This window comes from Methylorubrum sp. POS3, from assembly GCF_043352485.1.
Lineage (GTDB): Bacteria > Pseudomonadota > Alphaproteobacteria > Rhizobiales > Beijerinckiaceae > Methylobacterium > Methylobacterium suomiense.
In genome coordinates this window covers 2179882-2236862 of sequence record NZ_JAPRBT010000001.1, presented here as the reverse complement: position 1 = coordinate 2236862, position 56981 = coordinate 2179882, and the positions used below count along the sequence as shown (strand labels likewise).

Here is a 56981-nt window from a genome sequence, read left to right as displayed (position 1 = left end):
ATCGGAACCCGCGTGACGACCGCGAAAATGTCGGCGGTCGCCTCGGGATGCAGCAAGGCCGGCAGGGCGATCGGCAATCCGCCGCGCAGAAAGGCCTCCACGGGCCGGCCCGGACCGGCATCCTCTTCGCCGAAATGCAGGACCGACAGCGCGAGGAAACCGGCCAGGGTGGGAAGCGGCGTGACCTGCCACGCCAGGAGAACCAGCGCGGAGAGGCCAAGATACGGCAGGGCGAAGACGCCGAACCAGAGCCGTCCGTAGCGGGGGCGCAGGAGCGGCGCCGCCACGGCGCCGTCGAGGGCCCCGTGCGGCACCCCCAGCACGATCACCGCAGCGAGCGCCGCGAGCCAGGACGCCTCGCGCGGGAGAAGCGCCGAGGCGATCAGCCCGCACGCGACCAGGGCCGCGCCCAGCTGCGCAAGCCGCAGGCCCGCGATGCGGAGAGGGCGGCCCGCCCGAACGGACCCCGTGCCGAGCGGCGCGAAGGGGCGAGCCGCGCTTCCCATCACGCCGCCCGGCGCAGCGGCGCGGCGGGGCTGCGGGTCTCGGCCAGGTCGCGATCGACGGCGCGGGTCGTCTGGACCGTCGCCATGAGGCCGTAGACCACCTTGGCGGTGAGATCGAGCACGGCGATCACGGCCAGGGCCAGGGCCGGCGGGAGCAGGCCGAGGCCGTCCTGTCCGACGAGCAGCACCGCCGGATAGGCGCACCAGACCACGGTGAGGAACACGGCGTTGCGCAGGAAGGCCGCGCGCACGTCGCTGCGCTCCGCCGCGTTCTCCTCGCGCAGCTGCACGAAGATCCCGTAGAACACCGCCAGGAACGCGCCGCAGGAGATGGCGAACCACGTCCACTTCACCCAGGCGACCTGCGACAGGCCGAAGGCCAGGGCCGTCACGATCATGATCAGATCGGAGCCGATCAGGCCCCAGACGACGGCCGGGCGGCGCATGCCCGAATGCATGGCGGTGCGGGAGAGGCCCAGCAGCAGCAGCGGCGTGGTGAAGGTCCAATCGATGTAGCGGGCGAAGTAGAACTGGCGCGTCGCCTCCGCCGCGTCGGGCCCGGCCGGGAGGACGAGGCTGCCCTGGCCGGTGGCCATGGCGAAGTAGGAGCAGGCGGCGATGATCGGCACGATTCCGTGGATGATCGTGTCCGCCTCCTCGGCCTGGGTTCGCCTCTTGCCCAGGAACAGGATGGCGGCGGCTCCTGCGGCCATGCCGGCAAAGCCGAGCCAGAGCCAGAATTGAGGCGTCATCGATATCTCTTCGCGATCGTGGGATGAAATGCGCACCAGGAACGTGGTGCCGCGCACGGGCAATCATGGCCGGCACGGGATGTTTCTAGGACTTCGGTCACAGTCGCGTGAGAACCGCGCCCTCCCGCGAGCCGCGATGGGGCGACCTCGTCGAGCTCGCCCGTCGGCCGGACGGACCGGGCGGCCTGCGCCGTTCAGGCCGCGAGAACGTCAGACGGGGGCTCGCGGCCCGTCTTTCCAAGCAATCGCCGGGGCGCAGCGGCCGGGATCGTCGGTTCGAAGCGTCGTCATGGCCGTCTGAGACCGCGAAATCCGATCGCGAACCGACGGCGTCTCTACGGATACGGAGTCGCATCCGAGACGCCGGCCGTGCATCGGCACCGGCCCGGCCCTTGCACGTCAAACGAGCCTCAGCCCGTTGCGCGAGCGGGATTTTCGGGATTGATCTAGAGTTTAAGAAATCCAAATCGGACCGGGGCGGTGTCCCGTCCCAGGGGAGTGACGGACCGACATGGCGGCAGGTTTGGCGAGCGACCTTTTCCGGATCAAGACGCTGGAGCGCCTGCGATCCGACGCGGAGGACGGCGAGAACAAGCTGGAGCGCCATCTCGGACCCTGGAGCCTGATCGGGCTCGGGATCGGCGCGGTGATCGGGGCCGGATTGTTCTCCCTCACCGGCATCGCCGCGGCGGAGCACGCGGGGCCGGCGGTCGTCATCTCCTTCGCTATCGCGGCGATCGGCTGCGCCTTCGCCGGCATGTGCTACTCGGAACTCGCCGGCATGATCCCGGTGGCGGGTTCGGCCTATACCTACGCCTACGCCACGATGGGCGAGTTCATCGCCTGGATCATCGGCTGGGACCTCGTGCTCGAATACGCGGTCGGCGCCGCCACCGTCTCGGTGAGCTGGTCGCGCTACGTCACGCGCTTCCTGCACGACACGCTGGGGATCACCCTACCGGGCACCTTGGTCCACTCGCCGTTCGAGACCTACCAGCTCGCCGACGGCACCATGGCCCACGGCCTCGTCAACCTCCCGGCGATCTTCATCATCGTCGCCGCCTCGGCGCTGCTGATGATCGGCATCCGGGAATCGGCCCGCGTCAACGGCGTCGTGGTGCTGGTGAAGATCGTCGTCGTCCTCACCGTGATCGGGGTGGGCCTGTTCTACGTCAAAGCCCAGAATTACGACCCCTTCCTCCCCGCCAATACCGGCAATTTCGGCGAGTATGGCTGGAGCGGCGTGATGCGCGCGGCGGGCGTGGTGTTCTTCGCCTATGTCGGGTTCGACGCGGTCTCGACCGCGGCGCAGGAGGCCAAGAATCCTCAGCGCAACATGATGATCGGCATCCTCGGCTCGCTGTTCATCTGCACGATCCTCTACATCGCCTTCGCGGGCGTGCTGACCGGCCTCGTCCATTACGATGCCATGAAGGGCGACGCCGCCCCGGTGAACACGGCCATCGCCCAGACGCCGTTCCCCTGGCTCAAGGGCCTCGTCACCTTCGGCGTAATCTGCGGCTTCTCGACCGTGATCCTCGTGCTGCTGCTCGGCCAGAGCCGGGTGTTCTACACCATGAGCCAGGACCGGCTGCTGCCGGGCTTCTTCTCGGCGATCCACCCCACCTGGAAGACGCCCTACCGCTCGAACCTGTTCTTCATGGTGTTCACCAGCGCGCTGGGCGGCTTCCTGCCGATCTCCCAGCTCGGCCACATGACGAGCATCGGCACGCTGCTCGCCTTCATCCTCGTCTGCATCGGCGTCGTCATCCTGCGCCGGACCCAGCCCGACGCGCCCCGCGCCTACCGCACGCCGCTGGTGCCGCTGGTGCCGATCCTCGGCGTGCTCTCCTGCGCCGCGATGATGGTGTCCCTCGACGGCGAGACCTGGCTGCGCCTGATCATCTGGCTCGCCATCGGGCTCGTCATCTACTTCGCCTGGAGCCGCCGCCACAGCCGCATCGGCCGCGAGGAGGGCGCGGGCGCGACCACGGCGCTGTAGGCCCCGGAGCGCGTTTCCCGACCTGCGCAGGCTCCCGAACCCGTGCCGAGCCCGGGAGCCCGGCCATCCGGCGTGTCATCGCGACCGCCGGCTGGGCCGCGTCCTCCGGGGCCTGTTGCCGCCGCGAAGGGCGCGAGGGCGCGCCGTGATCGGGGCGGCGTCATTCGCGCCGCAGGATCTTATCCGTCACGAAGCGCGCTGCCGACCACGTCTTCCGGCCCTCCGTGATCGTCTTGGGGTCGTACTCGGATGTGACCCAATCCTCGAAGGAGATCGGGTGGGTCTGGCTACGGGTCATGTACGACTTGATGACGTCGTGAAGGATGCCGGTCTTCGCGGAGCGAATGTGACCATACTTCCACGACAGCTGCCGGATGGCGTCCGAGGCGGGAGCCTTCTCGCGAAACAGCAGAAACAGAGCCGCCACCAGACCGGCCCGGTCCGCCCCCGATTTGCAGTGGATCAGGGCCGGGTACTCGATCGCCTCGAAGATTCGCTTGAGTTCGAGAATTTCCGATCGTTCGGGGGCCTCTCGGGAGCGGATGCGGATCTCGTGAAGCGCGATGCCGAGATCCGCGCAGGTTTCCTTCTCCAAGGGCCATGAGCCGTATTCCCTCTGCCCGCGCAGGCAGACGACGCTTCTCACTCCCTTCCGGTGAAACCCCCTCAGCTGGTTCGGTGTCGGCTGCGCCGACCGCCAGAGATTGCCGCCGCCCACGGAATGAGCGTTCAGGTAGAACACCCGGAAGATGCCGTGATCGACGAACAGCATGTTGATCCACGCCCCGAGCCGGTCGCTCCACCCGTGCAGGGGCCGGTCCCACCGCGCGATGCGCGACAATCGCCGTTCGTTGCGGCGCCTGAGCTTCTGTTCGCTTTTCTTGTCCATGGTGGGAGCGTTCGACTGAGCTTTCGATCGTGAGCGCGGAAGCCGCGCCGGTTCGCAGGGCGCCGTGCGGGCGCCTCAGCGGACGGGCAGGTCTTCCTTCGCCTTGCCGGAGGAGGAGATGATGATCAGCCGGTAGGTGCGCAGCATCGCGATCGTCGCGGCGACGATGAACCCGTACGCGCCGCCGGTGAAATGTCTCTTGAGCAAATAATACTTGAAGAACACGGTGAACGGCTCCACCGCGATCCTTGGAATGGTGGACGGGTGAGATTTATTGATTTCCTTGGATTGAAGTTTGTAATATTTGACGTTCTTATCGATCAGGTGGCGGATCGATAGGATGGACTGGTGGAAGATCGGTCCACTGATGAAGCCCATGTTCTTCCGGTCGAGTTTGACCTCGTCGAAGACGGCGCTGTCCGGAAAACGACAGAAGTTCTTGTTGTAAAGTCTGATATAGAGATGATAATCGGCAAGCAGTCTCGGCTTGTTGGCGCCAGGGTAGACCTGCTTGATCTTGAACTGATAACCGTAGATTTCGTCGTCGGACTTGTTCCGAAACAGGTCTTGAATCTGAGCTCGGGTCTTGTCGGTCAGCCACTCGTCGGCATCGAGATTCAAGATCCAGTCATGAGCGGTCAGATCCTCCGCGAATCTCTTCTGTTGGCCGTATCCGACCCAGGCGTTGTGAAAACACTTGGCGCCGAAGCTCTTGCAGATCTCGATCGTTCTGTCGGAGCTTCCTGAATCGACGACGATGATCTCGTCGACGAGATCGCGGACACTGTTCAGGCAACGGGCGATCCTGTCTTCCTCATTGTACGTGATGATTGTACAGGATATCTTGCGTTGCATGTGACGTCAGAGGTCCGGGATCTTGCCGTTCGATGGGTCTGTGCGCCGGGCGACAGCATGCAGCGGGTGAGTATTGAGGCGTGGGGCGAAGGATAGCACACCTTGGCCGCCTTGCACCCGACGATCCCTCGGGACATCAACCGATCGGCCCGCACACGCCCCGGCGGTGACCGCCGATCGTGCCGCGGCGATACGGCCCGCCACACTTTCCGGATCTTCCGATCGTAGGCAGCCCGACGCCGGAGCCTGATCTCGGCGTTGCGGACGATGCGCCGGGTCCCGGTCCTGCCGCGACCCGTCCGTCGAAGGAGGTCGCCTCTCCCCCGGCGTCGGAGCCCGGCGGCTCAGGCTCGCCGCGCCAGGGCCAGCATCGGCGGCTCGGCCAAGCCCACCAGCGGACGGCCCACCTCGACCGACTGGCGCTCGCGGGCGATGAAGGCGGTCGGCATCTCCTGCTGCATCTCCGCCTCGACCTTGCGCAGCTGCGCGTCGGAATGACAGGGATGGAGGTGGATGATGGCGAGCGCCTTGGCGCGGGCGGCCTTGGCCAGTTCCACGCCCTTCTGCCAGGTCGAGTGGCCCCAGCCGCAGCAGCGCGAATACTCGCTCTCGGTGAACATGCCGTCGTAGACGATCAGGTCGGCGTCCTCGACGAAGCGGCAGAGCGTCGGGTCGGGCCAGTTGGCGCCGTGCTCGATGTCGCTGATCACGCAGAGCCGCTTGCCCGCATGGTCGAACCGGAAACCGGTCGAGCCCTGGGGATGGTCGAGCAGGATCGTGTCGACCCGGGAGCCGTCGGCGAAGGTGAGCGTCTCGCCCGCACGGAAGCCGTGATGGCGGAAGGTGCAGGGCAGGATGTCGAGGGTGACGGGAAAGAGCGGGGGCGAGAACAGCCGGTCGAGGGCGGCGGCGGCGCTCTCGCCGTCGAGATTCCCGCACCACGTGTGGATCGTGCGCGCCGCGTCGAGCACGGCGGGCTTGAAGAAGGGCAGGCCGGCGCTGTGGTCGAGGTGAAGATGGCTGAACAGGAGATCGATCTCCCGCGGCAGGTCGTCGAGGCTCTGGCGCCCGAAGGCGCCGAGCCCGGAGCCCGCATCGATGACGAACAGGCGCTCGCCGCATCGGACTTCGAGACAGGGGGTATTGCCGCCGAACTCGGCCGTTTCCGGGCCGCTCACCGGCGTCGAGCCGCGTACGCCCCAGAAACGCAGTGTCAGGGCGTCGTCCTTGGCTGGACTCGTCAGGGTCATGGATCGGTACCGTTGCCCGGGCGGTTCCCGAGCCTTCCACAGTGACAGCGCCGCCGCACGCATCCGCTTGACGATCCGCGGCGGTCCTTCGGCCCTACGATAGGGCGGAGTGTACCGCGCTGAGATGGGTGGCGGCCATGCGGGTGCGTGTGCGAGCCCGCACACGTCGTTTTGACCTGTGTGAAACTCGCGCACCGACGCGAGAGGGTCTGTGCCGAGCTTCGAAAAAGCTTTTGCGGCACGAAATCGAGAAAAGCGCCCCGGCTTTGCAGGCAAGGACGATGGCTTAACGCTGAGCCATCCGCTCGACCATGGGTTGCGGTTCGGCGAGAACGGGCGGCCCGATTTCCCCGTCGAGCGAGGCCCGCAGGAGCGTCGGCAGGGTCTCCTGATAGCGCATCGCGTAGGCGGCGAGGCGGACCGTCCCACCCGCGTAGGGCGGCCGCTCGGCGATCCGGCGCGGGAAGAACGGCGTACCCGGCCCGATCACCGCGGCCCACAGCGTCTCCGGCATGATGGCAGGCGGCGCGGGCTTCCGTCGGGCGGCGATCAGCACGACCTCCTGGCCGGCATAGGCCAGGGCCTCCGGGCGGCTGATGTCGCCCACCGGAAACCCCTGGCTGATGCGGTGGGCCCAGAAGGCGTGCTGGCCGCCGTCGGAATAGGTGGTGCGCACGGCGGCGGCCCCCTCTTCCGCGAGGGCGGCGATGCGCGCCGTCTCGTCCCGGTGCAGCGCCTGGGCGGCGGCCTCCTTGTCCGGGTCCTTCGACGGGGCGAAGGCGTAGCGCCCGTTGGCGACGCCGACGACCGGCTCCTCGCCGGTCGCCTCGAAGCGGTCGGAGCCTTCCTTGAGCTGGCGCCAGAAGCCGATATTCGGGTCGGTGCGGTGGCGGGCCATGTTGGCGGCCGTCATCCGGAACGGGAAGGCCTGGAACTGGAAGGCGCCCTGCCCCCCGGCGAAGGCCTCGCGGGCGACCGCGAACAATTCGCCCGCCACCTGATCGGTCATGGCAAAGCAGCCCATCGACGAGCAGATGCCGTGCACCATGATCGCCGAACCGGTGGCGCCGTGCGCCCGGTCGTAGGCATTGGGATAGCCGATGTCGAAGGAGAGATAGTAGCGCGAGTTCGGGTTCATCTGGCTTTTGGCCACGGTGTAGAACCCCTCCGGCACCTGCCGGTCGCCGTTCCGGGTCTTCGGCCCGAGCTGCCCCGACCAGCGGCAGATCGGGTAGGTCTTGATCGGGACGTAGCGCCCGGCGCTGTTGCGCTTCCACAGCTCGATCTCGGATTCGCGCTTGTAGGCCCGCAGCAGGATCGGCGCCGACGCGCTCGTGCCCTTGGCCGCCATCAGCGCCAGGGTCGCGGGCGGAATCGGCTGGCTCGCCTTGTCGGCCCGGGCGGGCGCCGCGAGTGCGAGCAGGGCCAGGAGGGCCGCCGTCAGCAGGCGCAGGAGAGGGCGCGTCGGGCGTCGTGCGGCGTCGGGGAAGAGCATGCACCGTCTCGATCGAGACCGGCGGGGAAAGGCCGGCGTCGCCCGCGGCGACGCGGCCCGAGTCCTGTTCGAGGTTTGAGGCGGATTTGCGGGGGCGGCTCGTCCCGTCCACGTCCTCATCCTGAGGCGGCGGCGCGAAGCGTCGCCCTCGAAGGAGGGCTCCAGCCAGCCGCGCGATCCCTGGAGGCCTCCTTCAGGGCCCGCCCGCGCGGGAACCTCAGGATGGAGGGTGTGGGGGGATCGGCCGAGTCAGGCCGGCGCCCGATGCGCGGGCGCGTCGAGCCGCACCCCGTCGATCCCCGTCACGGTGTTGCGCTCCACCCGGATCACCGCGTCGAACGGAGCCTGGCGGCGCAGGGTCGCCTCGTCCGGCAGGCAGACGATCAGGCCCGCCCCCGCACGGACGGCGCGCAGGCGGGCGATCCGGGCGGCGACCTCGTCCGGCTTGCGCTCGTCGAGGGTGAGGCCGACGACCAGGATGTCGGGCCGGCGCACGAGGCAGCGCACGAACTCGATCGCCACCCGCTCGCGCGGGCCGATGGCGCCCTCCCCCAGCACCGCGCGCTGGCCCTGGGCCGCTCCCGCCGCGCCGGCCTCGATGCGGGTGGCGAGGCCGAGGCGGTATACCGTGGGCTCCAGACCCTGCTCGGCCAGCACTTGGCGCACGAGCGACCGCACCCGCGCCTCGGCGCCCGCCTCCCCTTGGGTGATGCGGCCGAACAGCAGGTTCTCCTCCAGGCTGGCGGCGGCGGTGAGCCGGGCGGGATCGTAGAACTCGATCTTCTCCCGGTAGCGCGCCGGGAGCAGCGCGGCGAAGGAGTGGCGGGCGGCGACCAAGCGCTCTTCCAGCGCGGCGTCGATCAGGCCGAAGCGGTGGCGGGTCTCGTTGTAGCGGAGCGCCAGCCCGATCAGCCGCTCGCGGTCGCGCTGCCCGGCCGCGCCGCGGCGGAAGCTGCGCGCATCCGGCTGGCGGGCGACGAGGTCCTCGAAATAGCCCCGCTCGTCCGCCGGGAACAGGGAGAAGGTCTCGAACAGGGGATGGTCGTCGGGCAGATCCGAGAAGATCTCGACGGTGGAGCGGGCGACCTGCAGCCCGACATCGACCAGGGTGCGGGTCAGATCCTCCGCCTCCAGCACCGCGCGCAGGTAGGGATGCGCCGCGAGCCGCCCCGCCGAGAAGGCCGGGCCGACCGCCTCGCCGAACAGCAGGTTCTCGCCCAGATCCGCCTGATGATTGTAGCGGGCGGGATCGAACGGCTCGACCAGCCGCTCGATGCCCTGCGCGGCGAGCGCCTCGCGCACGGCCCGGCGGGCGGCGACCACCGCGTTCGCGGTGGCGGGATCGTCCTCGGGATCGACCGAGGCCTCCAGCCCGCGCTCGTAGACGAAGGCGTCGAGGCCGGTGAGCTTGAGGATGGCGATGCGCTCGGCCAGTCCGGAGGCCTCGCGGTCGCCGCTGCGGGCACCGTAGAGCAGGTTCTGGCGCAGCGTCCCCTCGATCAGGATCGCCTCCGCGCCGGCGAGCGCGATGCGCCGCGCCCGCTCGGCCGGATCGAAGGCGCGCAGGGGCGTGCCGCCGTAGGTCAGCGCCCCGGCGGTCGGCTCGATCTGGCCGGCTAGCAGGGCGGCCAGCGCCCGCACGCCGCTGCCGCGCGGGCCGACGATGGCGACATGGGCCGGCATCGGCAGGGTGAGGTCGACGCCGGTCAGGCGCTCGCCGCTCGCCGGATCGTAGGCCCCGACGCCCTGGGCCGCGAGGACCCCGACCGGGGGGAAATCCGCGAAGACGCGGGCCTCGCCGACGGAGCGCGGCTCCAGCGCCTCGACGATGGCGGCGATGTCGCGAAACAGCGGCGCGACCGCCGCCCGCCGGGTCCACAGGCGCAGGCAGGCCGAGATCAGCAGCGCGGCGATGCCGAACGCGCCCGCCGCCGCGGCGAGCGCTCCGGGCAGCACGTTGTCGGCCTCGGTCGCCGCCTCGCCCTGCCAGAGGGCGGTGGCGATGAGGAGGGCGGGCAGGATCACCACGAGGGCGAGCGCCGGCGCCCGGGCATAGGCCAGCCGCGCCTCGGCCCGCACCAGGGCCGAGCGGGCGGCCCGGGCCCGCAGACCCAGGCGGCGGCGCTCGAACGCCGCCGCGCCGTGGGCGCGCACGGCGGGCATCCGGCGGATCAGGTCGCGCAGGCCGATTTCCGTGGCGGTGGTGTCGTCGCGGCGCAGAGCCCGGCGGGCGGCGGCGCGGCCGAGCAGGAGCGCGCGGGCCAGCCCCGTGGCGGCGAGCAGCATCGCCACCACGGGCACGAGGCGGGGGGCGGCGAGTTCGGCCATCACGAGGGCGAGCAGGATCGCCGCGAGCGTCAGCCCCGGCACGACGATGCCGACGGCCGCGAGCGGCCCCATCCGGGCGAGCGCCCGGCCGACCAGGGCCGGCAGCGCCCGCAGATCCTCCCGCGCCCCCGGCGGCGAAGCGAGGATCGCCTCGCGCGCCCGCGTCCGCATCCTGGCGGTCGCCCGCGCCTGGGCGGAGAAGCACAGCAGGGCCACGCCGCCGCCCAGAGCCGCGAGCGCCAGGGCGGCGGCGATGAGGGCGCTCAGGGCCAGGAGCGGCAGCTCCGCCGGCGGCAGGCTCCAGCCGGAGAACAGCACCGGCGCTTCGTTCAGGTGGTGGCCCGGCAGCGGCAGGGCGATGCGCAGGAACGGCAGGGCGTCCGGCGTCGAGCGGGTGAGCACGGCGATGAGGTCGCGCAGGCAGACGAGCACGAACAGCGCCAGCGGCAGACCGAGTCCGACCGCGAGCCCGAGCGCCGCCGCGTGGCGGCGCGGCGCGGAGGCCCAGGCGAACAGGATCGGGTCACGCTGCATCGACGCATCCCGTGGCGAGCCGGGAATCGAGACCGTTGGCTGCGTTTCGAGGGGGCATCGGCAGCTCGCGCGGCGGTTCGGGGCGAATACGGGGCGGGACGGGAGGGGGGCGTGAGAGGGACGAGGAAGGCCGTGTCCCGCCCTCTTCGCACGGATAGACGGCGGCGCAAGCCCGGTGCGCCGGACCGCCCCATTGCATTCGGGCATGGCGGTTGCTCTTTGAGGTGCGCCGCGACACATCCCGCAGCAGGGTGAAGGGCAGGCGCCGGCCGGCGCGCGCCCGGATTCGTCGCATTCATGAGCAGAGGTCCGGACCGGCGGTCATGACGCGGCGCCCGCCCTTCCCCCCCGCCGCAGCGGGCCTCCCCCGCACCGTCGAGGAGCGCCTGCGCGGGCCGGCGGTCCTCTCCCCCTCCGTCACCGTCACGGGGATCGGCGCGGCGGCTGCGCGCGCGGTCCTCGCACCCGCAGGCCGGGTCCGGTGGCTGGCCGTCGCAGGTGGGCTCGCGGCGATCCTCGCTTGGCTCCTGTCCGGGACCGGCCCGGCGCGCGCGCCGTTCGCCGCGGCGGGGTTCGGCTGGTGGGCGGGCCTCGCGTCGGGTTGCCTGACGATCTCCGGGCTCGTGGCTCTGGCCCGGGTCGACTGGCGCTGCGGCATCATCCGCCTCGCCCAGACCGCCGCCCTTCTGGCGGCTCTGGTGTCCACGGTCCTGGCCTGCCTCAGCGCGGCGCTCCACCCCGCTTCCGCCGACCGGACCACCCTCCTGATGGCCCTGTCGGCGGTGACGGTCTCCGCGTTCGGGCAGTGGGCGGCGGCGCTCGTGCCCGATCTCGCCGACCTGCGCGACCGCCCCGAGGCGCAGCGCGGGTTCTGGCGGGCGGCGTTCTACCGCCGCGCGGCGGCCGGCTGGCACGGCTCGTCGTGGCAATGGTTCGTCTGGGAGCGGGCCTGCCGGGCGCTAGCGCTCGTCGGCATCCTGGCGGCCTTCGCTCTGCAGACCGACCTCGCCCTGACGCTCGCCGCCCGGACCGACCGGCACGACACCCTGCTCCCGGTGGCCCTCGTCGTCGGCGCCGTGCTCTCGGGGGCCGGACTGATCGCCATGCTCGCCGCCCTCCTGCGGCGGGAGCCGGGCTTCGACGGCTTCGTCACGGGGCGCCATCTCGACATCCTCGGACGCCTGATCCTGGCCTTGGGACTCGCCGGGCTCTATTGCCACGTCACGGAGGCGGTGATCGCGGGGCTGCACGGCACGGAGGCGGAGCGCGCGATCGTGGCGCAGCGGCTGACGGGCGCCGAGGCGCCCGCCTTCTGGACGCTGATGCTCGCGGGCCTTCTGCCGACGCAGGCGCTCTGGGTCGGCGCCGCGCGGCGCAGCGCGGTGACGCTGGGCCTCGTCGGCGCGCTCGCCGCCCTCGGGGCCGGTGCCTTCCATCTTCTGATCGTGCCGAGCGACCTTCCCTCCGGCCCGGCGAGCCCCCTCCCCGGCCTGCTGGCGATGGCCGTTGGGTCGGCCGCCCTGTTCGGCCTCGGTCTGCGCGTCGCCTTCCGCCTCGTACCGGCGGTGTCGATCGCCGAACTGCGCGGGCTGGCCCTCCTCCATAACCGCCGCCCCGTCGCCCTCCCGCCGGAGGGGGCCGGTCCCCCGCCCCGGGCGGGGCTCGCCGCCGCCTTCGCCTCGGAGGCCGGGCTGGTCGAGGGGCTGCGCGGCCTCGGAACCCCGATGCCGGCCCTGCATCTCGACGCCTACGGTCCGGCGCCGATGCCGGAGGCCACCGCCGCCCTCCGCCGGGACGAGCGGATCGTGCGCGAGGCGGCGTTGATCGGGGCCGTGCTCGCCGGCTCGGCTTTCCTGCTCGCCCAGGCCGCCATCCTGGCGGCGGAGACGCCCGGCGGCCTCGCGGCTCTGCCCGCCCTCGCCTGGGCGCGGCTGGCGATCCCGACCCTCTCCGCGGCGGCCGCGGGGGGCGCCCTCGGCGCCGCCGCCGCGCTCGCATGGCATCTGCGCCAGCCGGCACCGGAAGTCGGGCCGCCTCCCGACTGGCGCGAGGTCTTCGTCCTGACCCTCGTCCCGGCCGCCGATGGACCCTCGCCCGAGACTTCACCCGAGACTTCGCCCGGCACCTCGCCCGGCACCTCGCTCGGCACTTCTCTCGGCTCTTGGGCCCGGCGCCTGTCGGCCCTGCCGGAGAAGGCGGGCCGCCCCCTCGCCCTGCGCCGGGCCGGGACGGGTCGGGAATCCGCGCCATGAGCATCGATGAGCGCGGTGCCGCGGCCCGCAAGGCGCTCGGCGCCAAGACCGCCCGCGGCTATTTCCTCGATCCGGCCCGGCGTCCCCTCGCGGCCCTGCTCGTCGGCGCCGCCTGCCTCGGCCTCGTCGCCCTGCTCCATGGGCTGCCACGGCTGGCGCCGGCCTATCTCGCGGCCTGGACCTGCCTGCTCGCCCTGCCGGCGGGGGCCCTGCCCGTCGCCATCATGATCGAGCGGGCCGATGCGTGGCGCCCGCAGCCCGAGACCGCGCTGCTCGAAACCCTGCGCGGCCTGCTCGCCCTGATGCCGGTGGCCGCCCTCCTCGCCCTGCCGATCCCGTTCCTCGCGCCCTTCCTGTATCCGTGGGCGCAGGGGGGCGAAGCCGGACCCGGGCCGGCGGGGGCCTTCGCCGCCCTGTGGTTCTCGCGTCCCGCCTTCGCCGGCCGTCTCGCCCTCTATTTCGGCCTCTGGATCGGGCTCGCCCTCCTCTTCGCCCGGCGCGGCGGCGAGCCCTGGGGCAAGGCCGGGCGGATCGACGACGGGCGGGCGGTGCTGGGCCTCGGCGTCCACACCGTGGTCGGGACGCTCGCCGCCGACGATCTCGTCATGGCGGTGGACGGGCGCTTCCATGCCGCCGCCTTCGGCCTCCTCGCGATGGCGGCGTGGTCGAGCCTCGCGCTGGCCGCCGCGATCGTGATCGCCCCGCCGGATATCGGCCCGGCCCGGCGGCGCCACGACCGGATGACGCCGCTCGCCGTCCTGCTCCTCGTCTCGGCGGGGCTGCACGCGGTGCAGTTCCTGATGCTCGGCCCCGAGCCCAACGCCGCCGCCTGGTACGGCGTTCGCGGCGGTCCGGCCGGGCGGGCCCTGATGCTGACCTCCGGCCTCGTCGTGGCTCTGGCCGCCGCGCTCACCCTGCGGCCGGGCGAGAACCGCACCCGCCTCGTGGCCGCCCTGGCCGTGGCGGCCCATCTCGCCGAGATGGCGTGGTTCGTCACCCCCTCCTTCGCCGGTCTCTTCCGCATCGGTGTCTCGGACCTGCTGGCCCTGGCCGGCGTCGCCGGGCTCGCCATCGGGTTGACCCCGCCGCTGCGGCGCCTGTTTCCGGGGCTCGCCGTCACCCCCGCCTGGCCGGGCCGCGAGGAGGCCTCCGCCGCGCCCCGGACGCGCCTGCGATGAGCGGACGATAAGGAGCGGATTCCTCGTCGCGGCCGTGAGGGCTGCGCCCGACCACGTACGGGGCCGCACGCATCGCCCGTTCTCCGTCTGGCGCATCCGTGCGACGAGCCGGTGTCCGCTTCGTCGGAAGGCGCGAGCGGCGCCGGCATCGGCTTTTTCCCGCCCTCCGGCCTCCCCCTTTCGGGGCGATGCTCTAATGTCGCCTTCCCGTCAGGCTTGGCCTCCGCCAAGAACCGGCCTCCCCGCCAAGATCTCGAGACCACCGGCGACCCATGTGCGAATTGCTCGGAATGAGCGCGAACGTGCCGACCGACATCCGCTTCTCGTTCGCGGCGCTCGCGCGGCGGGGCGGCGAGACCGGCCCGCACGCCGACGGTTGGGGCATCACCTTCTACGAGGGCCGCGGCTGCCGCGCCTTCCACGATCCCGAGCCGAGCGCGCGCTCGGAACTCGCCAAGCTGCTGCGCCGCTACCCGATCAAGAGCCGCATCGTGGTCGCCCACGTGCGCAAGGCCAATCGCGGCCGGGTGAGCCTGGAGAACACGCACCCCTTCTCCCGCGAATTGTGGGGGCGGCGCTGGACCTTCGCCCATAACGGCCAGCTCAAGGGCGTGAAGCGGCTGCCGCTGGGCGGCTTCGAGCCGATCGGCACCACCGACAGCGAGCACGCCTTCTGCTGGATGCTGTCGCAGTTGCAGGCGCGCTTTCCGAAAGCCCCGCGGCCGGCCCGGCTGGAGGCCGCGGTGGCCGAACTCGCCCGCGCCCTGTCGGAGCGGGGCGTGTTCAACATGCTGCTCACCGACAGCCGCACCCTCTACGCCCATTGCGGCAAGCGGCTGTGCTACCTCACCCGCCGCGCGCCCTTCGGCACCGCGACCCTGATCGACGAGGATTGGCGGGTCGATTTCGCCCAGGAGACCTCCGCGACCGACATCGTCACGGTGATCGCCACCCGCGCCCTGACCCGCGACGAGACCTGGACCGAACTCTCGCGCGGCGACACCCTGGTGTTGGCGGATGGCGACGTCCGGGTGATCGCCGCCGGAGCGGACTGAGCGCGCAGCGGCGGCGAGCCGGCGCAACCGAGCGGACCGGCGAGACGATCGCGGGATCGAGCGGCCGATGGAAGCGCGGGACTCAAGGCGGCGGCGCGCCATCATCCGTTGTTCCGCGCCGGGTCGAAGCCATCCACAATCGGGCGGGCATCGCCTCGTCCGATTTGCCGCATTCTAGAGCTGCTTCGGCGAGGCCATCTCTTGGGGAATTGTGGCTTTCACGCCCCAGACTGCGCAAGCGGAGCCGTATTCGACAGCGCCAGGGTGTACCGGGCCGCCCGATGCGCTACAACTATGTTAAAGCCCCGCTCGGACCTGCGACCGCCCGGCCGAGACCCACGCCTTCCGATCGCCAGAGCCCGATGCACAACGACACCGAAGCCACCCTGGATCGTCCCGTGATGACCGACGGCCGTCCCAAGCTCTCCGACTCGATCCGCTCGCATCTCGGCGACCACCTGCGCACCGTCTACGAGACGCTGGGCGCGGGCGAGGATACGCCGACGCGCTTCTCCGACCTGATCGGCAAGCTCGAGGCCGCCCTCAAGGCGCAGGGCGAGCGGGTCGATCCCGAATTCCGCAACGGCCTGCTCGCCGCGGTGCCGTCGCTACGCGCCTTCGCCCTCTCGCTGACTTCGAACCCGGCCCGGTCCGACGATCTGGTTCAGGACACCCTGCTGAAGGGCTGGCAGCACCGGGCCCGGTTCCAGCCGGGCACCAACCTCAATGCGTGGCTCTTCACGATCCTGCGCAACATCTTCTACTCGGACCACCGCAAGCGCGTGCGCGAGGTCGAGGATCAGGACGGTTCCTACGCCGCGCGTCTCGCCACCGCCCCGCATCAGGGCGACCGGCTCGACGTCGAGGATCTCCAGACCGCTTTGGCCAAGCTGCCGCCGGATCAGCGCGAGGCGCTGGTGCTGGTGGGGGCCGAGGGCGTCTCCTACGAGGAGGCCGCGACGATCATGGGTTGCAAGGTCGGTACGGTGAAGAGCCGCGTCAGCCGCGCCCGCGGGCGTCTCGCCGAATTGCTGGGTTACGACGAGGAGGATCTTTCCTCCGACCGATTCATCCAGTCGGCGATGCCGGACGCCTGATCGCCCGGCTCGGTTGGGTCGGTCCAAAACCGATCGGCCCAAGTCCGATCGGTCCACTCTGTCGTTCAAAGGCTTCTCAACGGCCTCGCCCGTAGGATCGTCCCGGCTGACGGGGCGCGCTTCGGGCGCCCGCTCATATGCGGGCCGTGACGCCCGATCGTCGCGGGCTTTCGGCCCCGGTTCTGTCGCCCGTCCCCGATCCGCTCCGCGCGTGGCCGCGGATCGCTTCGGCGCCTTTCACGATGGCGGGGTGGGGCCCCTTCCCGTCATCGCGAGGGACGGCGTCGGATCCGAGGGTGCGCCTGCTCCGGTGGCGCGCTGCGCCCGGCGCGGTGAGCCATCCGGCCGTCCGGGCGATCCCATCACGGCGGCGCGATGGGATATGACCCGGTTTTGATCAGGCCGCGGCCTTGCGGCGTCCGCCGGTCTTGCGGCCCTCGCCGGTTCCGCTCTTGCGCGAGGACGGCGCCGGGGCGGATTCCTCGACTTCCGCCGTGTCCTCGACGGCGGGCTTGCGGCGCTGCTGGCCGAGACCGAGATCCTTGGCGAGCGCCGAGCGGGCGGCCGAGTAATTCGCCGAAACGGTCGGATAATCGGACGGCAGGCCGTAGCGGCGGCGATAGCCCTCGATGTCCAGACCATGCGTGGTCAGGTGGCGCTTGAGCGTCTTGTACGGCTTGCCGTCGATGAAGGAGATCAGCGCATCAGGCGTGATCGATTTCTTGATCTGCGCGGCGGAGGGCTTCTCGATCTCTTCTTCCTTGGGGGCCTGCGGCGCGGACAGGGAGGTCAAGGCCGCGTGCACTTGCCCGATCAGGGCCGCGAGTTCGGCCGAAGGGAGAGAATTGTTCGAGACATAGGCCGAGACGAGATCCGCCGCGAGTTCGACACGATCGAGTTGAGGTGCCTGATTGGTTTCCGACATGCTGCTATTCCTGATTTGCCCCACGATGTTCGGAGTATAAGGATTATCGGATAGTTCAAGTGGGTTTCCGGGGATTTTCCCAGGAAGTGATTGCAAAAATCGAGAAATCGAACGGTTTAGGGTCACAATTCATACGAACAGGTCGGTTGCGACGCCTCGTTCGAGGGCTTCAAGAGGTTCTGTGCAAGCTGAGGTGTGATTGAGACGAAGTCGCGCGTCGCTTGATTCGGATGGATCACGCGTTTGTGAAGAGGTCTTGTCGCCCAGAGTGGGTTGGACCAAGCATCGCGATTGAGATTGCCGATATTCCTGCCGTACAGGGCTCCCCGCCGATCTTGCGAGCCGTTCAGAAACCGAAGGCCGACTGGGCCGCTTGCGGCTCTTGAACGGGGCGGGGGCGGGGGCGGTGCCGCGTCTCCGGCTCGGGCAGGCTGCAGCGGTAGACCACGGCGTCCGGCGGCCCCAGGGTCGCGTGCAGCGGCACCGTCACGGTGTCGCCCGAGAAGCGCCAGTGGCGGGTCCCGCGATCCCAGTAGAGCCACACGGTGGTGTCGTGGCCGCGCACGTCGAACACCGCCGCCCGCTTCGACAGGGCCCGCAGGGTGCGCGGCTCGTACAGGCCCTTGCGCCGATAGGCCTCGCGCGACGCCGCATCCTGGCGTTCGACGAAGGTGTTCTGGACGATCTGGAGCGTCGCCCCTGGCTTGCGCAGGAACTTTTTGAAATCGCTCAAGGATCGCAAGACCACGGGCATGGCACTCATCCTGTCGTCAAGTCACGGACTCGCTCTTCATTGTGCGATGCAGCTTCAATGACTCGGATGACGGTTGTGTCCTGCGCGAAAAGACTCCGGGTGAGGATATCCACGGGAATCGTCTGCGGTCCACAGGACTCTGCCGCGGCGCCGGGTCGGCGCCGACCGACAGGGGCCGGGCGATCGTCTCGCGCCGCCTTGACCCGCGGACGGGCCTCGGGCGTTTAGGTCCCTATGTTGCTCACCTTCTTCACGAGCCTGCGCGAGGCCCGCGTTCCGGTCACGCTGCGCGAGTATCTGACTCTGCTCCAGGCGATGGAGCGGGATCTCGCCGAGAAGCGCGTCGAGGAATTCTACTTCCTCGCCCGCACCGTGCTCGTGAAGGACGAGGCCCATCTCGATCGGTTCGACCGGGTCTTCGCCACGGTGTTCAAGGGGCTCGAGACTTTGGGCGAGGCGGTGGAGCCCTCAGCCATTCCCGAGGAGTGGTTGAGGAAGCTCGCGGAGAAGTACCTCACCGAGGAGGAGAAGGCCGAGTTGAAGGCGCTCGGCTGGGACAATCTGTTCGAGACCCTGAAGCAGCGCCTCGCCGAGCAGCGGGAGCGCCATCAGGGCGGCTCGAAATGGATCGGCACCGGTGGCACCTCCCCCTTCGGCGCCTACGGTTACAACCCGGAGGGCATCCGCATCGGCCAGGACGGCAACCGCAATTTCCGCGCGGTGAAGGTGTGGGACAAGCGCGCGTTCAAGGATCTCGACGATACCCGCGAACTCGGCACCCGGTCCATGCGGGTGGCGCTGCGGCGCCTACGCCGCTTCGCCCGCACCGGCGCGGCCGACGAGCTCGACCTCGACGGCACGATCCGCGAGAGCGCCCGCAAGGGCTTCATCGACGTGAAGCTGCGGCCGGAGCGGCGCAATGCCGTGAAGGTGCTGCTGTTCCTCGATGTCGGCGGCTCGATGGATTGGCACGTGGAACTGGCCGAGGAACTGTTCTCCGCCGCCCGCTCCGAGTTCAAGCACTTCGCCCATTTCTACTTCCACAACTGCCCCTACGAGGCGGTGTGGACGGAGAACCGCCGCCGGCACGAGGAGCGCATCCCGCTGCTGGACGTGATCCGCACCTATCCGTCGGATTATCGGGTGGTGTTCGTGGGCGACGCCTCCATGAGCCCCTACGAGATCGCCCATCCGGGCGGCTCGGTGGAGCATTGGAACGAGGAGGCCGGCGCGGTCTGGATGCAGCGGGTGCTCGACCACTTCGCGAAGGCGGTCTGGCTCAATCCGATCCCGGCGGAGAACTGGCCCTATACCCAGTCGATCGGCATGGTCCGCCGCCTGATGTCCGACCGCATGTTTCCGCTGACGCTGGAAGGCCTCGACGGCGCGATGCGGGCGCTGCTGCGCTGAATCCAGCGGCGGGCGGGACGCCCCTTTGCCCGGGCACCGGGGCCGCGCCCCGGTCTTCCGTCGCTCAGGGCTCTGCCCTGGACCCGCCGAAGGGCTCGCCCGTCGGGAGCCCGTTACTAAAGTCGCCTTACCTCTGCCGCTACCCCTCCCGCTACCCTTGCCGCGCGGGAGTCTTGAGGGTCAGGCCGTCGAGGTCGGAGGTGACGCGGATCTGGCAGGAGAGCCGCGAGGTGGCGCGCACGTCGGAGGCGAAATCGAGCATATCCTGCTCCATCGGCTCGGCCGGGCCGACCTTCTCGGCCCAGTCCTCGTCGACATAGACGTGGCAGGTCGCGCAGGCGCAGGCGCCGCCGCACTCGGCGTCGATGCCGGGCACGTTGTTGCGGATCGCCGTCTCCATCACGGTCGAACCGACTTCGCCGTCGATGGTACGGGCCGTACCGGCGTGATCGACGAAGGTGATCTTGGGCATGCCTAGCTCCGGGAGCGTCTTCCGCGCCGCGTGCGCGTTCCGACGGTTGGCGACTGCTTGAGGGCCGACGCGCCAGAATGCAAGCTGCGAGATGGACGCGTCGGTCCGCGGGAAACGCGCCCGGCGGCGTCAGGTGCCGGATGCGGGAGCAAGGGACGGCGGAGTCGGTGCCGCCCCCTCCTCCGCGATCAGGGCGAGCGTGGCCGCGACGGCGGCCTCCAGCTCCGGCAGGTCCGGCGCTCCGGTCCCGGCCCGCAGGCTCGCCTCCACCGCGGCGCTCGCGGCGGCCACGCGGGCGGCCCCGACGCCGAGGGCCGCGCCCTTCAGGGTATGGGCAAGGTCGGCCCGGTCCGCATCCGGCTGCTCCGCCGCGGCGATCGCCGGCATCAGGCGCCGGCATTGCTCGACGAACAGGCCCAGCACTTCATGGGCGAGGTCGGCATCGCCGAAGGTCTGCGCGGTCAGGTGCTCGCGGTCGATCAGGGGATGGCTGCTCATGTCCGGTCTCGTGCCGTCTCGTCACGGTCTTTTCGGGGGGATCTCGAGCCCGCGGCGGGGCCCGGCATCCGCGAACGCGTCGGTCCCCGGGCCCATCGCCTGTGGGCGACGGAGGCTATCCACAGCGCAGGGCCGTGCGGGGCGTACCGGTTTAACCCCCGTCGCGTCAGAGTTCGAAGCGGTCGCCCCCTGCCCGGCTCCGGCTTGGTAACCATTCCGTTAAGGTTTTATGGGGGCTCCGGCCGGTCCGGGTATCCGGAGCGGGACCTGCAGGACTAAGGTGCCCCGGTCAAACCGGTAAATCCGTCTTCGCTGCGGAGGCCCGCGACGGGTGCTTCCAAGGCCGGACGGCGTTGCGGGCGGTCGATCGACGGCGATCCCTTCGTCGCCGATCGCCCCGCGGCGGGGGACGGCGGGCATCCGCCGGGCGCGGTGATCGCGACCATCGGTCGGGATCGCCGCAGGGTGAGTACAACGAGGCGTTTGCATGGCCACCGACAAGAAGCTGAAGGATCCGGCGGAGGCTGCCCTCTCCGCGATCGAGCAGGCTTTGAATCTGGACATCCCGACGGCGGGCGACGCCGCCCGCGTCGAGCCGCGGCTGCCCGATGTCGGCGACAACGATCCCCTCTCCGATCCGCTGGCCGAGGCGTATGGGCGGCGCATCCCGAACCTCGATCTCGACCATCTGGGCGAGCTGCCTCCGCCCGAGCGCGGGCGCTCCCGCCGGGAGGGCGGTCTGCTGCCGCCCGACCGCTCGCTCGTGGCCAACGACGATCGCCAGAACATCGGCATCCTGCAGCAGACGCTGCGGGTGCGTCCCTCGCGCAAGCCCTATATCGTCGCCGGCATCGCCTCCCTCCTCTGGCTGAGCGGCCTCATGGCGCTCGCCTGGAACCAGTCGGGCGGCGACCTCAAGGCCTTCGTGACCGGGCTCACCGCGCTCCAGGGGGCGGTGGTGGCGACCGCCATCGCCGGGCCGATCGTGCTGTTCCTGATCACCGCGATGCTGGCGGTGCGCGCCCACGAGATGCGCCTCGTCGCCCGCGCCGTCGGCGAGGTGGCCATTCGCCTGGCGGAGCCCGAGAGCTTCTCCACCGATGCCGTCCTGACCATGTCGCAGACGGTGCGCCGCGAGGTCGCCGCCGTCGGCGATGGCGTCGAGCGGGCGCTGGCGCGGGCCGGCGAACTCGAGACGCTGGTGCGCGGCGAGATCTCCACCCTGGAGCGGGCCTATTCGGACAACGAGATCCGCATCCGCACCCTCGTCGACGAGCTCGTCGCGCAGCGCGAGTCGATCGTGGCCAATGCCGACCGGGTGCGCGGCGCCATTGCCGGCTCGCACGAGAACCTGTCGAGCGAACTCGACGGCGCGGCCGAGCGGATCGTCGCGGCGATCAACGGCGCGGGCGAGCGGGTCACCGGCGCCCTCGATGCCCGCAGCGACGCCATCACCGCCGCCCTGGGCGAGGTCGGGGAGCGGGTGGTCGGCAACGTCTCGACCCGCGGCGACGACCTCGTGCGCCAGCTCGAGGCCACCAGCGCGGGCGTGCGCGGCGGGCTCGAGACCATCGGCACGAACCTCACCGTCTCGCTGCAGCAGCGCGCCGACGAGGTGACCGAGGCCTTCGAGCGCACCGGCGGGGCGCTCACCCGCACCCTCGCCGACAATGCCGGCGCGGTGGCCAAGTCCCTGGCCGAGACCGGCACGACGCTGATCGAGGCCCTCGACCGCCAGGGCGGCAGCGTGCGCGAGACCTTCGAGCGCTCGGCCAAGGGCCTGGAGGAGACCTTCCTCTCCCGGGGCACCGAACTGACCGACCGCTTCGCCCAGACCGGCGGCGAGATCACCGCCCGCTTCGCCGAGACCGGCGAGGGCTTGCGCCGCCAATTCGCCGCCACCGGCACCGGCATCGCCGAGGATATCACCGCCCGCGGCGCCACCCTGCGCGCCGAGATCGAGATCGCCGGCGCCGGCGTGTCCGAACTCATCGAGGGCCGCGGCCGCGATGCCCAGGCGGCCCTGGCGCTCGCCGCCGGCAGCGTCGCCCAGGACTTTTCCACCCGGGCGGAACGCAGCCGCGACGAGCTGCTCGCGGCGGCGGCGAAGGCCGCCGAGACCGTGGACGGCCGCGGCGGCGAGCTCGCCGGCCGGATCGAGGCCCTCGCCGGCCGCCTCGACGAGACCATCGCGGTGCGGGGCACCGCCCTCGCCTCGGGCCTCGACGGCACCGCCGAGCGCGTCGCCGGGCTGATGACGACCCACGCTGCCCAGGCCACCGCCCAAGTCGAGCAGGCCCTCGCCGGCCTCGGCCAGGGCTTCGCCGTGCAGGCCGACCGCACCGCCGAGACCCTGCGCGAGACCGTCGAGCGCCTCGGCACCGATTTCACCGCCCAGGCCGGCAGCGCGGGCGAGGGCATCCGCCGCGGCGCGGAGGCGACGGCCGTCGCCCTCGCCGCCAGCGTCGCGGAGGTGGAGAGCCGCCTGCGCGTGGCCGCCGAAGCCGCCGCGGCCCTGCTCGCCGCCGGCACGACCGAATCCGCCGATCGCCTCGTCCGCGTCTCGGACGAGACCTCCGGTGTGGCCCGCGACCGGGCCGCGGAGATGGCCGGACGCCTCGCCGAGGCCGGCGAAGCCCTGCGCCGCGCCGCCGACGAGGCGGCCGCCGCCGTCGCCGCACGCTCGACCGACATGGTCGTCGGTTTCCGCGGCGCCGCCGACGGTATCGGCGGCGAGCTGACCGCCCGCGCCGAGGCCGCCGTGCAGAGCCTGCGCGACGTGCTGCTCCGCGTCACCGACGAATTGTCTGCCCGCAGCACCGAGGCGACCGGTGCCCTGGCACTGGCAGCCGGCCATGCCGGCGGCGAGATCAGCGCCCGTACCGACCAGTCGCTCCAGGCCCTGCGAGACGCCCTGCGCCAGGCCGGCGAGGATCTGTCGGCCCGTAGCGCCGAGGCCACCGGCTCGCTCTCGCTCGTGGCCGGTCAGGCCGGCGGGGAGATCGCGGCCCGCACCGAGCGGGCGGCGGGCGAGCTGCGTGCCCTCCTGCGGCAGGTCGCCGACGACATCGCCGCCCGCGGCGCGGAAGCGACCGGCCTCCTCGCCCTCACGGCGGGCCAAGCCGGCGGCGCCTTCGGCGATCGGGCCGAGCGCGCGGCCCAGGACCTTCGCGACCTCCTCGATCGGGTCTCGCAGGAGATCGCGGCCCGCGGCGACGAGGCCAGCGGCGCGCTCGCCCGCACCGCCGAACAGGTCGGCGCCGAGATCGGCGGTCGCACCGAGGCCTCGCTCCACAGCCTGCGCGAGACGCTGGCCCGCGTCGGCGACGAATTGACCGCCCGCAGCACCGAGGCGAGTGCCGCTCTGGCCCGCACCGCCGAGCAGGTCGGCGGCGAGATGAACGGCCGCACCGACCAGACGCTCCACATCCTGCACGAGGCGCTGACCCGCCTCGGCGACGAGATCGCCGCCCGTGGCGAGGCGGTTTCCGGCGAGATCGCCCGCACCGCGCAGGGCGTGAGCGCCGATCTCACGGCCCGGCTCGGCGAGATGGAAGGCGCCTTCGGCACGCATGGCCGCGGCGCCGTCGGCCTCATCGGCCACCATTCGGACGAGGCCCGCGCCAAGCTCGAGGGCGCCGGCCGCGAGATCGTGCTCGCCATCACCGATCACGCCGCCCGCGTCGGCGATGCCCTCCATCGCAGCCACGCCGCCTTCGCCGAGACCGCCGAGGGCCGCGCCCGGGCGGTGGACGACGTGCTCGGCAACCGCCTCGCCGCCCTGCAGGAGATCATCGCCCGCGGCGACATCCTCGCGGAGCGGATCGATGGCGGCGCCCGCGCGCTGGGCGAGGCCGTGGACGGCCGTCTCTCCGAAATCGATCGCGCCATCGCCGTGCAGGGCCATTCGCTGGTCGCCGCCCTGTCCGAGCGCGAGCGCTCCGTGACCGAGACGGTGTCCGCGCGCATCGCCGAGATCGAAGCCCGCTCGGTCCGCCAAGCCGCCGAACTCGGCGATGCCTTCGCGACGCTCGCGGGCCAGGTCGATGCCCAGATCGGGGCGCGAACCAACGCGCTCAACGAGGCGCTGGTGCTGCGGGCGGCCGAGATCGCCCGCACCCTGTCGGAGGGCGACCGCGCGATCGGGCAATCCCTCGATCGCCGGGCCGCCGAGCTCGGCACGCATTTCGACCGGGCCGCGGACGATCTCGCCCGCCGCCTCGACGAGGGGGCCGGCCGCCTCGACACCGGCGTGCTCGCCCGCCTCGGCGCTCTCTGGGCCGCCCTGGACGAGCGCGCCCGCGAGCTCGACGAGAATTTCGGCGTCCAGGCCCTGGAGGCGGTGCGCCTGATCGAGACCCGGACCCGCGAAGTGGACGAGGCGCTGACCCGCCGCATCCGCGATCTCGTCGGGCTGATGGAGACCCGCAGCACCGGTACCGGCGAGGCCCTGACCGGCCAGATCGCGGCGATCGAGCGCCTGTTCGACGAGCGCGCCGAGGCCCTGTCGCGGGTGTTCGGCGAGCGCGGCGGTGCCGTCGCGGCCGATCTCGACCGCCGCGGCCAAGCGGTGGTGGACGGTCTCGGCCAAAGGCTGGCCGAGATCGGCGCCCTGCTCGATCAGGGCGGCGCCTCGCTCGGCGAACTGCTCGACCGGCGCGGCAGCACGCTCCTCGCCGGCCTGCGCGACCTCCTGACCCAGGCCGACGGCCTGATCGGCGACGGCGATGGACGCCTGCGCGCCGCCCTCGACACGCATCGCGACGAGATCCGCTCCCTGCTCGATGGGCGCGGCGAGGAACTGCGCGGCCTCGTGGCCGAGGGCGCCGAGACCGTGCGCGGCCGCTTCGACCAGGGTCTGGCCGGCCTGCGCGCGACCCTCGACGAGCGCGCCCACCACGTTCAGGACGTGCTCGACGGACGCGCGAGCGAGATCCGCGCCCTGCTCGACAGCCGCACGGCGGAGCTGCGCGGCCTCGTGGAGGGCGGCGAGTCCGGGATCCGCGGCGGCTTCGAGGCCGGTCTCGGCGCCCTGCGTCAGGCGCTCGACGAGCGCGCCCGCACCGTCCAGGACCTTCTGGAGAGCCGCACCGGCGAGATCCGGGCGCTGCTCGACGGCCATGCCGGCCGCCTCGACGAGACGTTCGAGGGCCGGATTGTGCCGCTGCAGGACAGTCTCACGGAAGGTGCCCGCACCCTCGTCGCCACCCTCGAGGGCAGCCTGACCCGCGCGGCCGGCGAGGTCGATGCCCGCACGCAGGGCATCGCCACCCTGTTCGACCAGCGCCTCGGCGTGCTGGGCGAACTCGTGGACGGACGCGGCCTCGAGATCGCCCGCAATGTCGATAGCCGGGCGCAGGAACTGCGCGCCCTGTTCGAAGAGATCCACGCCACCCTCGACGCCCTGGTCGACGACCGCTCCACGGCCCTCACCGGCCGCCTCGACGCCCAGGCCAGGGCGATGGTCGCGGTGTTCGACGAGCGCATGAAGAGCCTCGACGGCCTCGTGGAGGGCCGCAGCGCCGCCTTCGCCCAGCTGGTCGCCAGCCAGGCGGATCTGCTCGGCCATTCGGTGGACGAGCGCAGCGCGGCCTTCACCGCCCGCATCGACGCCCGGCTGCGCGCCTTCGCCTCCGTGGTGGCGAGCCGCGCCGACGCCCTGGCCGAGGCCTTCGACGAGCGCCAGGAGGCCTATGCCGCCATGGTCGACGGCGGCACCGCCCGGATGGTCGCGACGCTCGACGAGCGCACGCGGCAACAGGCGGTCCACGACGCGGAGCTGCGCCAGCGCCACGACGCCTTCGCGGCCCTGGTCGAGGGGGGCACCACCCGGATCGCCGAAGCGCTGGACGAGCGGGCTCAGCGTCAGGCCGCTCTGGTCGAGGCCGCAACCGCTCGGATCGCCGCGGCCCTCGACGAGCGCCATGCCGGCCTCGCCGACACCCTCGGCGAGCGCCAGACCGCCTTCGCGTCGCTGGTCGAGACCGGGACGGGCCGGATGGTCGCGGCCCTGGACGACCGCACCGAGCGTCAGGCCGCCGCGATCGAGGCCGGCACCGCCCGCATCGCCGCGGCGCTCGACGAGCGCGCCGAGCGCCATGCGCGCCTCGACGCCGCCCTCACGGAGCGCCACGACGCCTTCGCGTCGCTGGTCGAGACCGGGACGGGCCGGATCGTCTCGGCCCTGGACGAGCGCGTCGAGCGTCAGGCCAGCTTCGATGCCGCCCTGGGCGAGCGTCAGCAGGCCTTCGCGGCCCTGGTCGAGAATGGCACGGGCCGGATGGTCGCGGCCCTGGACGAGCGCGCCAAGCGGCATGCCGCCCTGGCCCAGGCCCATGCCGAGGCCCTGGGGGCGGTGCTGGACCAGCGCAACGCCGCACTCTCACGCCTCCTCGACGGGCCGGCGGCAGCGCTCGCCGCCTCGCTCGCCGAGCGCGAGGAGGCCCTCGACCGGCTCATCGCCGAGAAGGGCGCGCCCCTTGCCGAGATCCTGCGCGAGCGCACCGAAACCCTGACGGCGCTGACGGCCCAATCGGCCCAGGCCCTGCGCGCGGCCCTGGACGAAGGGGCGACCTCGTCCGTCGCCGCCCTCGCCGAGGCCGACGAGCGGGTGCGCGACTCCGCCGGGGGCGTGCTGGCCCGGATCGAGCGCGTCAATGCCGGCCTGACCGCGCTGCTGGACGGTGCGAGCGACAATCTCGGCGCGGTCGAGCAGGGCCTCGTGGCCCGCATCGAGCAGATCCAGTCGGTCCTCGACCAGATCGCCGCCGAGACGAGCCGCGGGGCCGAGCAGGTCTCGGCCCAGGTCGTTGCCCTGCGCGAGACGTCGCAGGGCGCGCTCCAGCAGGCGGCCTCGCTCGCCGAGACGCTGGACACCCGCGGCCGCACGCTGGTCGAGCGCACCGGTGCGCAGGTCTCGGCTCTGACCGGCGCGGCCTCCAGCCTGGAGGCGGTCGAGGCGCGGCTCGCCGAGACCCTCGCCGCCCGTCAGTCGGCGGTCGAGGCGGCCCTCGCCCGTCTCGAGGAGCGCACCCGCGCCATCGAGGCCCAGACCGGTCGCTTCGGCGGCGTGGTCGAGGAGACCCTGCGCACGGCCGAAAGCCGGGCCAAGGAACTCGGGGAGAGCCTGTCCCAGGCCGCCCGGATCGCCGGTGAGACGGTGGCGGGCGACTTCGAGCGCCTGCGCACCGGCACCGACGCGGAGAGCGCACGCACCGCCGGCGCCGTGCGCGAGGCCATCGAGGCCGCCTCCGCCCGGATGATGGAGAGCTTCACCGCCGCCTCCGGCCGGTTCGGCGAGTCGGTCGTGCGGATGAGCGAGATGGCCGCCGAGATCCGGCGCGAGCTCGACGCGACCCGCGCCGACCTTCAGCGCGGTGTGCTGGAGCTTCCCCGCGAGACCCAGGATGCGACGAGCGAGATGCGCCGCGTCGTGGCCGAGCAGATCGACGCGCTGAACGAGCTGTCCGCCCTGGTGGCCCGCTCCAACCGCTCCGTCGATGTCGCGCAACCCTCGGTCCAGCCCCGCGCCGCCGAGCAGCGCCGCACGGCAGAGGCCGGGCGGGCCGCCGCTCCGTCGTCGGCCGCCCCGCAGCCGGCCCGCGCCCCTGCGGCTCCGGCCCAGCCCGCCGCCCGTCCTCAGGCCGCCACGGCTCCGGCCACGGCTCCGGTGCGGCCTACCGCGCAGGCGCCCGTCCAGGGGCGGCCGGGCACCCGCGACAATCGCGGCTGGCTGTCCGACCTCCTGACCCGCGCCTCGATCGACGACGAGGACGGCGCCGATTCGGCCCCGGCCAAGGTGCCCGCCACCGGGGCAACCGCCTCGCCGGCCGGGGCACCGGCCGCAGGGGAGCGGATCTCCCTCGACGCGATCTCGACCGACATCGCCCGGATGGTCGATCATCAGGCCTCGGTCGAGTTCTGGCAGCGCTACCGCCGCGGCGAGTCCGACCTGTTCGACGGTCGCCTCTACACGGCGCAGGGCCGCCAGACCTTCGAGCAGATCCAGCGCCGCTACCGCGCCGACGCCGATTTCCGCCGCACGGTGGATCGCTATGTCGGCGAGTTCGAGCGCCTGCTCGGCGAGGTCACCAAGAACGACCGCGACACCCGCCGCGCCGACGCCTACCTGACCTCGGAGACCGGCAAGGTCTACACGATGCTCGCCCATGCGAGCGGCCGGTTCGACGAGGTGTGAGGCGAGGGCCCATCCGACACGCGAGCGAAGGGGGCCATACGGCCCCCTTCTTCGTTGCGGATCATCTGGCGCCCATCACTCCGCTCTTCCTGAGGGTGAGCGAAGCGCCGGTCCCGCGGTTCGTCAGATCAACCCGAGCGCTGCCAGTTCCCGCCTCAGGCTCTCGGGCATCTCGGCGAGATCCCCCGCGCTCGCCCGGTCGAGATCGGCCGGGGCGTCGCCGGCCTCGAGATAGCGCCAGCCCTGGAACGGGCGGCAGGGGCGGGGTGCCACCGCCGTGACGGCGGGGTCGAGGACGAGGCGGCAGCGGTCGATGCCGTCGGTGCCGGTGAACGGGTCGATCGCCAGGATCGGCTGACGGCAGCTGAGCGTGCCCTTCATCACCCAGTAGATCGAGCCCTGCCCGGCAATGGCGGCGGCGCGCTTCGGCACCATCCGGGTGACGTGCGACGGCCGCGTGTCGCCGCCGAGCCGCAGGGCCTCGTCGCGATGGCGGGCGATGCGCGCCTCCAACTCCCCGATCGAGGCGGGGCCGACGCAGAGCTTCAGGAGATGCAGGACCATGGCCGAGGCTGCGATGTCCCATGCGCGAGGGAAGGCCGGGCCGGGCAGGGCGGCGGGCGCCGTGCGCTTACCCCGCTCCGACGCGGCCGGAAACCGTCATCCGCGTCGCGGGGAATGTCGCAGCGCCGATCCGGGGGCGCGCGCTCCGGTCGGTCCGGCCGGTCGCGCTCGGAGCCCGACGCGGCGCGGACCTCACGCGAACAGGGCGATTTTCTCCTCGATGCTCAACTCGTCGAAATTGACGAAGGCATCGGCGAGGTCGTCCACCACGACGGAGGGCTGCGCGGCGGTCGACTCGTCGACGGCCTTCTCATCGGCGGCCGTCTCGGGCGCTGCCGTCTCGGCGACGGGCTTTCCGGGGGCGGGCGCATCGACCGGCACGTCGAAGAGATCGCCGAGGGGGGCCTTCGTCACCGCCACTTTCGCGACGGCCTCTTTCGCGGTGACTTCGCCTTGGACGGCACTCTGCGCCGGGGCATCCTCGCGGGACGCCTCGACCGGCTTCTCGGCCGCTTCCCAGGTTGCGAGACCCGCGGCGAGCGCGGCCGGGAGGATCGCGGCCGGAAGCGTCACCAGCGGCGCCGGCTCGATGACCGGAGCCGGTTCCACCGGCGCCACGGCTTTGTCCGCCGGAGGCGCGACGACCGGCGCCTGCGGGTCGCGATCGGCGGCGGTCTCGAAGGTCGGCGCCTCGGCCACGGGGTCGATGGCGTCCCCCTCCCCGACCGGCCCGGCCGCTTCGACCGGGGCCTCGGGCAGGAAGGCCAGATCGTCGTGCAGGGTGATCGCCGTGAGCGGCGGGCGGACCGGTTCGGCCTGGGCCGCCGGGCCGTCCATGTCGAGGAAGCGATCGACATCGGTCTGATCGAGGGCCGCCTCCATCGTCCGGGCGGTGTCGCGGCGGATGCGGGGATCCGTGTCGAGGTCCGGTACGGCCTCCTCAGGCCCCCAGATGCCGATCATCGAGGTGATCCGGTCTTCCAGGTAGCGGAGGGTGTGCACGATGCGGCTCGTGCGCTGCGCGGTCAGATCCTGGAACGAGCAGGCGGTGTAGATCTGCGTGGCGTGGCGGTCGAGGTCGTCGCAGACCGCACCGTCGGCGCCGGTTTCCCGCAGGGTCCAGGCGACCTCCTGGACCTGCTCGGCCGCGCCGAGAATGTCCGAGGTCGCCCGCTCGGTGGCGCGCACGATGGAATCGAGGGCTTCCGAGGCGACGGTGAGGCGGCTCTCGCCATGATCGGGGCCGGATAGGGCGGCCACCTCCGCCCGGGTGCGGGCGATGGCATCGGCCATATCCATCAGGTCGCCGCGGAAGCGCACCACGTCGTCCCCGCCGCGCTCCTCCGTCACCACCGATTCGAGCCGGTGGATCGCCCCGAGCAGCACCTCGGTGTCGGCGTTGCGGTTGCGCCGCGCATATTCTTCCAGGAACCAGCGGCCCCGCTCGGTCTCCCGGACGGCGGCCTCGATCAGTTCGTACTGGGACGCGTCTCGCGTCGTCAGGGAATGGGAACTCGACATCACACCCCGCAAGGACGCGGACACCCGCACGCGTCGCGGGTCCGCGACGATTGACGGACCGCACCGACATTGACACGCGGCGTTTAACGGCTGCTTACGCTGTTTCGCACGGGCGTCCGCCGCGGCGCCGTCCCCGATGCGCCACCATACGGGATCGGCGGCCTTGTCCTCGTACCCTCCCCCGAAGGCCGGTTCGCCCTCCGCGGCGGCCGAGCCCGATCCCCTGCGGCTCGGCCTGCTCTACGCGGTCGTCTTCGTCGAGATCGGCGTGGCGATGCCGTTCATGCCGGTCTGGCTCGGCGCGCTCGGGCTCGATCCGGGCCTGATCGGTCTGCTCCTGGCCCTGCCCATCGCCACCAAGATCGTGGCGACGCGCCCGCTCACCGGATTGATCGACCGCGGCGTTCGCCCGCGCACGCTGCTCGCCGCCGGCAGCCTGACGCTGGCCGCGACCTACGCCCTCATGCCGTCGGCCGCCGGCATCGCCGTCGTCCTGCTCGGGCTGCTCGTGGTGCTCAACGCCGCCGCCCAGGCTCCGCTGGTGCCAAGCATCGATTACCTGACGCTCGCCGCCGCGCGCCGCGCCCCCAGGCGCATCGATTACGCCCGGATCCGCATGTTCGGCTCGGTCGCCTTCCTCCTCGCCAATCTCGCGGGCGGCGCCCTGCTCGGCGCCCTGGGCGGCCAGGTGGCGGTGCCGCTGCTCCTCACCGGCCTCGCCCTCCTCGCCGCACTCGTGGCCCTGGGCGCCGGCGAGCGGGCGGCCCCGCGCGAGCCGCGCCCCTCGGCGGACGGCCCGCCGCCGCGCCTGCCCCGGATGCTGCGGCTCACCATCGGCGCCGCCGCTCTGATCCAGGCCAGCCATGCGGCGATCTACGCCTTCGGCAGTCTCAGCTGGGCGGCCCACGGCGTCTCCGCACCCTGGATCGGCGTGCTCTGGGCCGTCGGCGTCGGTGCCGAGATCGTCCTGTTCGCCGGGCTCGCCCGCCTCCCCGCCCGCTGGCGCAGCCCGTTCCGCCTGTTGGCGCTCGGCGGCCTCGCCGCGGTGACGCGCGCCGTGGGTCTGAGCGTCGCCGAGGGGAATCTCGTCCTCCTCGTCCCGCTGCAGATGCTGCACGCCCTCACCTTCGGGGCGACGCATCTCGGGGCGATGAACGCGGTCTCGAATTTCGCCCCGGACGGGGCGCGTGGGCGGGCGCAGGGAACGGTCGGAGCCACCACCGCCCTGGTCTCGGCGCTGGCAACGCTCGCCTGCGGGACGGTCTACGGCGCGTTCGGAGGGGCGGCGACCTTCCTGATGATGGCGCCGCTGGCGCTGGCCGGGCTCGCGCTCACCGGCCTCGCCCGCAGCGCGACACCCGCGGGACGGGGTGGCTGACGGACCGAGCCGGTCGCCGTCCCGCCCGAGGGATGTCGCGATCCGTACAGGCCACGCGCTTTCAAGCAGCGATTGCGCCGCTCAAAGCTCTTAGATGCAGCGAGTGGGATCAGTGCAGGATCAGTGGAAGACGCCAAAGAACCAGAGCAGCAGAATGATCGGTAGGGGAATGCCGATCAACCAGAGAAGGCCACCTTTGAGCATGGTTATTCCCTCCATTGTCGATGGGAGAAGACGGCGACGTTTGGGTTTGTTCCGGCGGATGTATCAAGAGGATGGCGGATTTCGTGGTTCGCGCGAGGATCTGCAGGGCGTCCCGTGCGACGACCGGAGCCGGGCCCCGGGTCGTCACGATGCGCGGCGGACAAGCGGGGGCCTCGCCGGCGGATCGATCCGTCAGGCGTTCAATCCGCCATCCACCGTGACGGCGGAGCCGCTGATCTGGCGGGCGCCGGGGCCCGCGAGGAAGGCCACGGTGGCGGCCACGTCGTCGGGCGTGCCGTAGCGGCCGAGCGGCGTCAGGCCGAGGATGCCGGCGGCGTTCGGGCCGTCGGCCGGGTTCATGTCCGTGTCGGTCCCACCGGGCTGGACCAGGTTCACGGTGATGTCGCGCGGGCCCAGCTCGCGGGCGAGGCCGCGGGTGAAGGCGAGGAGCGCCGATTTCGTCATCGAATAGACCGTCACGCCCGGAAACGGCACCCGCTCGGCCAGGCACGAGCCGATGGTGACGATGCGCCCGCCCGGCCGGAGATGCGGGATCGCCGCCTGCGAGGCGAGCACCACCGCGCGCACGTTGACGTTCAGGAGGGCGTCGATGTCGGCGAGGCTCATCTCGGCCACCGTACCGCCGCGGGCGATGCCGGCATTGTTGACGAGGATGTCGAGCCCACCGAGCCCCTCGACCGTGGCCTCGACCGAGCCGCGCACCGCCGCCGGATCGGCGCTGTCGGCCTGGAGGGCGAGGCCGCGCCGGCCCTTCGCCTCGATCGCCCGAACCACCTCCGCCGCACGATCCGCCGAGCGCTCGTAGGTGATCGCCACATCGGCGCCGCGCTCCGCGAGCGCCAGCGCGATGGCGGCGCCGATGCCGCGCGAGGCTCCGGTCACCAGGGCGCGCTTGCCAGCCAGTTCGCTCATCTGTGCACCTTTATATAACGGTCGACACAGAAATGGCTAAGCGGGTTGGTGAGAGGCGTCAAGTGAATTATGTAACGACCAATGCAGAATTCTGGACCCATGCCACCCGCTTCCGCGAAGCCCGCGGAAGCGGCTTCCGACACGGCGCAGGCCCGCGGCCGCGGCCGCCCCCGCGCCTTCGACCGCGAGACCGCCCTGGCGCGGGCGACGCACCTGTTCTGGCGCAAGGGCTACGAAGCCACCTCGATCAGCGATCTCACCGAGGCCATGGGGATCGGCTCGCCGAGCCTCTACGCGGCCTTCGGCTCGAAGGAGGCGCTCTATGTCGAGGCCCTGCGCCACTACGCGGAGACCTACGAGGCGCGGGTCTGGGCGGGCTTTCGCGCGGCCCCCACGGCGCGCGAAGCGGTCGCGGCCTATCTTCTCGACTCGGCGGCGGCGCTGACGGGCTCCTGCGGCGACGCTCTCCAAGACGATGTGCCCCGCGGCTGCATGGTGACGCTCGCCTCGGTCTGCCCTGGTACCCATCCGGATCTCGGCCAGCGCCTGCTGTCGGAGCGCGCCGTCGCGCTGCAGCGCCTGGACGAGCGTTTGGCCCGAGCCGTCGCGGAGGGAGAATTGCCGGAGGTGGCGGACCGGCGCGGCCTCGCCCGCTTCGTGCAATCCGTCCAGAACGGCATGTCGCTCCAGGCCCGCGACGGTGCGGCCCGCGCCGAGCTGGAGGCCGCGGCCCGCATCGCCCTGCTGGCCTGGGACGCGCTGGCCGCGGCAAGATAGTCCAGGTTTCGAAGGGACGCGTCCTTTCGCGGGTCCAGGGCAGAGCCCGGGTCTGAAGGGAAACCGGGGCTCTGCCCCGCGACCCCGCCAAGGGGCTCGCCCTTTGGGACCCCCTTACCCGGCTCGGCCCCGTCCGAACCGACGTTCGGCGAGGTTCTGGAAGACGACGTAGAGCATCGGGATTAGGAACAGCCCCACCGTCGTGGCCGCGATCATGCCGGCGAAGATCGGGGTGCCGATGGCGCGGCGGCTGATCTCGGCGGCGCCCTCGGCGAAGACGAGGGGCAGGAGGCCGAGGATGAAGGCGATCGAGGTCATCACCACCGCGCGGAAGCGGACCGAGGCCCCGGCCACCGCCGCGTCGCGGATCGAATGGCCCTCCGCCCGCTGCTTGCGGGCGAACTCGACGATGAGGATGCCGTTCTTGGCCGCCAACGCCACCAGTACCACGAGGCCGACCTGGGCGTAGAGATCGAGCGAGAGGCCGGCGACCAGGATGCCAGCCAGCGCCCCGAGCACGCCGACGCTGACCGAGAGCAGCACCGGCACCGGGATCATCCAGCTCTCGTAGAGCCCGACGAGGAACAGGTAGGCGAAGACCAGCGAAAGGCCGAGCACCAGCGCGGTCTGCCCCTGTGCCCTGGTCTCCTGGAAGGCGGTGCCGGTCCACTCGTAGCCGTAGCCGTTGGGCAGGGTCGCGTCCGAGACCGCGGCCATCGCCTTCAGCGCCGTGCCGGACGAGACCCGCGCGGCGGGGCTCCCCTCGATCGGAATCGAGCGATAGTTGTTGTAGCGGGTCAGCACCTGCGGGCCGCCGACGAAGCGGCTGGAGGCGAAGGAGCGGAGCGGCACCTCGTCGCCCTTGGCGTTCTTCACATAGACCTGCCAGAGGTCCGAGACCTTGTCGCGGTCGCCCGCCTCGGCCTCGATATTGACCTGCCAGGTCCGTCCGAACACGTTGAAATTGTTGATGTAGGTGCCGCCGAACGTCGCCTGGAGCGTATCGAAGACGTCGCCGAGATTGACGCCCAGCACCGCCGCCTTGTCGCGGTCTATGTCGAGGAACAGCGACGGGTTGGCCGCCGTGTAGGTGGTGAACACGTCCGACAGATGCGGGTCGGCGTTGGCGGCGGCCATCAGGCCCTGCGCGACGCTGCCCAGTTCCTCCGGGCTCTGACCCTCGATGGCCTCCAGCGCGTATTCGAAGCCGCCGCTGGTCGAGAGGCCGATGATCGGCGGCATGTTGAAGGCGATCACCTCGCCGCTGCGGATCGACTGCGCCTCCCGCGTCAGCCGGGCGATCAAGCCTTGCGCCGAATCCTCCGGGCCGGTCCGCTCCGAGAACGGCTTCAGGTGCACGAGCATGAACGCCATGTTCGGCGCGTTCACCGTGTCGAGGTAGGAATAGCCGATCACCGAATAGGTGTCGGCCACCTGCGGCATCGCCAGGAGCTTGGTCTCGAGGGCCGTCACGGTCTCGGCGGTGCGCGCCACCGAGGCGCCGTCGGGCAGTTGGACCGTGACGAAGAAGGCGCCCTGATCCTCCGACGGCAGGAACCCGCTCGGCGTGAGGCCCGCGGCGACGTAGATGCCGCCGCCGCAGACCGCGACCAGCGCGAGGCCGACGAGGCTGACCCGAACGAGCCGTGTGACGAGCGCCGCGTAGCGAGCCTGCGTCCGCTCGATCACCCTCTGGGCGAGGCCGGCGAGCCCGCGGCTGTGCCCGCTGCGGCGCAGGAGCACGGCGCAGAGCGCGGGCGAGAGGGTGAGCGCGACGAGCGCCGAGATCACCATGCTGGCGCCGATCGTCACCGCGCATTGCCGGAACAGCACCCCCGACAGGCCGGGGATGGCGGCGAGCGGCACGAAGACCGAGAGCAGCACCAGGGTGATGGCGAGGATCGGGCCGGTGACCTCGCGCATGGCGTGCTTGGTGGCCTCCGCGACCGACAGGTCGGGCCGCTCCGCCATGACGCGCTCGACATTCTCGACCACGACGATGGCATCGTCGACGACGATGCCGATGGCCAGCACCATGGCGAGCAGCGAGATGGTGTTGGCCGAATAGCCGATCACCAGCAGCACCGCGAAGGTGCCGATCAGGCTGACCGGAACCGCGAGTGCCGGGATCAGAGCGGCCCGCAGGCTGCCCAGGAACAGGTAGACCACGACGACCACGAGCAGGAACGCCTCGGCGATCGTCAGGACGACCTCGCTGATGGTCTGATCGACGAAGGTCGTGGCGTCGTAGACGACCTTGGACTTGACCCCCGGCGGGAAGCGCTGGCTCACCCGCTTCAGGGTGGCATCCACCGCGTCCGCCGTCTGAACCGCGTTCGCGCCGGGCGCCAGCTGGATCGAGATCGCGACCGCGGGCTTGCCGTTGAGGCGGGCGATGGCGTCGAGGTTCTGTGCGCCCATCTCGACGCGGGCCACGTCCTTCACCCGCAGGACCGAGCCGTCGGGATCGGCGCGCACGACGATGTTGCCGAATTCCTCGGCGGTCGAGAGCCGACCCTTGGTCTGGACGTTGAATTGGAACTGCTGGTCGTTGCTGACCGGACGTGCCCCGACCCGGCCGGCGGCGGCCTGCACGTTCTGCGCGTTGACGGCGTTGACGATCTCGGACGGCGCCATCTTCAGGTTGTTGAGCCGATCGACGTCGAACCAGATGCGCATCGAGTATTGCTGGTTCACGAACAGCGACGCCTGGCCGACGCCGGGCGTGCGGCTGAGCTCGTCGAGGACGCTGATCGTCGCGTAGTTGGTCAGGAACAGCGGGTCGTGGCTGCCGTCCTCGCTGTAGAGCATCAGGTATTGCAGGATCGCGGTCGCCTGCTTCTGCACCGTGACGCCTTCGAGGCGCACCTCCTGCGGCAGCTGGGCCAGAGCCGTCTGGACGCGGTTGTTGACGTTGACGGTGTCGATGTCCGGGTCGGTGCCGAGCTGGAACGACACGGTCAGATTGTAGCTGCCGTCGTTGCCGCTCATCGACTTCATGTAGATCATCTTGTCGACGCCGATGACCGCGGCCTCCAGCGGCTGCGCGATCGCGGCCTCGACCACCTCCGCCGAGGCGCCCGGATAGGTGGCGCTGACCTGCACCTCCGGCGGGACGATCTGCGGGAACTGGGCGACCGGGATCCGGGCCATCGCCAGGAGGCCCGCCAGGGTCACGACGATCGCCGCGACGGCGGCGAGCCGCGGGCGGTCGATGAAGATCGAGGAGATCATCGCGCCCTCCGTCCCAGGCTCAGCCCCACGCCCGACCCCGCGCGCCGCTGCGCCCCGCGGCTCATCGGCCGCTCTCTTGCGCCATCCCGCCCTGCGCCGGCGCGGCCGCGACGGGCTCTCCGGCGCGCACGCGCTGGAGGTTGTCGACCGCGATGGTCTCGCCGTCCCTGAGGCCTCCGGTCACCGTGGTCCGGTTGCCGATCGGCTGGCCGAGGGTGACGTTGCGGCGCTCCGCCTTCCCGTCGCCGATGACGTAGACGTAGTCGCCGCGCTGATCGGTGAGCACGGCCGCGCGCGGGATCGTGATGAGGCGGACCGGATCGGGATTCTCCACGATCACCGTCACGAACTCGCCGTCGATGAGTTCGCGCACGGCGTGCCCGGCCTTGTTCTGCCCGCGGGACGGGTTGGCGAACACGCCGCGAATCGCGAAGCTGTCGGTGGAGGACGAGACGGTGTTGTCGGTGAAGTTGACGTGACCGGCTTCCCCGTAGGTCCGCCCGTCGGGCAGGACGAGGCGCAGCTTCAGGGCATCGAGGCCGCCGAGGGCGGCGAGGCGGTTGCGCAGGTCGATCACCGTGCGGGTCGGGATCGAGAACAGCACGTACATCGGATCCTGGCTGACCACCGTGGTCAGCACGCCGGTATCCGGCGAGACGAGGTTGCCGGCGGTGATCGCGGTGCGGCCGACCTTGCCGTCGATCGGCGAGGCGATCGTGGCGTAGCTCAGGTTGATCTGCGCCGTCTTCAGATCGGCCTGCGCGCTCTGGAGCTGCCCCTGCAGCCCGCCCTGCTGCGCCTGATCCTCGTCGACCTTCTGCTGCAGGCCCGCCGGTCCGCGCATCAGCGAGGTCGAGCGGGAGAGATTGGTGTCGGCGAGCTTCAGCTGCGCCTGGATGTTGGCCAGCGCCCCCTTCTTGGAGGCGAGATCCGTCTCGAAGGGGGCCGTCTCCAAACGGTAGAGCACGTCGCCCTTGCGGACGTCCTGCCCCTCCGTGAACACGACGCTGTCGAGGAACGAGGTGATGCGGGCGACCGCCGCGTAGCGGGAGACCGACTGGATGCGTCCCACATATTTCTCGCTCTCGGTCACCTCCTGCGCCGAGACCGTGAGGGTGCCGACCGCGGGCGGCGCGCCCCGCGTCTCGGCACCGGCGGCCGGTGCGGTCAGAAGCAGCGTGAGGAGGAGCGTCCCGCGCGCCAAGCGCGCGGCAGGGTCTCGGACAGGAACCGGCATCGCATCCTCGAACCCGATACGGGATCCGTCGCGCCCGGAGCGACGCCCCGGACGCCCCGGAACCGTCGTCGGACGCTCGGGAGCGGAGGCCCCCGGACGGCGGGCGTGCAGAGGCACCAGCGCCTAACAAAAGTCAACGCGGCTCGATCCGTTTGGCCCCGCCTGCGGCAATGCGATATAGGCACCGCTTAAGTAGTGCGATCCCGTCCCTCGCGGGGCGCCAGCGGGAGTGATCCGTGCGGATCGAAAACGGCTCCGGTACGCTCGACGCCGCGGGCGCCGATCTCGACGGCCCGCGCGTGACCCTGCGCGGCCGCTGGACCGCGGATCAGGGGCCGGCGGTGGAGCGGGCGGCGGCCGATATCGCGGCTTACGGCCGCGGCCAGCCGGTTCTGGTCGACCTCAGCGCCGTCCTGCGCCTCGACACGCTGGGCGCCTGGGTGCTGGAGCGGACGCGGGCCGAGATCGAGGGGGCGGGCTCGCGCCTCGCCTATGCGGGGGCACGGCCCGAGCACCGCATCCTGCTCGGCGAGATGGGCCTGCGCGAGGCCGAGCCGAAGGCCCCCGACACCCGCAACCCGGTGGTGCGCGGGCTCGACGGCCTCGGCCGGCGCGTCGCCCAGGGCGGGGCCGAGGTCCTGGCCGGCATCGCCTTCCTCGGCGAGGTGGTCGCGGCGGCGGGTCGCGTCGCGCGTCGCCCCAGAACGTTCCGGGCGGCGGCGCTCGTCAACCAGCTCGAGCAGGTCGCCTTCCGCGGCGTGCCGATCATCGTGCTGATCTCGTTCCTCGTCGGCGGCATCGTCGCCCAGCAGGGCATCTTCCAGCTCCAGCGCTTCGGCGCGCAGAGCTTCGTCGTCAACCTGATCGGCCTCCTGATCCTGCGCGAACTCGGCGTGCTGCTCACCTCGATCATGGTGGCGGGCCGCTCCGGTTCGGCCTTCACCGCCGAGATCGGCTCGATGCGCATGCGCGAGGAGGTCGATGCCCTGCGGGTGATGGGCCTCGATCCGATCGAGATCCTGATCCTGCCCCGCATCCTGGCGCTGGTGATCGGGTTGCCGATCCTGTCCTTCCTGGGCTCGCTCGCCGCGCTCGCGGGCGGCGGGCTGACGGCGGCGCTCTACGGCGGGCTGACCGTCGACGGCTTCCTGGCGCGGCTTCAGGCGGCGGTGTCGTTCCACCACTTCGCCGTCGGACTGATCAAGGCGCCGTTCATGGCGCTGACCATCGGAATCATCGCGACGATCGAGGGATTTGCGGTTCAGGGCTCGGCGGAATCGCTCGGCCGCCACGTCACCGCCTCAGTCGTCAAGTCAATCTTCATGGTGATCGTGCTGGATGGCCTCTTCGCGGTCTTCTTCGCCGCGATCAATTTCTGAGCGCCCATCGCCGAACGGGGGCCGGTTCGGCGGGACGGAGCGCGGCACGGATTGCGCGGCGGTCGGCGCTTGCCGACCGCGCCCTCACTCACAGCGCGAGCGGACGAGTTGGCTGACCCTCACTTCCCTCAAGCTTCGCGGCCTCAGGCGGCGCAGGACGCGGTGGACGCGATCATCCGCGTGCGCGACCTCGTCGTGACCTTCGGCGAGCGCGCGGTGATGAAGGGCCTCGACCTCGACATCCGCCGCGGCGAGATCTTGGGATTCGTCGGCCCCTCGGGGCAGGGCAAGTCGGTGCTGACGCGCACCATCCTCGGCCTCGTGCCGAAGCGCTCCGGCACCATCGAGATCTTCGGCGAGGACGTGGATTCGATCACGGTCGCCCGGCGGCGGCAGCTCGAGCAGCGCTGGGGGGTGCTGTTCCAGCAGGGAGCGCTGTTCTCCGGCCTCACCGTCAAGCAGAACATCCAGATGCCGATGCGCGAGCATCTCAAGCTGTCCGAGCGGCTGCTCGACGAGTTCGCCCGGCTCAAGATCGAGATGGTCGGCCTGAAACCCGATGCCGCCGACAAATACCCCTCGGAGCTGTCCGGCGGCATGATCAAGCGCGCGGCCCTCGCCCGGTCGCTGGCCCTCGATCCCGAAATCCTGTTCCTCGACGAGCCGACCTCCGGCCTCGACCCGATCGGCGCGGGCGAGTTCGACGACCTCGTCTCGACCCTGAAGCGGACGCTCGGGCTCACCGTCTTCATGGTGACCCACGACCTCGACAGCCTCTACACCGCCTGCGACCGCATCGCCGCGCTCGGCGACGGAAAGATCATCGCGGAGGGCACGATCCAGCAGATGCTGGATCACGACCATCCGTGGCTGCGCTCCTACTTCCACGGCAAGCGCGCCCGCGCGCTGGCACCCGCCGCGCCGGCTCCGCAGCCGGCCTACGCCCATGCGTAGGACCCGCTCGCTCCTTCCGATCGGCGGTGCCCAGGCATCGCCGATCGCCCCCGGGCGAGGGGACGAGGGTTGGGGGCGGCGGGCGTCCGCCGAACGCATGGCGCCCGACCCAGGGTCGGGAGCGGTGCCGCTCAGTATCGGTCGACGTGCGGTGCCGCACCGCCTGACCCCTCCGGATCGGGAACAGAGCTAGTCCGATGGAGACCCGCGCGAACTACGTCCTGATCGGCGCTTTCACCATCGGCGTCGTGCTTGCCGCCTTCGGCTTCGTGTTCTGGCTCCAGGGCGGCTCCCGGGGACAGGCCAGCCAAGCGCTGCGCATCGTCTTCTCCGGCTCGGTCGGAGGCCTGGCCAAGGGCTCGACCGTGTCGTTCAACGGCATCAAGGTCGGCGAGGCGCTCGACGTGCGCCTGCTGCCGCAGGACCCGCGCCGGGTCGTCGCAATGGTGCAGGTCGATCCCTCGACGCCGCTCCGCGCCGACACCCGCGCCCGGCTCGATTCGGCGATGCTGACGGGCGTCTCCCAGATCTCGCTCTCGGGCGGCAGCGCCGACGCGCCCCCGCTCAAGGCCGGCTCCGGCGATCAGATGCCGACCATCTTCGCCGATTCGAGCGACATCCAGGACATGATGGCGGCGGCCAAGCAGATCGCCCAGCGGGCCGACGACGTGCTCCAGCGTCTCGACAAGGTGGTCGCTGGCAACGAGGGCGCGATCACCCGGACGCTCGCCAATGTCGAGGCTTTCTCCAAGACGCTGGCCGAGGCCGGTCCCTCGATCGCCGGCCTCGTCAAGGCGGTGGACGGTCAGCGCCTCAATCGGGTGATCGAGAACGCCGACACCTTCTCGACCTCGCTGGCCAAGGCCGGCCCCGACATCGAGGCGGGCCTGCACGACGCCCGGGCCCTCGCGGCCAAGCTCAGCGCCTCCGCCGACCGGATCGACGGCGTGCTGAAGGGCGCCGAGGGCTTCCTCGGTTCGGCCTCCGGCCAGCAGGGTGCGGGCACCTTTGCCGAGATCCAGAAGGCGGCCGTCTCGGTCCGCGAGGCCGGCATCGCGTTCCGCACGCTGTCCGAGAATCTCGACAAGCGCACCGCCAACATCTCGACGAGCTTCAACCGCCTGTCGGGCTCGAGCCGTCGCGAGGTCGAGGCGCTCGCCACCGACGGCCAGCGCACCCTCAACACCCTGAGCCGCGCGGCCCGGAGCCTGGAGCGCGACCCGTCGCAGGTGATCTTCGGCGGCAAGCCGTCGTTGCCGGAATACAACGGTGGCCGCTGAGATGCGGCGCGACGCAGGATGTGTCGGGACGCACTGCGGGGGTGGAGCGTTGCCGTAAGCTTGGCGTGGTAGGGTGGCCTCTCCGCCTCCTGCCTGAGCGAACGGACGGTGCCCGAGCGCATGATGCGAGTTGTTTTCCCCGCCTCTCCCGGCCGTGCGGCCCGTGCCGCCGCCGGGCTCGCGATGCTGGCCGCGCTCGGCGGCTGCGGCGGCAGCAGCGTGACACCGCTGACCTTCGACCTCGCCGCCCTGCCGGGCCAGCCGCGGGCCGGCGGAACCGCGCGCTCGCTGGTCGTGTCGGAGCCGGTCGGCCTGCAGCCGATGGAGGCCGACCGCATCATCGTGCGCGAGCGGGGCGGCTCGTTGTCCTTCCTCGGCGGCGGCCAATGGGCCGACCGTCTGCCGCGCCTGATCCAGACCCGGATCATCCAGAGCCTCGAGAACAGCGGGCGCCTGCGCTCCGTCTCCCGACCCGGCGACAAGGTGCCGTCGGAGTATCAGCTGGTCAGCGAGATCCGCGAGTTCGACATCGATTCCGGTTCCGGCGAGGCGGTGGTCGATCTCTCCGCCAAGCTCATCGCCGAGGGCAGCGGCCGCGTCGTCAACGCCCGCGTCTTCACCGCCCGCGTCCCCGTGCCGAAGGTCGATCCCCAGACCGCCGCGACCGGCCTCGACGCGGCGCTCAGCCAAGTGCTCGGCGATCTCGTGCGCTGGGTGAATGCCGGGCGGTAGGGTCTTCGCCGCGCACCCTTTCGTCCCACCCCTCCCCCTCATCCTGACAGGCTGCTTCGCTCCCGCATTTCAGGATGGCGGTGATTGTCGGGATGCGCGGTCGAAGCCGCCCATCCCTTCCATCACGGCGGATCCCGCGGGCGTCAGAACGACAGCTTCATGCCCGCCACGAAGGTGCGGGGTGCGCCCGCGTAGATCGAGCCCACGGTCGCGGCGAGGGCCCCCTGGCCGTTGAGCAGGCCCGTGTCGCGGTTGAGCGTGTTGGCGAGCGGGTTGGCCGAGGCGACGTAGACCGTGTCCAGCACGTTGCGGACCTCGCCGTAGAGGTCGATGCGCTTGGCGTATCCTGAAGGCAGCAGAGCCGCGTAGTGGATGTTGAGGTTGACGATCGCGTAGCCGGGAATCTTCAGCAGGTTGGAATTGTCGGCGTAATAGCCGCCCTGCGCCACCACCTCAGCGAAGCCGCCGAGCCCGGCGAGGGGACCCGCCGGCACGTCGTAGCCGAGGCGGGCGAGCAGCTGGTGATCGGGCACGCCGGGGATGCGGTTGCCGGCCCGGTTGAACGACCGCGTGACGTTCTCGAAACCGCCCGGTAGTCCGGGGGCGACGCGCCGGACGCTGAGCTGCTCGACGTAATCGGTGTAGACCTGATCGTCGAAGGTGTAGGCCAGCACGCCGTTCCAACCCGGCGCGAAGGCGTAGGTCGCGGCCAGTTCGATGCCGCGATGCTCGGAGGCCGGGGCGTTGAAGGTGTAGTTGAGCAGGCCCGCCCCCGGCGATTGCGAGACGAACTCGTTGCGGAAGAACTCGTAGAAGCCGGTCAGGCTCAGTCTCAGGCCCTCGATCGCGAGCCAGTCGGCGCCGAGGTCGAACCCGAGATTCTCCTGCGTCTTCAGGCCGGTATTGTTGCCGGGCACGCCCGCCGCCGTGACGAACAGCGACGAGTAGGACGGCGTGGCGTAGCCGGTGGCGACCCGGCCGCGCAGGGCCCAGGTCGGGTCGGGCTGGTAGACCAGGGCGAGTTCGGGCGCGACGTTGAGGAAGCGGCGGTCGGCGATGGCGCGCGGGAACGTCTCGGTTCCGTTCGCCGCGAAGCTACGGTTGCGCCCGGTGATCGTCGTGTTCTCCGCCGAGATGCCGGTGACGGCCTTCCATTCCGGCGAGAGTTCCAATTCGAGCCGTGCCCGCCCGCCGAGATTCGATTGCAGGGCGTCCTGCAGGGCGACCAGCGGTCCGAGCCGCGCCCCACCGAGCGCCGTGAGGGTGAAGGTCGAGGCGGTGACGTCGACGGCGCTGTAGGCGAGCGCCACGTAGCCGACCGCCGGAAGCCCGAACACCTCGCCGCGCCGGGTCAGGTCGGTGAGCAGGCTGTAGGAGGGCAGGCTGCCGCGGCCGGAGGACGTGAAGAACGGCTGGTTGTAGTTGCGCTCGTCGAAGCCGAGCTGCACCCGCCAGGTCGTCTGCGCGTCGATGTCGTGCTCCCACCGCCCGGCCACGATGGTGCGGCGGTCGTTGCGGCGGAAGCCGGCCTGCGCCGCGGTGGCCGCGACGGTCTGGCCCGAGACCGGATCGAGCAGGTTGAAGGTGGCGCAGCCGGTCAGGGCGGCGTTCACCCCGGTGTCGCAGCCGCGCTGATAGGGGTTGATGCGGAACTGGTTCAGGGAGGAGCGGCCGGGGATGTTGGCGTCGATCTCGTTGTTGATCACCTTGAGGGTGAAACGGTTGTCCGGGGTCGGGGTGTAGCTCGCCAGCAGGTTGACGGTCTGGGTGTCGTAGGAGGCGTGCTGCTGGTAGCCATTGCCGCGCACGTCGCTGGCGAACAGGCTGATCTCGAACGGGCCGCTGGCGCCGCCGACGGTGAAGTAACGGCTGAGATAGCCGTAGCTGCCGGCATCCACGCCCACCTCGTAGCCGTTGATCTCGCGCCCCGTGCGGGTGCGGAAAGCCAGCGCGCCGCCGGTGGCGTAATTGCCGAACAACGCCGATTGGGGCCCCCGGAACACGTCGATGCGGGAATAGGCCCGGGGATCGACGAGATCGAAGCGCGAGGCGCCGTCGGCCTGGGTGACGGGGAAGCCGTCCTCCAGCACCACCATGTTGCGGGTCACGCCGGTGGAGCGGGCGTTGTTGCCGCGGATCGAGATGACGACGTCGCGCCCGCCATTGCCCTGGCGCACGGTGACGCCGGGGCTGTCGAGCAGCACCGAACCGATGCTCGTGGCCGGCCGGTTGGCGATGGCCTCGCGCCCGACGGCGGTGACGATCTGCCCGACCGGTCGCTCGATCGGGAGCGCCGCCGCCCCGGGGGCGGCGGCGACGCCGAACCGGGTGTCGCCGGATGGCGCCCCTCCGGCGCCGTTGCCCCGGCCCTCTCCGGCGACGGAGAGTTCCTCGAGGGTGACGGATTCGGGGGCCGCTTCGGCCGTGACCGACACGGCGAGCGGCTGGGCGGCGAGGAGGCAGAGGGCGGCGCGACGGCGCAGGCGGGCGGGCATGGCGGGCTCGGTGGAACGGAGGAAAGGGGCGGCACGGGCGGTGGCCGCGGATGGGGTGTCGGCGGGCGCGGGGGCTGCGCCCGGCCGGATCAGGCGCTGTGCGCGGCCGGGTGCAGGCCGCGGGGGCGCAGCAGGGCGCGGACGCCGAGGTCGAGGCCGATCAGGGCGAGGATCGCGAGGCCAGTGAGCGGGAAGACTGCGCCGAGGCCGAGCATGAGGGCGGTGACGCCCGCCATCACCCGCCGGTCGCGGGGCAGCGGCGGCACGCCGAGCCGGCCCGCCGGGCGCCGCTTCCACCACATCACCCCGGCGGTCACCGAGAGCAGGAGGGTGGCGAGGCAGAAGACCAGCATGGCGAGCTGGTTCGCCCGGCCCCAGAACTCACCCTTGTGCAGGCCGATGCCGAGCTGGATCGCCTGCCCCACCGGGCCGATCTCGGGGAAGCGCACGTCGACCAGACTCTCCCCGGTATATTGGTCGAGGGAGATCATGCGCTGGCGGGTGACGTCGCGGGGATAGGCGGCGGCGGCGTACACGCCGGTCTCGCCGAGCGGCAGGGCCAGTTCGAAGCCCGCGGGCATGCCCATCGCGCGCAGGATCTCCGCCGCCCGGTCGAGGCCGATGGCCGGGGCGGCGCGCGGCTCGGAGCGAGGGACGGGGGCGTCCTGCATCGTCCAGCCGGGCTCGTTCAGGACGGCGCGCATCGGCACCGTCGAGACCGGCCTGTCGACCCAGAGCTGGCGCGGCTGGCCGAGGCCGGCGGCGTTCGACCAAGCCCGCAGCTCCTGCCCCCACCAGGCCGACCAGGGCAGGCCGGTCAGGGCGAGGAACAGCAGGCCGGCACCCGCGAACAGGCCGGTCACCGCGTGGAGATCGCGCCACCAGACCCGGCGGCGGGGCGTCTCCCGGATCGAGACCACGCCGCCCCCCTGCCCGCGCGGCCACCATAGATAGGCGCCGGTGACGACCAGGATCACGGCGAAACCCGCCACGATCTCGATCACGAGATTGGCGGCCGGGCCGAACAGCGTGAGGCTGTGCAGCCTCCGCACCACGCCGGAGAATTCCCGGGCCGCCGGCAGGGCGTCGAGCACATCGCCGCGATAGGGATCGAGGAAGACGAGGGTCTTTTCCCCGCCGACATTCATCGTCACGAGCGCGGAGGCCTCGGGCCCGGACGGCTCCGTGTAGGAGACCGGCACGCCCTCCGGCACCGCCTGCATGGCGGTGTAGACGAGCCGGTCCGGCCCGATCGGGGCGCCGTAGGCCACCACCACAGTGCGGTGGGCAAACACCGTTGCGTCGATCTCGGCCTTGAACAGGTAGAGCGCGCCGGTGGCCGCGAGCAGGATCAGGAAGGGGAGGCAGAGGAGGCCGGCGAGGAAGTGCCAGCGCCAGACCGCGCGGTAGACGGCCTCGCGCAGGAGCGGCCGCGCGCGGCCGCGCATGGCGGCCGGGGCGCTGCCCTGGAACGGAACGGACATGGGACGGGTAGCCCGAGACTGAGGGATCGGAGGACGGATCGCTCAGGCGGCGGGGGGACCTCGCGGGCCGATGGCCGGATCGGGCGGGGCACGGGCGCGGGCCGTCGTCGCGGCCGGCCATGTCGGGACGATCGTCTCGCGCGGCCAGACGGCCTGCGCGAAGGCGGCCACCGTCGGCGGCAGGCCGAGCTCGGCACCCTGCGCGTGCAGGCAGCAGGCGTGATGAAGGCAGGCCGGACCGTGATCGCCGGGGGCGCCCGCCCCTTCCGCGTGCTCGGCGCAGAGAATGTCCGCCGGCCGGGCCTGCGCCAGGGCAGCCGTCGGCGCGAGCGCGGTAAGGAAAGCCTGCAGGACGAGCGCGTAGAGCGCGATCACCCCGATGATCGCGCGGCCGTTCACGAAGCGTGGCGGGCGCGGGCGCATCAGCGCACTTAAGGCGTGCGGGCCGAAGCGGTCAACGCGTCCGTGAGGCCTTTTTGACGCCGGCGCGACGCTTTCGGGCGGCTTTGCGTCCCGCCTCAGCCGCCGGCTTTCAGACGCAGATTGGCGATCAGCCGGGCGACGTCCTTCGGATCGGCCCGCCAGATGCCCGCCGGCTCGTCCTCGGGGGCGGGGAGGAGGCCGAGGCGCTCGGCGGTTCCGGCGCGGTCGGAGGCCGCGAGGCCGGATTCGGTCAGGGCCGCGTCCCAGGCCTCGACCGCGGTGCGGGTGCCCGACTTGCAGGAGAGATCGCCGAGGGGGCTCTCCCTCAGGATGTCGAAGCCGCACTGCGCCTGCAGGGTGGCGCGGGCTTTCATCACCTGTCCCAGCACCGTCTCGGCGAGCGATCCGTCCTGCGCCAGGGCGGGCCCCGCGGAAAACATGACGGAAGCCGTCAGGCAGAGGGCGAGCCGTGATCCGCGTACCGACATTCGTTCCCGTCCCCTCCCCGCGGCCTCGATCCGCCGCGGCGATGGTGCCGGCTTTCCGACGCCTTGTGAAGATTTCCGTGGAAGTCCCGCCTCCGACGGACGTTTTGCCTCACGGCCCACGCGATCCGGATCAGGGGTCGAGCCGCTTGAGGCTGAAGGCGGGGCGAGAATGACCCTCGGAATCCGGATTGCGCAGCTCGCGCATCCGCGGCGCGTGGCCGTCGATCAGAAGCACCATCACCGTCAGCACCAACAGAACCTTCGAGGCCATGGCCCCAGTACCCTCACGCTTGTGAGGGAGTGCTTTAGGTCCAAGCCCTGCGTCTCCCGCATGCGCTGGCGCACATCGCCCCCGACATTCCGGCGGTCGGCGGCGGGTAGGGTGAACGAAGCGTCAAGGCCCGGACGGGTCTCGACGCTCCGGCCAGACCAGTGTCACGCGCAATCCGCCGAGATCGGACCGGTCGAGGTGGATCCCGGCGCCCGCGGCCTCGGCGAGGTCGCGGGCGATGGCGATGCCGAAGCCGGTGCCGGGGCGGCTCTCGTCCCAGCGGCGGCCGCGGGCGATGCCGGCGATGGCTGCCTCGCTCATGCCCGGCCCGTCATCCTCGACGACGAGGCGCCCGCCCTCCCCGTCCGCCCGGCCCGAGACGCGGATGCGGCGGTGGGCCCATTTGCGGGCATTGTCGAGGAGGTTGCCGAGGATCTCGGTGAGATCGCCCTCGTCGCCGGGGAAGGCGAGCGCTTCGGGCAGCGCGCTCTCCCAGCGCAGCGCCTCCCCGTCCGGCAGGCGTTTGAGGGCGCCGGTGATCCGCTCCGCCACCGGCGCGACCGGGCAGGCGCGCCGCCTGAGGCCGCCCGTGGCCGCCCGGGCGCGGGCGAGCGTGCGCTCGACCTGACGGGCCATGGCGCGGGCCTGCTCGGCGATGTCCTGCGACAGGGTGGGATGGGAGGTGTGCGTGCGGCGGGCGAGCGCGTCGAGCACCGCCAACGGCGTCTTCAGGCCGTGGGCCATGTCGGCGGCCTGGGTCCGGGCGCGCTCCAAGTCCCGCTCCTGCGCGTCGAGCAGCCGGTTGAGGTCGGAGACCAGCGGGCGCACCTCTTCCGGAAAGGTTTCCGGCAGGCGCGCGCGGGTGCCGGAATGGACCGCGGCGAGGTCGGCCCTGAGCGCTCGGAACGGCGCCAGGGCGCGACGCACGAACAGCGCCATCGCCAGCGTCAGCGCCGCGAACAGGGCGACCAGCGAGGGCACGAGCAGGCGCAGGAAGGTCGCCCGGCTCTGCGCCAGATCGCGCCGGTCCTCGGCCACCGTGACGGCGAGCGCCACCGGGTCGCCCCGGGCCGGGACCGTCACCCGCCGGGTCACGGCGATGAGGCGCCCGCCATCCGGCCCGTCGAGATCCCCGATCGCCGGCTCCTGCGCCGTGTCGGCGACGCTGCCGAGCCCGCGATCCCAGAGCGAGCGCGAGCGCAGGGAATGCCCGCCCCCCTCGATCTGCCAGTAGAGCCCGCCATAGGGCGTCGCGAAGCGCGGGTCCGGCGGCGCCTGCGGCAGGCCGAGCGTGCCGCCGGGCTCGACCGTGACTTGGCCCGCGATGAGCTTGGCGAGGCGGTCGAGCCCGTCGGCGGTACGGGCATCGAGGACGCGATCGAGGATCACCGTCAGCCCGATGCCGGCCAGCGCCAGCGCGATGGCGATCAGGCCGGCGGCGGCGAGCCCGAGGCGGAGCCGCAGGGAATCCCGCCGCATCGCGAACCGCCCCGCCCCCGTCCGCCGGTCGGATCCGGGACGCTCGGCGGAGGCCCGCCCGCCCGCTTGTGGCGGGGGGATCGATGCCGGGGACGGATCGGCACCGATCGGTGTCACGCACCCTCCGGATCGGCGGGCACGAGGTAGCCGTGGCCGCGCCGGGTCTCGACCACGCCGGGGCCGAGCTTGCGCCGCAGGCGGGTGAGCAGAGCCTCCAGGGCGTTGGCCTCGCGGTCGCTGTCGCTGCCGTGCAGGTGGTCGAGCAACTCGCCGGCGGGCACGACCTGGCCCTGGCGGTGCATGAGGAAGGCGAGCAGGCGGTATTCCAGCGCCGTCAGGTCGATCTCGCGGCCCTCGATCGAGACCGCGCGGGTGCGGGTGTCGAGTTCGACCGCCCCCGCCCGCAGCACCGGCGAGGCGTGGCCGGCGGTGCGGCGCAGGATCGCCCGCAGCCGCGCCACCAGCTCCTCCATGCGGAACGGCTTCTGGAGATAGTCGTCGGCGCCCGCATCGATCCCCTCGACGCGCTCGCGCCAACCGTCGCGGGCGGTGAGGATCAGGACGGGGAGCCGCACGCCGGCGCCGCGCAGGCGCCGCAGCACGCCGAGCCCGTCGAGCCGCGGCAGGCCGAGATCGAGCACCATCGCGTCGTAGGTCTCGGTCTCGGCCTTGAACCAGGCAGCCTCGCCGTCGCCGACGATCTCGGCGACGTAGCCGGCCCGCTCCAGACCCGCCCGCAGATCCGCGGCGATGCGCGGCTCGTCCTCGACGATCAGGATGCGCATGGATGGGGTCCGGTGGCGGAGGGGCGGCGGGCGAACCGGCCCATCGAGAGCGATCGAGCACCGATCGACGGTCTCTCCGACCCTCCTCCCTGATCCCGAGGTGGCGGCGCGCCGCCACGCCCGCGAAGGAGGGATCCAGCGGATCGCGCGATCCGTAAGGCCCTCCTTCGAGGCCGCGGGTGCGGCACCTCGGGAGGGATGGGATCGGGCGTCCGCCCGGCCTCAATCGTCGTCGTCATCGTCGATGACCTTGAGGGAGCCGGCATCGATCTTCACGTCGCGGCGACGCCCGTCGGGGCTGAGGATGCGCAGCTTGTAGAGCCAGCGCCCGTCGTCGCGCTTGAGATCGACCGCCACCACGTCGCCCGGCACGGCGGTCTTGGCGGCGGCGAGGACCGCGTCGAGGGGGCGGATCTCGCCCCGTTCCAGGGCCGCCCGGGCGCGCTCGCCGTCGCTATCGGCATGGGCGAGCGGGGTCATGACGACCGCGTTCAGGGCGAGCAGGAGCAGGAGCAGGCGGAGCGGGCGCGGCATGGGTCGGGGTCCGGGACCGGTCAGGGATGCCCGAATCTCCCTGACGCGAGGCTGACGGGGCGCGTCAGGCCGGCGCGGGAGCCCGCCTGCGAGAAGACGGCACAGACGGCGCGCCGGCCCCGCCGCCGCGTCTCCCTCTCGCAGACGAGTCATCGCATGTCCCTGACCACCACGATCCTGCTGCTCTACGCCGCCTGTCTCGTCGGCGCCATCGCCAGCCCGTCCGTCGCCGCGACGCCCGAGGCACGGCGAGATCAGAGCCCCGCCCCCGAACCGCGCCGCCCTGCCTGGCGTGCCCCGGCCGTCCTGGCCCTGCCGCTCGCGGCACTCGTGATCGGCGGGACTGCCGGCCCGGCGCGGGCCGGTGAGCCGGCGACCCGGATCGCCGCCCTGGCGACCGCGCCTGTCGCGCCCCTCGCCGCCCCCATCATGGGGTCCGCCACGGTGATCGATGGGGCGACCCTCTCGGTCGACGGCCGCCGCCTGCGCCTGCACGGCATCGTCGCCCCGGCCCTCGACCAGACCTGCTTCGACGCGCAGGAGCGCGGCTATGCCTGCGGACGCGTCGCGGCGGAGGCGCTCACGGCGCGGATCGGTGAGTCGTCCGTCACCTGCGAGGCGCGGGGCACGGAGGCCGAGACCGGGACGGCGACCGCCCATTGCCGCCTCGGGGCGGACGACCTCGCGGCCTGGCTCGTCGAGAGCGGCTATGCCGTGGCCGATCGCGGCGTCTCGACCGACTACGTCGCCCAGGACGAGCGCGCCTGGGGGCGCCGCCGCGGCCTCTGGGCGGGTGTGTTCGATCTGCCGACCCGGCGCCGGACCACCGCGACCGCCGGGCTCTGACCGACGGGTCGCACGGCGCGACCCTCTCGCCGGAGCGGGATCCGGGGCGATCGAAGCGAGCGGATCCTCGGCCGCCGGTCAGGCCGCTTTGTCGCCCCCGGGCACGGCGCGGACATCGGCGGGGGCGGGCACGTAGGCACACCACATGCAGCGACCCCGCTCGGCCGCCTTCGGGTCGTTGCGCTGGGAGCAGACCGGACAGATCGTCAGCACGATCCGCTGGCCGCGCACATAGGCGAGGCCGCGGCCCAGGAAGGTGACGGCACCTTGGGGCATGAAACCGATTCAGTTGTCGGCGGGACGAGAGCCGTCGTCTAGCTCATCGCACCGTGAAGGCGACCCCCGCACACGGCATGGGCCGGCGGCGCCGAAAGCATAGCCGGCACGCGGAAGCCCGTCGCAGCGCGTCCCGTGTCGATCGCGTCCGTCCCTGGCGGCACTACAGCAGCGCCTCAGCCCGGATCGGCAGGCGGCGCAGGCGCCGGCCGGTGGCGTGATGGACGGCGTTGGCGATGGCCGCGTTGACGCCGATGATCCCGAGTTCGCCCAGGCCCTTCAGGCCGAGCGGGTTCACGGCCGTGTCCGCATCCGGCACCAGCACGGCCTCGATCCGCGGGGCGTCGGCGGCGGTGGCGACCAGATACTCGGCGAGGTCGTCGTTGCGGTAGCGCCCGCGGTCGAGCACGCTCTCCTCCAGCAGGGCCGAGCCGATCCCCCAGATCATGCCGCCGGTGAGCTGGCTTCGGGCGGTCAGCGGGTTGAGCACGCGACCTGCCGCGAAGGCGCCGGTGAGGCGCGCGACCCGGATCACGCCGGTCTCCGCGTGGACATGCACCTCGGCGAACTGCGCCCCGAACCCCCAGGACAGGGTCTCCCCCATCCCGCCGGTCCCGAGCGCGATCCGTCCGGCCCGCACCGCGTCCAGCGCGCCGGGCTTGGCGCCCTCGGGGACGAATTCGGCCAAGGTCTCGACGGTGCCGCCGCAGAGCGCCACCGCCTCGGCGAGCGGCAGGGAGCGCCCGTCCGGTGCGTGCAGGCGGCCCTCGGCGAGCCGCAGCGAGGCCGGATCGACCCCCTGGAGCGGTCCCGTCGCCGCGGCCGCGGCGAGGCGCGCCCGCACCTGCCCGCAGCCGAGATGCAGCGTGTGCATCAGGCTCGTCGTGGTGGCGGAGCCGCCCGACAGGCCCGCCGCCGGCAGCGCCGTGTCGCCGAGGCCGACCGCGACCCGCTCGATCGGCACGCCCAGCCACTCGGACGCCCCCATCGCCAGCAGGGTGGCGATGCCGTTGCCGATCTCGTGATGCGCCGTCTCCACCCGCGCGCCGCCTTCGGCGTCGAGGGACACCCGCATCGTCGCGGGCCCGGTCTTCACCGGTCGCACCGCGGCGGCGCAGCCGAGCCCGACCCGCCACGCGCCCTCCCCGGTCTCGATCCGCATCGCCCCCACCTCGGGCACCCGCCGGGCCCAGTCGAAGGCGCGGGCGCCCGCGTCGAAGCAGGCCATCAGCGGGCGGCTGGAGAACGGTTTTCCGGCGATCGGCTCCCGGTCGGTGTCGTTGCGACGGCGCAGCTCGATCGGGTCGAGGCCGAGCGCCTCGGCCATCTCGTCGACCGCGCTCTCGAGGGCGAACAGGTAGGGCACCTCCGGCGGCGCCCGCATCGGCCCCGGCGTGTTCCGGTCGATCCGCACGGCCCGCTCCTCTGTGCGGATCGCCGGGCAGGCATAGAGGCGCGCGGTGACGTCCGTTCCCTCCATGGCGAAGGGATCGAAGCGCGAGGTCGTCACCTCGGCCTCGTGCACCAGCGCGGTGAAGCGCCCGTCGCGGGTCGCGGCGAGACGGAGATGATGACGGCTCTCCGGCCGGTAATTGGCGATGGTGAAGCATTGTTTGCGCGTCGGCACCAGCGAGACCGGCCGCCCGAGCCGACGCGCCGCCAAAGCCACCGGCGCGGTGTGCTGCGACAGCGCGAGCTTCGAGCCGAAATGGCCGCCGAGGGGGCCCGACACCACGCGGATATCGGCCGCCGCCATGCCGAGCTGGGCGGCGAGCCCGTGGCGCACCGCCTCCACGTAGCGGGTCGGCTCGTGCACGGTCAGGCGCCCGCCCTCCCAGGCGCAGGCGGTGGTGAACAGCTCCATCGGATTGTGATGCTGGATCGGCGTCTCGTAGCGGGCCTCGATCCGCACGGGCCCCGCCGCGAACCCCGCCGCGTCGTCGCCGACGCGTGGGTCCGCGTGATCGGATTTCAGGTCGGCGAGGCGTACCGCCTCGGCGCCGGGCGCGTCGAACCCGCCCGCGAAGGGCTCTGGCGCATAACGCACCCGCACGACGCCCGCGGCGGCGTGGGCGGCCTCCGACGTCTCGGCGACGACGAGTGCCACGATCTGCCCGGCATAGGCGATCCGGTCCGAACCGAGGGGACGATGCGACGTGTTGGCATACCCGCCCGCCATCAGATGGGCGACCGGCCGGATCGCGTCCGCGAAGTCGCGATGCGTGAAGATGCCGAGAAGGCCGGGCATGGCCCGTGCCGCGTCGAGGTCGAAGCCGAGGATCCGCCCCCGCACGATGGGGCTGGTGACGAGCGCCGCATGGGCGACGCCCGGCAGCGCGATGTCGGAGGCGTAGCGGGTCGCGCCCGTCACCTTGGCCCGGCCGTCGATCCGCACCTGCGGATGGCCGAGCCGGCCGTCCGGGTCGATCGTCTGGGGCGCGTCCGGCATCGTCCTGTCCTCTCGAGGTCGGGCAGGCAACCGGAGGGGCACCGAAGCGGTTGCCGCGCGAAATCCGCGCAAGCCCGTCCGCCGCACCATCGGGCCGGGCCGTGCGTTGACGAGCCGAAGACGATACGAAATCGGGAAGAGGCAGGAGCCGTCATGTCGAAGCTGTTCATCGCCCGGGTGCGCGGGGCGGGCGGCGAGCGCCCGCTCGTGACGGTGCGGGCCGCCGCCGAGGGAGAGGCCCGGCTCTTCGTCGAGGCCGCCTATCCCGAGGACGAGGTTCTGGAGATTGCCGAGCCCGGCGAATGGGTCAGCGACACCGATACCGGCACGCGCTCCGGCGACGTGCGCGAGCATGCGGGCGTCGCGTGGCAGGCGCCGGCGAGCCGCCCGGTCTAGGCGCGGGACGAGGGAGGATCGGGCATGTCGTGCCTGCCGGAGGATGTGCGCGCCCTGGCCCTGATGCTCCCGGAAGCGGTCGAGGGCGCCCATCAGGGCCACCCCGACTTTCGCGTCGGCGGGCGCATCTTCGCGACGCTCTGGACCGAGGAGGAGCGCGTCGTCCTGCGGCTGTCGCCGGAGCAGCAGGCGGCGGCGACCGAGGCGGAACCGGACGCCTGCGAGGCCGTCCCCGGCGCCTGGGGCGAGCGCGGCTGGACCAGCCTCGAACTCTTCGCCGTGGACGAGGATTTTCTGCGCTCGGGCCTGCTCGCGGCCTGGCGCAACACGGCGCCCCCCGCCCTGGTCGCGCGCACCGCCGCCCTCGCGCTCGATCCGTGATCGCCCGCCGCGGAACCGCCGCCGCGGATGCGGGCTTGATCCCGGCAACCATCAAGGAGCGGATACGGTGACGCGATCGGACAGCCCCCGGCCCGGCGACGACAAGGAGACGGACCGCGATCCGCCGACCCCGTCGCAATCCCCCGCCGAGCCCTTGCCGGAGGAGGATCTGGAAGAGGTCGAGGAGCAACCGAGCTGAGGCCAGGCGCTGCTGGAGCACGATCTGGTAAACCGGAATCATCGTGCGGCCATAGTGAGATAGGCCATGCGGCTGTTTCCCGGAAACAGCCGCATGGCTGAGGGGCGTGCGCTGAAAGACATATCGGATGACCGACGAGATCGAGCGGCTCGGCCTGCTGGCCGGGCTCATGGAAGTGGCCATCGGCCGGCTGTTCGAGACGGCCGATGGCGGTGCCGAGGCCAAGCGGCTGTTCGTCGAGGATGTCCGCCGGCTCCTCGCCGACACGCGGGCGGTGCAGACGCAGTCGCCGGCGATCCAGACCTACGAGGCCCTGCTGCGGCGCCTCGGTGCGACCGGGGCCGAGGACGGCCCCCTCGGCGTGGTGCCGACCCCGGAACAGGGGCTGCCGCCCGCCGGGGCGGGGGTGTGAGCGAGAAGGAGAGCGAGCCTTGGACACGGTCGAGGACGCGGCGGGCACGGACGGGACGCCGAAACTGTCGGGCATCCTGACATTCCCGCCGGAGGTCGTGGCGGCGTTGGACGAGCATTGCGCGGTCGAGCGCCTGCCGCGGGATCGGGCGATCTGCGAGATCGTCGCCGAATACCTGCGCTACAAGGGCTATCTGCGCACCCGGCCCGCCACCCACCACCGCTCGTCCCAGGACCGTTCGTCCGATGGCGAGCGTCCCGAGACACTGGGCTGACGGAGGCGACGATGGCGACCTCGTTCAAGGGCCTCTATCTCTGCCCGCCCAAGCAGGACCGGCCGAGCCATGTCCGCGTGGCGGATGCGGAGGGCGGCGAGGCGACCCTGAGCCTCGACGTGTACGAGGCCCGCGCGGGCCAGCCGCCCTGGCAGAGCCTGCCCTGGCAGGGCGAGGAGGGGCCGGTGCCGGATGACGGCGAGAAGCACGGTCCAGAGATCAGCCTGTAGCACCCTCGGCCCGGAGAGGCGGATCGGCACCATCACCCGGCTCACGGTCCGCCCGTGTACCAGATGAGGGTGGCGCGCGGCCTGCGGAAGGTCTGTCCGTCGTCGAACGGAGTCGGGCACTGAAGCTGTGGCGTCTTGTCAATCGAAGCGACCCTGAAGTACGAGCCCCGATCCGTATTCCGGCGGAATGCCCGAGCGGCGAAGCGAATTGCCTCCCGACCGCTGACAGGACAGACCCCGCCCTTGGCCGAGGCCCCGCGATGACCCAGCCTCCGGCCCCATTCGGCGTTGCGCCCGCTTCCCGGTCGGCCCTGCCGAAGGCCGCCACCGGCATCGAGGGCTTCGACGCGGTCACCTTCGGCGGTCTTCCCGCCGGCCGGCCCTCCCTCGTCTGCGGCGCGGCGGGCTGCGGCAAGACGCTGTTCGCCACGACCTTCCTGGTCAACGGCGCGACGCGCTACGGCGAGCCCGGCGTGTTCATGAGCTTCGAGGAGCGGGCCGAAGACCTCGTCGCCAACGTCGCCTCCCTCGGCTACGACCTCGACGGCCTGATCGCGGGCGGGCAGCTCGCCCTCGACCACGTGCGGGTCGAGCGCTCCGAGATCGAGGAGACCGGCGAGTACGACCTCGAAGGATTGTTCATCCGCCTCGGCTTCGCCGTTGATTCGATCGGTGCCAAGCGCATCGTCCTCGACACGATCGAGACCCTGTTCTCCGGCTTCACCGACGAGGCCGTGCTGCGGGCGGAACTTCGGCGCCTGTTCGGCTGGATCAAGGAACGCGGCCTCACCGCGATCATCACCGGCGAGCGCGGCGCGGGCCAGCTCACCCGCCAGGGGTTGGAGGAATACGTCTCGGACTGCGTGGTGCTGCTCGACAACCGGGTCGAGGACCAGATCACCACCCGGCGCCTGCGG

At 71.8% G+C, this 56981-nt stretch carries 47 protein-coding genes (2 of these 47 only partly in view); 21 read left to right on the top strand and 26 right to left on the bottom strand.

Translation table 11 applies throughout. From position 1 onward, the window contains the following. A protein-coding gene (locus OWC43_RS10470) for a Brp/Blh family beta-carotene 15,15'-dioxygenase (protein ID WP_393956641.1) crosses the window boundary here: on the bottom strand, positions 1-506 show its 5' portion. Its footprint begins 487 nt before the window's first position; 506 of the gene's 993 nt are visible here — the first part of the coding sequence; it begins with the start codon at positions 504-506; its stop codon lies beyond the left edge, outside the window. Next, complete coding sequence (locus tag OWC43_RS10465) at positions 506-1258, bottom strand: bacteriorhodopsin (RefSeq protein WP_393956639.1); 753 nt, start codon at positions 1256-1258, stop codon at positions 506-508. The genes OWC43_RS10470 and OWC43_RS10465 overlap by 1 nt, the downstream gene beginning before the upstream one ends. Before the next feature lie 511 nt (positions 1259-1769). Here OWC43_RS10465 and OWC43_RS10460 point away from each other — a divergent pair. Beyond that, positions 1770-3260 carry an amino acid permease gene (locus OWC43_RS10460; protein ID WP_393956638.1) on the top strand — a complete coding sequence of 497 codons (1491 nt, stop codon included), beginning with the start codon at positions 1770-1772 and terminating at the stop codon, positions 3258-3260. 160 nt (positions 3261-3420) lie between these two features. Here OWC43_RS10460 and OWC43_RS10455 read toward each other — a convergent pair whose 3' ends face one another. The 5 genes from OWC43_RS10455 to OWC43_RS10435 form a co-directional block, all read right to left on the bottom strand. Further along, positions 3421-4149 carry a tyrosine-protein phosphatase gene (locus OWC43_RS10455; protein ID WP_393956636.1) on the bottom strand — a complete coding sequence of 243 codons (729 nt, stop codon included), beginning with the start codon at positions 4147-4149 and terminating at the stop codon, positions 3421-3423. Positions 4150-4224: 75 nt separating this feature from the next. After that, the gene (locus tag OWC43_RS10450) at positions 4225-5004 is read right to left on the bottom strand and encodes a glycosyltransferase family 2 protein (RefSeq protein WP_137831507.1); all 780 of its coding nucleotides are present in this window, start codon (positions 5002-5004) and stop codon (positions 4225-4227) included. Between the two features lie 344 nt (positions 5005-5348). Then, a complete protein-coding gene (locus OWC43_RS10445) occupies positions 5349-6254 on the bottom strand; it encodes an MBL fold metallo-hydrolase (RefSeq protein WP_137831508.1) in 906 nt (301 codons plus the stop codon). A 286-nt stretch (positions 6255-6540) separates the two neighbouring features. After that, positions 6541-7749, bottom strand: coding sequence for a L,D-transpeptidase family protein (locus OWC43_RS10440; protein WP_393956634.1), 1209 nt, complete (start codon positions 7747-7749; stop codon positions 6541-6543). Between the two features lie 249 nt (positions 7750-7998). Then, positions 7999-10611 (bottom strand): ATP-binding cassette domain-containing protein, encoded by a 2613-nt coding sequence (locus OWC43_RS10435; protein WP_393956632.1) that lies wholly within the window; start codon positions 10609-10611, stop codon positions 7999-8001. 323 nt (positions 10612-10934) lie between these two features. Between OWC43_RS10435 and OWC43_RS10430 the strand changes: the two genes are divergently transcribed. The 4 genes from OWC43_RS10430 to OWC43_RS10415 all read left to right on the top strand — a co-directional run bounded on the left by OWC43_RS10430 (position 10935) and on the right by OWC43_RS10415 (position 16193). Further along, positions 10935-12863, top strand: coding sequence for a DUF3341 domain-containing protein (locus tag OWC43_RS10430; protein WP_393956631.1), 1929 nt, complete (start codon positions 10935-10937; stop codon positions 12861-12863). Next, positions 12860-14041, top strand: a complete 1182-nt coding sequence (locus tag OWC43_RS10425) for a hypothetical protein (RefSeq protein ID WP_393956629.1) — start codon at positions 12860-12862, stop codon at positions 14039-14041. Before OWC43_RS10430 ends, OWC43_RS10425 begins: the two co-directional genes overlap by 4 nt. Before the next feature lie 272 nt (positions 14042-14313). Beyond that, positions 14314-15096, top strand: coding sequence for a class II glutamine amidotransferase (locus OWC43_RS10420; protein ID WP_137829422.1), 783 nt, complete (start codon positions 14314-14316; stop codon positions 15094-15096). Between the two features lie 362 nt (positions 15097-15458). After that, positions 15459-16193: a sigma-70 family RNA polymerase sigma factor gene (locus tag OWC43_RS10415; RefSeq protein WP_137829421.1), complete on the top strand. Its 735-nt coding sequence runs from the start codon at positions 15459-15461 to the stop codon at positions 16191-16193. 397 nt (positions 16194-16590) lie between these two features. Here OWC43_RS10415 and OWC43_RS10410 read toward each other — a convergent pair whose 3' ends face one another. Both OWC43_RS10410 and OWC43_RS10405 read right to left on the bottom strand, forming a co-directional pair. Beyond that, positions 16591-17118 carry a MucR family transcriptional regulator gene (locus OWC43_RS10410; protein WP_137829420.1) on the bottom strand — a complete coding sequence of 176 codons (528 nt, stop codon included), beginning with the start codon at positions 17116-17118 and terminating at the stop codon, positions 16591-16593. A 346-nt stretch (positions 17119-17464) separates the two neighbouring features. Beyond that, entirely contained in the window at positions 17465-17872 is a 408-nt protein-coding gene (locus tag OWC43_RS10405) for a hypothetical protein (RefSeq protein WP_393956627.1), read from the bottom strand. 234 nt (positions 17873-18106) lie between these two features. Here OWC43_RS10405 and OWC43_RS10400 point away from each other — a divergent pair, with 234 nt between their 5' ends. Continuing rightward, on the top strand, positions 18107-19282 hold the full coding sequence (locus OWC43_RS10400; RefSeq protein ID WP_393956626.1) for a VWA domain-containing protein: 1176 nt from the start codon (positions 18107-18109) through the stop codon (positions 19280-19282). 151 nt (positions 19283-19433) lie between these two features. On the opposite strand, the gene OWC43_RS10395 is transcribed toward OWC43_RS10400, so the two are convergent. Together OWC43_RS10395 and OWC43_RS10390 are read right to left on the bottom strand one after the other, a co-directional pair. Then, positions 19434-19754, bottom strand: a complete 321-nt coding sequence (locus tag OWC43_RS10395) for a 2Fe-2S iron-sulfur cluster-binding protein (RefSeq protein WP_137829418.1) — start codon at positions 19752-19754, stop codon at positions 19434-19436. A gap of 129 nt (positions 19755-19883) precedes the next feature. After that, positions 19884-20252, bottom strand: a complete 369-nt coding sequence (locus OWC43_RS10390; RefSeq protein WP_393956624.1) for an Hpt domain-containing protein — start codon at positions 20250-20252, stop codon at positions 19884-19886. A 487-nt stretch (positions 20253-20739) separates the two neighbouring features. Between OWC43_RS10390 and OWC43_RS10385 the strand changes: the two genes are divergently transcribed. Next, entirely contained in the window at positions 20740-28449 is a 7710-nt protein-coding gene (locus OWC43_RS10385) for a hypothetical protein (protein ID WP_393956623.1), read from the top strand. A gap of 123 nt (positions 28450-28572) precedes the next feature. Here the strand turns inward: OWC43_RS10385 and OWC43_RS10380 are convergent, their stop codons facing one another. Together OWC43_RS10380 and OWC43_RS10375 are read right to left on the bottom strand one after the other, a co-directional pair. Beyond that, positions 28573-29013 (bottom strand): DUF1489 family protein, encoded by a 441-nt coding sequence (locus OWC43_RS10380; protein ID WP_393956622.1) that lies wholly within the window; start codon positions 29011-29013, stop codon positions 28573-28575. Between the two features lie 192 nt (positions 29014-29205). Then, entirely contained in the window at positions 29206-30534 is a 1329-nt protein-coding gene (locus tag OWC43_RS10375; RefSeq protein WP_393956621.1) for a hypothetical protein, read from the bottom strand. Positions 30535-30697: 163 nt separating this feature from the next. Here OWC43_RS10375 and OWC43_RS10370 point away from each other — a divergent pair, with 163 nt between their 5' ends. After that, on the top strand, positions 30698-31912 hold the full coding sequence (locus OWC43_RS10370; RefSeq protein WP_393956620.1) for an MFS transporter: 1215 nt from the start codon (positions 30698-30700) through the stop codon (positions 31910-31912). A 396-nt stretch (positions 31913-32308) separates the two neighbouring features. On the opposite strand, the gene OWC43_RS10365 is transcribed toward OWC43_RS10370, so the two are convergent. Then, on the bottom strand, positions 32309-33049 hold the full coding sequence (locus tag OWC43_RS10365) for an SDR family oxidoreductase (protein ID WP_137829412.1): 741 nt from the start codon (positions 33047-33049) through the stop codon (positions 32309-32311). Between the two features lie 99 nt (positions 33050-33148). Between OWC43_RS10365 and OWC43_RS10360 the strand changes: the two genes are divergently transcribed. Then, on the top strand, positions 33149-33826 hold the full coding sequence (locus OWC43_RS10360) for a TetR/AcrR family transcriptional regulator (RefSeq protein ID WP_393956618.1): 678 nt from the start codon (positions 33149-33151) through the stop codon (positions 33824-33826). Between the two features lie 114 nt (positions 33827-33940). Here OWC43_RS10360 and OWC43_RS10355 read toward each other — a convergent pair whose 3' ends face one another. Beyond that, positions 33941-37060 (bottom strand): efflux RND transporter permease subunit, encoded by a 3120-nt coding sequence (locus tag OWC43_RS10355; RefSeq protein WP_393956616.1) that lies wholly within the window; start codon positions 37058-37060, stop codon positions 33941-33943. 61 nt (positions 37061-37121) lie between these two features. Then, positions 37122-38297, bottom strand: a complete 1176-nt coding sequence (locus OWC43_RS10350) for an efflux RND transporter periplasmic adaptor subunit (RefSeq protein ID WP_393956615.1) — start codon at positions 38295-38297, stop codon at positions 37122-37124. 236 nt (positions 38298-38533) lie between these two features. Between OWC43_RS10350 and OWC43_RS10345 the strand changes: the two genes are divergently transcribed. The 4 genes from OWC43_RS10345 (at position 38534) to OWC43_RS10330 (ending at position 42642) form a co-directional block, all read left to right on the top strand. Next, complete coding sequence (locus tag OWC43_RS10345) at positions 38534-39676, top strand: MlaE family lipid ABC transporter permease subunit (RefSeq protein ID WP_137829408.1); 1143 nt, start codon at positions 38534-38536, stop codon at positions 39674-39676. A 219-nt stretch (positions 39677-39895) separates the two neighbouring features. Further along, positions 39896-40630 carry an ABC transporter ATP-binding protein gene (locus OWC43_RS10340; RefSeq protein WP_238307806.1) on the top strand — a complete coding sequence of 245 codons (735 nt, stop codon included), beginning with the start codon at positions 39896-39898 and terminating at the stop codon, positions 40628-40630. Between the two features lie 197 nt (positions 40631-40827). Continuing rightward, complete coding sequence (locus tag OWC43_RS10335; protein ID WP_393956613.1) at positions 40828-41910, top strand: MlaD family protein; 1083 nt, start codon at positions 40828-40830, stop codon at positions 41908-41910. 120 nt (positions 41911-42030) lie between these two features. After that, positions 42031-42642, top strand: coding sequence for an ABC-type transport auxiliary lipoprotein family protein (locus OWC43_RS10330; RefSeq protein ID WP_137829406.1), 612 nt, complete (start codon positions 42031-42033; stop codon positions 42640-42642). 143 nt (positions 42643-42785) lie between these two features. On the opposite strand, the gene OWC43_RS10325 is transcribed toward OWC43_RS10330, so the two are convergent. From OWC43_RS10325 to OWC43_RS10290, 8 genes are all read right to left on the bottom strand, one after another. Beyond that, positions 42786-45137 carry a TonB-dependent receptor family protein gene (locus OWC43_RS10325; RefSeq protein ID WP_393956611.1) on the bottom strand — a complete coding sequence of 784 codons (2352 nt, stop codon included), beginning with the start codon at positions 45135-45137 and terminating at the stop codon, positions 42786-42788. Between the two features lie 89 nt (positions 45138-45226). After that, the gene (locus tag OWC43_RS10320; RefSeq protein WP_393956610.1) at positions 45227-46621 is read right to left on the bottom strand and encodes a PepSY-associated TM helix domain-containing protein; all 1395 of its coding nucleotides are present in this window, start codon (positions 46619-46621) and stop codon (positions 45227-45229) included. Between the two features lie 42 nt (positions 46622-46663). Continuing rightward, positions 46664-47044, bottom strand: a complete 381-nt coding sequence (locus OWC43_RS10315) for a hypothetical protein (protein WP_393956608.1) — start codon at positions 47042-47044, stop codon at positions 46664-46666. A gap of 95 nt (positions 47045-47139) precedes the next feature. Next, positions 47140-47532 (bottom strand): hypothetical protein, encoded by a 393-nt coding sequence (locus OWC43_RS10310; protein ID WP_137829402.1) that lies wholly within the window; start codon positions 47530-47532, stop codon positions 47140-47142. A gap of 130 nt (positions 47533-47662) precedes the next feature. After that, the gene (locus OWC43_RS10305) at positions 47663-47803 is read right to left on the bottom strand and encodes a hypothetical protein (protein ID WP_171015463.1); all 141 of its coding nucleotides are present in this window, start codon (positions 47801-47803) and stop codon (positions 47663-47665) included. Between the two features lie 123 nt (positions 47804-47926). Then, positions 47927-49282 (bottom strand): ATP-binding protein, encoded by a 1356-nt coding sequence (locus tag OWC43_RS10300; RefSeq protein WP_393956607.1) that lies wholly within the window; start codon positions 49280-49282, stop codon positions 47927-47929. 113 nt (positions 49283-49395) lie between these two features. Beyond that, complete coding sequence (locus tag OWC43_RS10295) at positions 49396-50067, bottom strand: response regulator transcription factor (protein WP_393956605.1); 672 nt, start codon at positions 50065-50067, stop codon at positions 49396-49398. Positions 50068-50289: 222 nt separating this feature from the next. After that, entirely contained in the window at positions 50290-50601 is a 312-nt protein-coding gene (locus tag OWC43_RS10290; RefSeq protein WP_393956603.1) for a PepSY domain-containing protein, read from the bottom strand. Between the two features lie 156 nt (positions 50602-50757). On the opposite strand from OWC43_RS10290, the gene OWC43_RS10285 reads away from it, so the two are divergent. Then, entirely contained in the window at positions 50758-51447 is a 690-nt protein-coding gene (locus tag OWC43_RS10285; RefSeq protein ID WP_393956602.1) for a thermonuclease family protein, read from the top strand. 78 nt (positions 51448-51525) lie between these two features. Here the strand turns inward: OWC43_RS10285 and OWC43_RS10280 are convergent, their stop codons facing one another. Beyond that, positions 51526-51723: a hypothetical protein gene (locus OWC43_RS10280; protein ID WP_137829397.1), complete on the bottom strand. Its 198-nt coding sequence runs from the start codon at positions 51721-51723 to the stop codon at positions 51526-51528. Positions 51724-51886: 163 nt separating this feature from the next. Further along, entirely contained in the window at positions 51887-54172 is a 2286-nt protein-coding gene (locus OWC43_RS10275) for a xanthine dehydrogenase family protein molybdopterin-binding subunit (protein WP_393956600.1), read from the bottom strand. Between the two features lie 153 nt (positions 54173-54325). Between OWC43_RS10275 and OWC43_RS10270 the strand changes: the two genes are divergently transcribed. From OWC43_RS10270 to kaiC, 7 genes are all read left to right on the top strand, one after another. Beyond that, positions 54326-54568: a hypothetical protein gene (locus OWC43_RS10270; protein WP_393956599.1), complete on the top strand. Its 243-nt coding sequence runs from the start codon at positions 54326-54328 to the stop codon at positions 54566-54568. A 24-nt stretch (positions 54569-54592) separates the two neighbouring features. Further along, positions 54593-54949 (top strand): MmcQ/YjbR family DNA-binding protein, encoded by a 357-nt coding sequence (locus tag OWC43_RS10265; RefSeq protein WP_393956598.1) that lies wholly within the window; start codon positions 54593-54595, stop codon positions 54947-54949. Positions 54950-55016: 67 nt separating this feature from the next. Continuing rightward, the gene (locus OWC43_RS10260; RefSeq protein WP_281405166.1) at positions 55017-55148 is read left to right on the top strand and encodes a hypothetical protein; all 132 of its coding nucleotides are present in this window, start codon (positions 55017-55019) and stop codon (positions 55146-55148) included. Between the two features lie 127 nt (positions 55149-55275). After that, positions 55276-55560, top strand: a complete 285-nt coding sequence (locus OWC43_RS10255; protein WP_393956596.1) for a hypothetical protein — start codon at positions 55276-55278, stop codon at positions 55558-55560. Positions 55561-55579: 19 nt separating this feature from the next. Then, a complete protein-coding gene (locus OWC43_RS10250; RefSeq protein WP_171015462.1) occupies positions 55580-55834 on the top strand; it encodes a hypothetical protein in 255 nt (84 codons plus the stop codon). Positions 55835-55845: 11 nt separating this feature from the next. Continuing rightward, positions 55846-56064: a hypothetical protein gene (locus OWC43_RS10245; RefSeq protein WP_137829392.1), complete on the top strand. Its 219-nt coding sequence runs from the start codon at positions 55846-55848 to the stop codon at positions 56062-56064. Positions 56065-56324: 260 nt separating this feature from the next. Continuing rightward, positions 56325-56981: the beginning of a circadian clock protein KaiC gene (gene kaiC / locus OWC43_RS10240; RefSeq protein WP_393956594.1), read on the top strand. Its footprint extends 1056 nt past the window's final position; the window shows 657 of its 1713 coding nt (coding positions 1-657); its start codon is at positions 56325-56327; its stop codon lies off the right edge, out of view.

Coding starts and splice junctions, on each gene's coding strand:
- OWC43_RS10465 (WP_393956639.1), bottom strand. CDS start 1,258: ATGACGCCTCAATTCTGGCTCTGGCTCGGCTTTGCCGGCATGGCCGCA.
- OWC43_RS10460 (WP_393956638.1), top strand. CDS start 1,770: ATGGCGGCAGGTTTGGCGAGCGACCTTTTCCGGATCAAGACGCTGGAG.
- OWC43_RS10455 (WP_393956636.1), bottom strand. CDS start 4,149: ATGGACAAGAAAAGCGAACAGAAGCTCAGGCGCCGCAACGAACGGCGA.
- OWC43_RS10450 (WP_137831507.1), bottom strand. CDS start 5,004: ATGCAACGCAAGATATCCTGTACAATCATCACGTACAATGAGGAAGAC.
- OWC43_RS10445 (WP_137831508.1), bottom strand. CDS start 6,254: ATGACCCTGACGAGTCCAGCCAAGGACGACGCCCTGACACTGCGTTTC.
- OWC43_RS10440 (WP_393956634.1), bottom strand. CDS start 7,749: ATGCTCTTCCCCGACGCCGCACGACGCCCGACGCGCCCTCTCCTGCGC.
- OWC43_RS10435 (WP_393956632.1), bottom strand. CDS start 10,611: ATGCAGCGTGACCCGATCCTGTTCGCCTGGGCCTCCGCGCCGCGCCGC.
- OWC43_RS10430 (WP_393956631.1), top strand. CDS start 10,935: ATGACGCGGCGCCCGCCCTTCCCCCCCGCCGCAGCGGGCCTCCCCCGC.
- OWC43_RS10425 (WP_393956629.1), top strand. CDS start 12,860: ATGAGCATCGATGAGCGCGGTGCCGCGGCCCGCAAGGCGCTCGGCGCC.
- OWC43_RS10420 (WP_137829422.1), top strand. CDS start 14,314: ATGTGCGAATTGCTCGGAATGAGCGCGAACGTGCCGACCGACATCCGC.
- OWC43_RS10415 (WP_137829421.1), top strand. CDS start 15,459: ATGCACAACGACACCGAAGCCACCCTGGATCGTCCCGTGATGACCGAC.
- OWC43_RS10410 (WP_137829420.1), bottom strand. CDS start 17,118: ATGTCGGAAACCAATCAGGCACCTCAACTCGATCGTGTCGAACTCGCG.
- OWC43_RS10405 (WP_393956627.1), bottom strand. CDS start 17,872: ATGCCCGTGGTCTTGCGATCCTTGAGCGATTTCAAAAAGTTCCTGCGC.
- OWC43_RS10400 (WP_393956626.1), top strand. CDS start 18,107: ATGTTGCTCACCTTCTTCACGAGCCTGCGCGAGGCCCGCGTTCCGGTC.
- OWC43_RS10395 (WP_137829418.1), bottom strand. CDS start 19,754: ATGCCCAAGATCACCTTCGTCGATCACGCCGGTACGGCCCGTACCATC.
- OWC43_RS10390 (WP_393956624.1), bottom strand. CDS start 20,252: ATGAGCAGCCATCCCCTGATCGACCGCGAGCACCTGACCGCGCAGACC.
- OWC43_RS10385 (WP_393956623.1), top strand. CDS start 20,740: ATGGCCACCGACAAGAAGCTGAAGGATCCGGCGGAGGCTGCCCTCTCC.
- OWC43_RS10380 (WP_393956622.1), bottom strand. CDS start 29,013: ATGGTCCTGCATCTCCTGAAGCTCTGCGTCGGCCCCGCCTCGATCGGG.
- OWC43_RS10375 (WP_393956621.1), bottom strand. CDS start 30,534: ATGTCGAGTTCCCATTCCCTGACGACGCGAGACGCGTCCCAGTACGAA.
- OWC43_RS10365 (WP_137829412.1), bottom strand. CDS start 33,049: ATGAGCGAACTGGCTGGCAAGCGCGCCCTGGTGACCGGAGCCTCGCGC.
- OWC43_RS10360 (WP_393956618.1), top strand. CDS start 33,149: ATGCCACCCGCTTCCGCGAAGCCCGCGGAAGCGGCTTCCGACACGGCG.
- OWC43_RS10355 (WP_393956616.1), bottom strand. CDS start 37,060: ATGATCTCCTCGATCTTCATCGACCGCCCGCGGCTCGCCGCCGTCGCG.
- OWC43_RS10350 (WP_393956615.1), bottom strand. CDS start 38,297: ATGCCGGTTCCTGTCCGAGACCCTGCCGCGCGCTTGGCGCGCGGGACG.
- OWC43_RS10340 (WP_238307806.1), top strand. CDS start 39,896: ATGAAGGGCCTCGACCTCGACATCCGCCGCGGCGAGATCTTGGGATTC.
- OWC43_RS10335 (WP_393956613.1), top strand. CDS start 40,828: ATGGAGACCCGCGCGAACTACGTCCTGATCGGCGCTTTCACCATCGGC.
- OWC43_RS10330 (WP_137829406.1), top strand. CDS start 42,031: ATGATGCGAGTTGTTTTCCCCGCCTCTCCCGGCCGTGCGGCCCGTGCC.
- OWC43_RS10325 (WP_393956611.1), bottom strand. CDS start 45,137: ATGCCCGCCCGCCTGCGCCGTCGCGCCGCCCTCTGCCTCCTCGCCGCC.
- OWC43_RS10320 (WP_393956610.1), bottom strand. CDS start 46,621: ATGTCCGTTCCGTTCCAGGGCAGCGCCCCGGCCGCCATGCGCGGCCGC.
- OWC43_RS10315 (WP_393956608.1), bottom strand. CDS start 47,044: ATGCGCCCGCGCCCGCCACGCTTCGTGAACGGCCGCGCGATCATCGGG.
- OWC43_RS10310 (WP_137829402.1), bottom strand. CDS start 47,532: ATGTCGGTACGCGGATCACGGCTCGCCCTCTGCCTGACGGCTTCCGTC.
- OWC43_RS10305 (WP_171015463.1), bottom strand. CDS start 47,803: ATGGCCTCGAAGGTTCTGTTGGTGCTGACGGTGATGGTGCTTCTGATC.
- OWC43_RS10300 (WP_393956607.1), bottom strand. CDS start 49,282: ATGCGGCGGGATTCCCTGCGGCTCCGCCTCGGGCTCGCCGCCGCCGGC.
- OWC43_RS10295 (WP_393956605.1), bottom strand. CDS start 50,067: ATGCGCATCCTGATCGTCGAGGACGAGCCGCGCATCGCCGCGGATCTG.
- OWC43_RS10290 (WP_393956603.1), bottom strand. CDS start 50,601: ATGCCGCGCCCGCTCCGCCTGCTCCTGCTCCTGCTCGCCCTGAACGCG.
- OWC43_RS10285 (WP_393956602.1), top strand. CDS start 50,758: ATGTCCCTGACCACCACGATCCTGCTGCTCTACGCCGCCTGTCTCGTC.
- OWC43_RS10280 (WP_137829397.1), bottom strand. CDS start 51,723: ATGCCCCAAGGTGCCGTCACCTTCCTGGGCCGCGGCCTCGCCTATGTG.
- OWC43_RS10275 (WP_393956600.1), bottom strand. CDS start 54,172: ATGCCGGACGCGCCCCAGACGATCGACCCGGACGGCCGGCTCGGCCAT.
- OWC43_RS10270 (WP_393956599.1), top strand. CDS start 54,326: ATGTCGAAGCTGTTCATCGCCCGGGTGCGCGGGGCGGGCGGCGAGCGC.
- OWC43_RS10265 (WP_393956598.1), top strand. CDS start 54,593: ATGTCGTGCCTGCCGGAGGATGTGCGCGCCCTGGCCCTGATGCTCCCG.
- OWC43_RS10255 (WP_393956596.1), top strand. CDS start 55,276: ATGACCGACGAGATCGAGCGGCTCGGCCTGCTGGCCGGGCTCATGGAA.
- OWC43_RS10245 (WP_137829392.1), top strand. CDS start 55,846: ATGGCGACCTCGTTCAAGGGCCTCTATCTCTGCCCGCCCAAGCAGGAC.